Raw genomic sequence first — 54,092 nt, 5'->3', positions numbered from 1 at the left:
AGCTGGGGCGATTGGACGGCCTGCTGGTCTGTGCCGCTCACTTCCCTGGCCTGACCCCGTTTGAACTGGCCGACCCGGCCAGTTTCGCCCGCGCGGTGCACGTCACCCTGACCGCGCCGGCCTGGCTGGCCCAGGCCTGCCTGCCGCTGCTGCGGCAGCGTGAAGATGCGGCGCTGGTGTTTGCGGTCGATGCTCCCGAACGGGTGGGGCAGGCTTACTGGGGCGGTTATGGCGTGGCCCAGCATGGCCTGCGTGGCCTGATCGCCAGCCTGCACGACGAACTCGGCCGCAGCCCGGTACGGGTCAGTGGCCTGTACCCCGGTCCGCTGCGCACAGCCCTGCGGGCCCGGGCCTATTCCGTTGATCAGGACCCGGCCGCCCAAGGCCCGGAAGCCGCAGCGGCAGCGGCGGTGACCCTGTTGTCCGGCGCTGGCGCCGCCTGGCGGGGCAAGATTCTCGATGCCAGGGAGGCGCCCCCCGCCGAGTGAGTGCCGGGGAAAGGCGGAGTGAAGAGCCCGTCACGATTGCGTTGCGAACCGGTGCCGTTTGTCGCACAACCGTCACATTGATGGCGTAGCGTGTTAATCTAGTGTTAACCGTTAGGGCTGCCTTCAGCCGAGCGGTAGGGAACCCCAGATAACTCTCCGATCAGCCACCCGCAGGGCTGCTTGGATGCGCTTTTTTTCCGCCATCGCCAACTCGCATCGAGGCTACCGAAAAATGACCCACCCACTCCGGATGTCCAAGCTTACCCTTGGTCTCGTGGCTGCACTTGCTGCCGCTCCCGCCTTCGCCCAGAGCAGCACCTCCGCCGGTGTCGGCGGCCAGGTGATGTCCGCCGCAGGCCAGCCTGTTGCCGGCGCTGAAGTCACCATCACGCACACCGAGTCGGGCACTGTTTCGCGTGCCACCACCGATGCGTCGGGTCGCTACAACGCGCGCGGCCTGCGCGTGGGTGGTCCGTACACCATCACCATCACCAAGCCCGGTGAAGGCACCAAGACCGAAGAAGGTGTCTACCTGAACCTGAACCAGGTCAACACCGTCAATGCCAACCTGGGCGGTGATCTGGCTGCGACCAACCTGGACGCGGTGAACGTTGTCGCCACTGCCGGCGGCCTGGACCTGTTCAGCGCCAACAAGATGGGCACCGGCACCAACGTGACCCGCGAAACGATGGATGCATTGCCGTCGGCCAGCCGCAACATCCAGGACTACGTCCGCCTGGATCCGCGCATCTCGCAGGTCAGCAAGGCTGACGGCGCGATCTCGGCCGGTGGCCAGAACACCCGTTACAACGCCATCCGCATCGACGGCATCAGCGCCTCCGATCCGTTCGGCCTGGGCTCCAACAACCTGCCGACCGAGCGTCAGCCGGTGTCGATGGACGCCATCCAGGAAATCAACATCGACCTGGCCAACTACGACACCACAATCGCCGGTGGCACCGGTGCGGTGATCAACGCCGTGACCAAGTCGGGCACCAATGAATTCCACGGCACCGTGTACGGTTCGTACCGCGACAAGGACATGGTCCGTTCGCGCCTGGAAGGTGACAAGCAGGACTTCAACGGCTTCGAGGACGAGAAGACCTACGGCATGACCTTCGGCGGCCCGATCGTCAAGGACAAGCTGTTCTTCTTCACCAACTACGAAAAGTACGAGCGCTCGGCCGCCGGCGTCGCGCTGAGCGACACGCCGATCGGCCGTGGCACCATCACCCAGCAGCAGATCACCGACGTCCAGAACTTCCTGGGCAAGCTGGGCTACGATCCGGGCAGCCTGACGGCGCCGAACAGCAAGACCGAGATCGAGGAGTATGCGGTCAAGCTGGACTGGAACATCAACGAGAACCACCGTGCGGCCCTGCGCTACAACAAGATGGAGCAGAACGTCGTTCGCTTCCCGCAGGTCAGCAGCAGCGCCATCTCGCTGAGCAACTTCTGGTACCAGCAGCCCACCGAGTACGAAACCTGGATGGGCGAACTGTTCAGTGACTGGTCCGAGAACTTCTCGACCGAGTTCAAGGTCTCGCACAAGGATTACTCGGCCAACCGCGTCCCGCTGGTCGACATGCCGCAGATCCGCATCAAGTCGGGCAACGATTCGCTGTACGTCGGTACCGAACAGAACACCCACGTCAACATCGTCGAGTCGAAGGAACTGAGCGCCTTTGGTGCCGGTACCTGGTACATCGGTGACCACACTGTCAAGTTCGGCTTCGATTACTCGAAGAATGACCTGATGAACTTCTACGGCCGCAACCTCAACGGCGTGTACGAATTCAACAGCGTCAACGATTTCCTGGCGGGCAAGGCTTCGCGCTACCAGCTGCGTGCTCCGCGCGCCGATGGCAGCCGCAGCGACATCCCGGCCGACTTCACCCTGAAGAACACCGGCGTGTTCGTGCAGGACACCTGGGCAATCAACTACAACCTGAACCTGATGTTCGGCGTGCGCATCGACATGCCTGACTTCAGCACCCAGCGCCTGTACAACCCGCGCATCGAGCAGCTGTACGGCTTCAACAACACCAAGCTGGTCGACAAGAACCTGGTGCAGCCGCGCGTCGGCTTCAACTACACCTTCGACAGCGATCGCCCGACCCAGCTGCGCGGTGGCGTGGGCCTGTTCGGCGGCGCCGCCCCGAACGTGTGGCTGGCAGGTGCCTACCAGAACACCGGCCTGAACTACATCGAGTACGACGAGCGCAGCATCCCGGCCGGTGCCTTCACTCCGGACGGCAACAACCCGTACATCCCGGCCGGTGGCCCGGCTTCGGCCCGTCAGAACGTCGACATCATCGCGCCGGGCACCCGCCTGCCGTCGGTGTGGAAGGCCAACCTGGCGTTCGACCATGAGCTGCCGTGGTACGGCATCGTCGCGTCGGCCGAAGTGCTGTTCACCAAGGTCAAGGACGGCATCTACTTCGACCGTCTGGACGTGTCGGCGCCGACCGCCTTCGGTCAGGATGGCCGCGCGATCTACTGGAACGATGCTGGACGCAACTCGGCGAACACTCGCATCGATAAGGGTGTCGACTACGGCATCTCCACCGGTACCAAAAATGCAGTTGATCGTTTCAACCGTCCGAAGGACATCGGCGACGTTCTGGTCCTGCGCAACACCGACAAGGGCCGCGGCACCCAGGCCACCTTCTCGCTGGCCAAGCCGTTGACCGAGAACTGGGGCTGGTCGCTGGGTTACACCTACACCAAGTCCACCGAAGTCAGCCCGCTGTCCAGCTCGCAGAACACCTCGAACTGGAACAACACGCTGATCTTCAATGCCAACGAGAACGTGGCCTACAACTCGCGTTATGCGATGAAGGACCGCGTCACCGGCACCCTGGAGTGGAAGTACAACTTCTTCGGTGACAACGCTACCCGCGTCGGCCTGTTCTACGAAGGCCGTTCGGGCCGTCCGTACAGCTACATCTTCTACAACGATGCCAACGGCGACGGTGCTGCCACCAACGACCTGTTCTACGTGCCGAAGGGTCCGGGCGACGTGCTGTTCACCGGCGGTGCCGCGATGGAGAAGCAGTTCTTCGACTGGCTGGCGCAGAACCCGGAACTCGATGCCTACCGTGGCAGCGTAGTCCCGGCCAACCGCCACCGCGCCTCGTGGGTCAACAGCTTCGACGTCCGCGTCAGCCAGGAATTCCCGGGCTTCATGAAGGGGCACAAGGGTGAAGTCGCCCTGGACATCATGAATGTCGGCAACCTGCTGAACAAGAAGTGGGGCCTGATCGACGACTACGGCTTCTACTCGACCCGTCGCGTTGCCAACTACGCAGGTATCGATCCGGCCACCGGCAAGTACGTGTACTCCTTCACTGGTTCGACCGACAACCCGTCGGTGCAGGAAAACAACAACGACAAGGGCAACACCGCCGTGTCGCGTTGGTCGATGCAGCTGACCCTGAAGTACAAGTTCTGATCCATCAGCGCTTGAAGTGGTAAGTGGAAACGGCCGGGGAAACCCGGCCGTTTTCCGTTCAGGCGAAAGTCCTTGCAGGGCGTGGGGCAACGGCGTAGCATCCAGAAATGTGCGCGGTGCCAACGCCGCCGATGCGGTCCCGGAATGGCGGACGCGGGCGGCACACATCCAACGGTCGGGCTTCCCGGCCGTTTTGCTTTTTAAGGGGGCGGCAGTACAGTCGGAAACCTTGAAGGAAGCGAAAAATTGGATATGACCACGAACGAAAAATCGGCCCGTGCACTGCCGGTGCAGGATGCCCGGATCTACCCGCGCGGTGGGCTGGATGTGCTGTCGCGGGCCGAGGTGGCACGCCTGCGCGATGCCTCCGCCGGCGGCATGCATGAGCTGCTGCGCCGCTGCGCGCTGGCCGTGCTGACCAGCGGCAGCGCCTCCGACGATCCGCGCGCTGCGCGCGATCTCTACCCTGATTTCGACATCCAGGTGGCGCAGCAGGATCGCGGCGTGCGCATCGATCTGGTCAACGCACCGGCGATGGCCTTCGTCGACGGCGAGATCATCCGCGGTGTCGCCGAACTGCTGTTCGCCGTCGTGCGCGACCTGGCCTACATGGCCATCGAAATGGGCCCGGCCTACGCGGCCGAGCTGGAGTCATCCGAGGGCATCACCAACGCGGTGTTCGGCCTGCTGCGCAACGCGCGCATCCTCAATCCGGGTGATCCGAACCTGGTGGTGTGCTGGGGTGGACACTCGATCTCGCGCGACGAATACCTGTACACCAAGCAGGTGGGCTATGAACTGGGCCTGCGCGGCCTGGACATCTGCACCGGCTGTGGCCCGGGTGCGATGAAGGGCCCGATGAAGGGTGCCACCATCGCCCACGCCAAGCAGCGCCGTACCGTGACGCGTTACATCGGCCTGACCGAGCCGGGCATCATCGCCGCCGAGTCGCCGAACCCGATCGTCAACCACCTGGTGATCATGCCGGACATCGAGAAGCGCCTTGAGGCCTTCGTCCGCATCGGCCACGGCATCATCGTGTTCGCCGGTGGCGTCGGTACCGCCGAAGAGATCCTGTACCTGCTCGGCATCCTGCTGCGCGAGGAGAACAAGGACCTGCCGTTCCCGCTGATCCTGACCGGCCCGACGGTAGCGGCACCGTACTTCGAGCAGATCGACCGCTTCATCCGCCTGACCCTGGGCGATGCGGCTGCCGAGCGCTACGAGATCATCATCGGCGACCCGGTGGCGGTTGCGAAGAAGATGGCCACCGGCATCAAGCGCGTGCGCGAGCACCGCCTGGCGCAGAAGGACTCGTTCTTCTTCAACTGGTCGATCGAGATTCCGTGGGAGTACCAGCAGCCGTTCGTACCCACCCACGAAGCGATGGCGGCGCTGGACCTGCACCACGGGCGTGCCCCGCACGCGCTGGCGGCCGACCTGCGCCGCGCGTTCTCGGGCATCGTCGCCGGCAACGTGAAGGAAGACGGCATGCGCCGCATCGAGCAGTTCGGGCCGTTCCAGATCCACGGTGACCCGGACATGATGCAGGCGCTGGATGCGCTGCTGCGCGCCTTCGTCGAGCAGCGCCGGATGAAGATCTCCGGCGAGTACCAGCCCTGCTACCAGGTGCTGGCCTGAACCCGGGCCGGCGTGATGGGGATCGCGCCGGCACTGGCAGGGGAGGACGGGTCGTCAAGCCTTTGACGCCCGTCGCCCCGGATTGACCGTTCATCCTGCCGCCGCTTGCCGGTGGCGGGGCGATGGCCCATCGTGGCCACCAACACGCTGGGGAGCGTCCAATGTCTTTGCGCCGGCAAAACGGCTTCACGCTGGTTGAGTTGATGGTCACGGTTGCCGTGCTGGCGATCGTGGCCGCGATCGCCTTTCCGAGTTTCCAAGGCACTCTCCGCTCCAATCGGGTTGCGTCGGCAAACAATGAAGTCCTGGGCCTGCTCAGCCTGGCGCGGAGCGAGGCAATTCGCAGCAACCGCGGCGGTGGCGTGTGTGGCAGCAGCGACGGCGCGAGCTGTGACGGTAACTGGTCTGCCGGCATGCTGGCCTTCACTGACACCGATGGTGATGGCACGATGTCCTCCGGGGAAACCGTACTGCGGTTCGTCAGCGGCAGCCCCAAGCTGCAGCTGAGTGGGCCGTCGGAAGAGATCGCCTTCGATGGGCGGGGGCGCCGCAGGGCCGCCAGCGATCAGTCGATCCAGCTGGAGCCGGATGTGTGCAGCAAGGGCGCACTGGACAAACGCACTCTTACGGTAAATGCCTCTGGGCAGATCCGCAGCAGCAAGGAAACCTGCTCATGAACCCGCGTTCCATCCGCGCACGCCAAGCGGGCGGCTTCACTCTGCTGGAAGTGCTGGTTGCAATTATCGTTCTGGCATTCGGCCTGCTGGGATTCGCCCTGCTGCAGACCATGAACGTCCGCTTCGTACAGAGCGCCAACTATCGTACCCAGGCAACCAATCTCGCCTACGACCTGACCGAGCAGATGCGCAGCAACCGCTATCAAGCGGCGTGGTACACCGCCGCGTCGTTTGAGGCAGGCAGCAAAACCGCAGAGAAGGCGTGCACGGCCGATACCGGCGACGTCGCTATTGCTGCAAAAATTGAACGTTGGCAATGCCAGGTTGTAAAGGCGCTGGGTGCCGATGCCGGTGCCGAGGTGACCTACAAGGGGGGCGTGGTGAACGTCGCGATCACCTGGGGCGACCAGCGCTGGGATCCGGATGATCCGGACAAGGCCACTACCTTCGCGCTGGCGACGGAACTGTGAGCATGACCATGAAACATCGTACCTCCATGGCTGGTCTATCGCTGGTCGAACTGATGGTTGCGCTGGTGATCAGCTTGGTGTTGATGCTGGGCGTGGTCCAGGTGTTCATTGCCTCACAGACGGCTTCGCGCCTGTCTGAGGGGGCCTCCCGCGTCCAGGAAAATGCACGATTCGCGTTGGACTTCCTGGAGCGGGACATCCGGATGGCCGGGCACATGGGCTGCGTCAACGACCAGGCCCATGTAGTGAAGAATCAGGGAGACCCGGTATCGCATCTCGGTGCGACCTCCGGTGATGGCAGTCCATTGGATTTCAGTGTTTCCATCCAGGGCTTCGACGCTCCCGACACGGCTCCCGGTGGCAGTCTGGCGCTTGGCGCGGACTGGTCGGCGCCCCAGGGCCTGCCGGCCGCGATCGCCGGATTGAGCCCGGCACCGGCCGGCGGCAGCGATGTGCTGTTGCTCCGCTTCTTCGCCCCCATGGGGGTGCCGGTCACGGCGATATCTTCCGATGGCGGCGATGCACTCCTGGACGTGGACAGTGACCACGTCGCGCGCCTGACCAGCGATGGCATCAGCACGCCCACTCTGTTCGGCATCGCTGACTGTGGGCATGCCGATGTGTTCGCAGGCACGTTGAGCGCTGCGCGGGTGACTGCGACCTCTCTGGATCTGTCGCGCTACGTGGCCCAGCCAACCGGGCAGACGATGCTCTATCGCGCCGAGTCGATGGTCTATTACGTGGGTATCAATCCGGAGACGAAACAGCCTGGCCTGCGGCGAGCGCGTGCCGACAGCGATGGGGAGTACACGATCAATGAAGAGCTGGTGGAAGGCATCGAAAGCCTGCAGCTGATGTACGGCCTGGACAACACTGCCAACATCAGTATCAGCACTCCGCCGGCCGGCAACATCACCCAGCTCGCCGCAGCCGGCGGGGTCAGCACGGATGCCAATGCCGAGGGTGCTGCACAGTGGTTGCGCGTGGGGCAGGTGCAGGTCGGATTGCTGGCGCGTAGCCCATCGCCGTCGTCCTCGGCCCAATCGGCCAATGCGCTATCGGTGCTCGGCGTTGAGTTCACCAACAGTGACAAGCCCGACGGTCGCTACCGGTCCAGTTATGAAGTGTCGATTGCCCTGCGCAATCGCTTGTTCGGAAACTGATCATGCCCCATTTCCAGCGTTCATTCAGACCCGTCACCGCCCCCCGCCAGCAACGCGGTGCGGTGTTGTATGTCGCGTTGATCATGCTCATCCTGCTGGCATTGCTGGGTATCGCTGGCATGCAGGTGGCGGGCATGCAGGAGAAGATGGCAGCCAACTACCGAGCCGCCAACCGGGCGTTCCAGAATTCAGAAGGTGTGGTGCGTGCAGCCGAGCGCACGGTGGAACAGATCGCCAATCGCCAGGATGTCGGCGACGAGAGCCTGGTACAGGCCAGCGATGTGTCGCGGGTCTGCGATGACGGATTCGACCCGGCCGATTGGGCCGTGGAGCGCCGCGACGATACTCGCCCTGCCGTCAACGTAAGGCAGATCGACAGTTGCGTCATTGGTGAATCGGCACTGGAGATGGGGCGGCCACTGGAAGACATCACACCGATCTACCAGATCACCGGATTTGCCACTGACGATGTGGATGCCAGCTCGTCCGCAGTGGTCATCGATACCGTATTCAAACTCTGAGGACGCAGGCCATGGCTTCGCGCAAATTCCGCTTCATGGCCGCAGGTGGCGCCGCACTGGCGCTGGGTGGGGGCTACTTCATCTATACCCTGATGGCGGCCCAGGGCCAGGGTACGCTGGCGCAGGCGCCGCTGAACATCCAGGTGCAGACGGCACCGGCATTCCTGATGGCGCTGGATGATTCCGGCTCGATGCTGTGGGAGGTGCTGAACAATACCCGCGACGGTGTCTATCGCTGGAGCGGGACGAGCTTCTACAGTGGCAATGTGGCGTACGGCTATGTCGATTCCGGGAACATGTATCACTATGTTTTCCCCAGCTACGGCCGAGATTCAAATCTGGCAGTTCCGCCATTGGATGCCTATGGCTTTGTGCGATCTCCGGATGTCAACGGCTCCTACTTTGATCCTCGCGAGACCTATGATTCCTGGAAAACCGGGCTTACGGGTTCGGCTGCTAATTTCCCAAGTGATCCGATTGATCCGGCCGCAGCGCCCCTGGATCCGCGACCGGGTACGCCAGACGACAAGAAGACCGGCATCCTTAATCTCGCTGCCAATTCGACAATGACGTCCATTGTTGTGAGCGGAAAAGCCGCAAACTGGCGTTTTCAGTTCTATAGCGGTATGGAACTGCCGAAAGATACGAGGATTGAAAACAATCGATGCAGCGATATTACCAGCCGGAACAGCAGTGTGAAGGACGGCTTCGCTGTGCTGAATCAGAAGGTGACGCTGAGCAGAAGCTGCAGTGCCGCAATGGTGTTCTATCCAGCCACGTTCTACCTGGAAAACCCGGCCTCGCTGCCGGCCGATTACGGCTATACCGCATCCCCGGTGGCGGTGACCAACCCCGTTGGCGGGCGTCCGGGTACGCTCTACAGGTATGAGATCAAACTGGATAACTTCAACAAGGACCAGGCCAAGTACAACAAGGCGATGCAGAACTTCGCCAACTGGTTCAGCCTGTATCGGACCCGTCGCGAAGCGTTGATCGGTGCGGCCACCAATGCGCTGCATGGCACTACGAACCTGCGTGTGGGCTGGTTCCGAATCAATGATCGTGAGCAGGTCAAGATGCACAACATGACCGACGAGACCGAAAAGTCGAAGTTGCTTTACGACATCATGAGCAGAATGCGAGCCAGTGGGACCACGCCGAACCGTTCTGCCGCAGACTACCTTGGCCAGCAGTTCCAGCGCACGGATGACGGCGCGCCAGTGCTATTGGCCTGCCAGAAGAATGCGGGCATGCTGTTCACTGATGGGTATATCAATGAAAGCGGCAACAAGACTCTGATGAAGGACCTGGTGGCGCCCTACTACAAGGGCCCGCTGATTGAAGACCTTGATAACAGCTCTGTGCCGGTTCCTGCAGAGTGCAGCAGTTCCAGTCCGGACCCGTCATTGGACTGCAACAAGAAACTGCACATGAACTTCTACGGTGTGACGCTGGGTACTCAGGGCAAAGAGTTCGGCGTCAAGTACCTTCCGGACCCGAAGAGGCCCTGGGTGCTCAGCCCAGATCCGTATGTTGTCAAGCCCAATTTCCCGACCACGACGCAGGATCTCAAGCCGGAAGCGGTCGACGAGCTGTGGAACGCGGTGTATGACACCCGCGGCGAGATGGTCAACGCCACGCGCCCGGGCGAAATCACCGCTGCCATGCGCCGGATCATCAGCAATGTTGCCCAGGGGGCCACGCCGTCCGGCTCGCGTTCGTTGACGGGGGCTCGTATCGGCGTGGGCTCGCTGTCGGTGGAGCCGTTCTACGAGGCGACCAACAACGGCACCGACTGGTACGGCAGGCTGCATGCCTACTCGCTGAAGGTGGACGAGTCAACGCGCAGGATTGTCTCGGAGGAGGCATGGGAAGCGTCGGCGAAGATGCCAGCGGCCGCATTGCGCCGCATCCGCTTCTGGCGCAACGGTGAACTGGTTGATTTCACCGGCAGTAATGTCAGCCTGGCCAACCTGTGCGACAAGTCGAGTGTGATGTATCCGGGCATGCTGATCTGCAGTGCCTCGGAACTCGAAGGGCTCGCCACGAATTCGGCTACCGCCGTGGCGTACCTGCGTGGAGACACAACCAACGAAAAGCGCAGCGGCGGCAAGCTGCGCGACCGTACCACAGTGCTTGGGGACATCATCACCTCTACGCCGGCCCTGAGTTCGCCGCTGGATGACTACGGCTTCCGTCGCCTGCCAGGCGCGATGGGCACCAGTTATGCCGACTATATGGTCACCAAGCGCAATGACCGACGCTACATGGTCTACGCGGCTGCCAACGACGGGATGCTGCACGCCTTTGATGGCGGCATGGGCGCGGATGGCGAGATGGACAGCGATGGTGGCAAGGAGCTGTTTGCCTATATCCCATCCACGTCGTTGGGTCATATGGGCAATCTGTTGCTGCCCAACGATCCCACCAACCAGAACGTCCAGCGCTTCCAGCATCGCTACTATGTCGATGGCCCGGTGACGATCAGTGATACCTACAGCGGCGGAAGCTGGACGACCTCGCTGGTCGGCACGGCGGGTGCCGGTGGGCGCAGCGTGTTCGCGCTGGATGTGTCTGATCCGGCCAGCTTCGGCGGCACCGGTTCGCTGCTGTGGGAGATCAGTGATCTCAACGCCTCGCTGGATGAGGACGTAAGGAGCAATATCGGCTACGTGCTGGGCAAGCCGGTGATCGTGCCGATGAAGAACTCTGACGGCTCGGTGGGCTTCCGGGCGATCTTTGGCAATGGCTATGAAAGCAAGAGCGGAAAAGCCGTGTTGTTCGTGGTCGACATGGCGGCTGGCAATACGCCGACCATCCGCATGATCGAGGCGGTCGAGTCGGGTACGGATCTGCCTGCCGGCAGCAATGGGCTGGGCAACATTGTGGTGGTGGATCGTTGGGGTGGGGCTGGACAGAACGAACGGGTCCGCGATGGTCTTGCTGATACCGTCTATGGTGCTGACAAGCGCGGAGCGGTCTGGAAGTTCGACCTGCGTGCCGACGCGGCACCGACGGTTCCGCTGTTCACCACCGATACCCATGTCGATCGCAGTGACAAGCGAACCTATCGCCAACCCATCACCGGCGGCTTGACGGTAACCACAGGCCCATCCGGTGGCGTGATGCTGATCTTCGGCACCGGCAGCTTCTCGTACTACGGCGATGAGAACGACGCTGCGGTGCAGGCGCTGTATGGCATCAATGACGTTGAAACCGGGCAGCCCAGTGCTACGCTGACGTCGGCCAATCTGCGCCCGTTCGCGGCGCAATTTGAGAATGGCGTTCGCACCCTGCTTCCGGGCACTGTTCCGGCGCTAAGCCGCGGCTGGACCGTAACGCTGTCCAACAAGGAGCGTGCGGTCGGCAATCCGCGCATCGTTTCCGGAGTGGTGTTCATGCCCACCTATATCCCGTCCGAGGCCAAGGGCTGCTCGGTGGATGGCGCGAACTGGGTGTTTGGCCTGCAGGCCGGCAGTGGCGAAGCGGCAATGTCGCAGGTGCGCTTCGGTGCACCGGACGGCACGTCGCCGGGGGCAGGTACGGCCGGTGTATCCCTGGAAACGGGCGGCAACGCACCGGTCAGGGATGTCACGACCTCTGTTGTCCCTCGCCTTGCGCCGCCGGATCCGGGTGAACCAGGGACTCCTCCACCGACGCCGCCGGGCGAGGCCTGCCTGATGCAGATTTCGGTGGCAGGTGCAAAACCGATGTACTTGCCTTACCCGTGTGGTCGCCAGTCGTGGAGGCAGATCCAGTGAGTAGTGTCCGTGCTTCGTCGATCAATGGAGTTGCTGCAATGCACACGACGTTCGCCCCTGGCCGCCTGGCCCGCGGATTCACTCTCATTGAACTGATGATCGTGGTGGCAGTCGTGGCGATCCTCGCTGCGATCGCGTACCCAAACTACAGCGAACATGTGCGGAAGTCGCGGCGTGCGCAGGCCAAGGCCGATCTGGTGGAGTATGCGCAGCTGGCCGAGCGCTACCACACCATCAACAACACCTATGTGGGCTTCACCTTCCCGGGCGGAGCTGATTCCATCAACTCGCCACGCGAGGGCGGCACTGCGGCCTACACCTTGTCCATGGAAACCGCGCAATCGACGTTTACGTTTACGGCGACGGCTGCCAATGCTCAGGCCGAAGACAAGTGTGGTGACCTGTCCCTCAACCAGGCCAATGTGAAGACATCCAAGGGCACGCTGTCCGAATGCTGGTGATGTGGAAAAGCGCGCCGGCGGGCGTCGTGGGCAGGAGTGTTGCACTCTCTGATCGAGGTGATTACAATGCGCCTCCCCGCCCGAATAGCTCAGCCGGTTAGAGCACTTGACTGTTAATCAGGGGGTCGTTGGTTCGAGTCCAACTTCGGGCGCCAGGTTATACGCATCAAAGGCTTGCGGTCATCCGCAGGCCTTTTTTGTTGTTAGCAGGGTCGATCGGTCCTGGTCCGTGTTGATCGGACGCGCCCGCTGTTGCTGACGATTATCCGGGAGTGCTCACGGCCGTCCGCGCAGATGCGCAGCGTCAGATTGGCTCCAGGGCTGCGGCCATCCGGTTGGAAGTAAAGCTGCGGCCGGCCACTGCTGGTGGTTCCCCGGATCTTGATGTTCGGAAAGCCTGCCTGGTGCATCAGAATAGCGTCGGCAGAAGAGGGGGGTTCGCGCCGGCCGCTCGTCCTGTAGATGACCCACCCCTGGCTCCAGTCGTCGCCGCAGTGGTGGCCATCGGTACTTGCGCAGGTGCCGATCAAGTTTCGGCGCATGATCGCCTGGTAGCGCGCAGCAGCGAGTCCGGACTGCAGGTTGATACGGGTGGCGTCCGCACGCTGCCGCAACAGCATCGAATGCAGGGTGGGCCATCCGGCGGCCAGCAGCACGGCCAACACGGCCACCACCGCCATCAGTTCGACCAGGTGCATGCCTCGCGGCGCCGTAGGGCTGGGGATTGGGCAGTGGCGCATGAGTCCAGCCTCCCTCGTCCAGCGTCGCCGGCGCCATCAGGCACTGCCGCGCCCGCCTGCCCGGAAACCCCTCAGCTGGCCGTCACCGCTTGCCCCGTATACTCACTCTTCCCGGGAACTGGCAACACCATGAGCGACCGTTTTGAACTCGTCTCGCCGTATTCGCCGGCAGGCGACCAGCCTGATGCCATCGCAAAGCTGACCAGCAACTTCGAAGCGGGCATCGCCAAGCAGACCCTGCTGGGCGTCACCGGTTCGGGCAAGACCTACACCATCGCCAACGTCATCCAGAACGTGCAGAAGCCGACGCTGATCATGGCGCCGAACAAGACGCTGGCGGCGCAGCTGTACGGTGAGTTCAAGGCATTCTTCCCGCACAACGCGGTGGAGTACTTCGTCAGCTACTACGATTACTACCAGCCGGAAGCCTACGTGCCGTCGTCGGACACCTTCATCGAAAAGGACAGTTCGATCAACGAGCACATCGAGCAGATGCGGCTGGCGGCAACCAAGACCCTGCTGTCGCGCCCGGATGCGATCGTGGTGGCCACGGTGTCGGCGATCTATGGCCTGGGTGCACCCGAGGACTATCTGTCGCTGCGCCTGATACTGTCCAAGGGCGAGCGCATCGACCAGCGCGACCTGATCAATCACCTCACCCAGCTGCAGTACACGCGCAACGAGTACGAGCTGCAGCGCGGTACGTTCCGCGTGCGTGGCGAAGTGATCGACGTGTTCCCGGCCGAGTCGGACAGCGAGGCGCTGCGCCTGGAACTTTTCGATGGCGAGGTCGAGAAGATCACACTGTTCGACCCGCTGACCGGCGAGACGCTGCGCAACATGCAGCGTTTCACTGTTTATCCGAAGACACACTACGCGACCACGCGCGAGCGCGTGCTGGCAGCGATCGAGACGATCAAGGTGGAGCTGAAGGAGCGGCTGGAGCAGCTGTACGCGCAGAACAAGCTGGTGGAGGCGCAGCGCCTGGCCCAGCGCACCCAGTTTGACCTGGAAATGATGGCCGAGGTTGGCTACTGCAACGGCATCGAGAACTACTCCCGGCATCTGACCGGCAAGAATGCCGGCGAGCCGCCGCCGACCCTGTTCGATTACCTGCCGCCGGATGCACTGCTGGTGATCGACGAATCGCACGTGACCATTCCGCAGATCGGCGCCATGTTCAAGGGCGACCGCTCGCGCAAGGAGACCCTGGTCGAATTCGGTTTCCGCCTGCCGTCGGCGCTGGACAACCGCCCGCTGCGCTTCGAGGAGTGGGAGGAGCGCTGCCCGCGCAGCATCTACGTGTCGGCCACGCCCGGGCCCTATGAACTGCGTGAAGCCGGTGACGAGATCACCGAACTGGTGGTGCGCCCGACCGGCCTGATCGACCCGGTGGTGGAGATCCGCCCGGTCGGTACCCAGGTCGACGACCTGATGAGCGAGGCCAACGCGCGCATCAAGGCGGGCGACCGCGTGCTGGTCACCACGCTGACCAAGCGCATGGCCGAGAATCTCACGGAATACCTCACCGAACATGGTATCCGCGTGCGCTACCTGCACTCGGACGTGGACACGGTCGAGCGCGTGGAGATCATCCGCGACCTGCGGCTGGGCAAGTTCGACGTGCTGGTCGGCATCAACCTGCTGCGCGAAGGCCTGGACATGCCCGAGGTATCGCTGGTGGCGATCCTTGATGCCGACAAGGAGGGCTTCCTGCGTTCCACCGGTTCGCTGATCCAGACCATCGGCCGTGCCGCGCGCAACGTGCGTGGCAAGGCGATCCTGTATGCGGACAAGATCACCCGTTCGATGCAGGCCGCGATCGATGAGACCGACCGCCGTCGTGCCAAACAGGTCGAGTACAACGAGGAACATGGCATCGTGCCGCGCTCGGTGGCGCGCCCGATCGTCGACGTGCTGGAAGGCGCGCGTTCGGATGCGGCAGAGAAGGAAGCGAAGAAGGGCAAGGGCAAGGGCAGGCCTGGCGTGGCCGAGGACGGGGGCGACTATGGCTCGCTCAGCCCGGCCCAGCTGGCGTCCCGTCTCAAGGCGCTGGAACAGCAGATGTACCAGCATGCGAAGGACCTCGAATTCGAGGACGCGGCCCGCGTGCGCGACCAGATCAGGCAGCTGAAGGAGGCGAGTCTGGGCTGAACGCGGCAGTGCAGCATCTTCTTCACGAAAGTATTGCACTTCACGGCGGGCATACGTAATATACGCGGCCTGCACCGACGCAATCGCGAACGTTCAGAAGCAAAAACGGGCGGTTAGCTCAGCGGTAGAGCACTACCTTGACATGGTAGGGGTCACAGGTTCGAACCCTGTACCGCCCACCACGAAGTCCTCGGAAGAGGGCTGTCGTGAAATGCAAAGCCCGGCCCTGGCGCCGGGTTTTTACGTAGCAAGGCCAGCTTTCGGGCGGCAAGAACAAGATGGGCGGTTAGCTCAGCGGTAGAGCACTACCTTGACATGGTAGGGGTCACAGGTTCGAACCCTGTACCGCCCACCACCTGGCTCCCGGCACTGCCGGTGCAACGGTGGATCAGAATGAAAGCCGGCCCCGGGCCGGCTTTTTTCGTTTGCGCCAGTGGGCTGCAGCCAGCGGTCAGCGTTGGGCCACCCATTCGTCGATGCTGATCATGCGCTGCAGCCGCCAATGCCCGTCCACGCATTCCCAGACCTGCGCAACGCGTGCCGAGCCGGTGCGCTGCTGCGGGGTGTCCGCCCGCAGGGGCTGGTTGCCCACGCGCAGCACGCGATCCTGGCGCAGCCGGTAAAGCTGAAGGGTGGCCGGGTCTGCTTTCTCATCCGGCATTGGGGATGCTCCTGCCTGCCCAGCCTCGGCCTGCAGGATCTGGCTGCGCAGGGAAGCATCCCCGGCGTCGGTATCGCGGCCGAACAGGCCAGCGCACAACAGCAGCAGGGCAAGCATCGGCATGGCACGGTGCTCCGGAGAAGGGAGTCCAGCGTGGCACTGCCCCCTGCGGTGTGAAACCGGTATGCGACGAAAGCCGGTAAAGCGCGCGCCAAGGCGCCCGGGGAAGGATGAATCCGGGGCCGGAAGTGCCGGGCCGCCCCAAGAGACGGCCCGGCGCGATGCCCAATGCGGGTGGGCGCCGATCAACACCGCTGCGCTGGGTCAGCGCTGGCGACCCGCAGCTCGGCTTCGATTACAGCGGATCACAGCACAGCACCTGGCCAGGCTTGCCGGAGTTGCCGAACGGGCAGCTCGGATGCGGCTCGCAACCGGGCGCATAGCCGGTCTTGGGCGCAACGGCAAAGGCCTGGCTGGTGCCGAAGGCCATGGCCGCGACAACGACGATACCGGCGACAGACGAGAACAGCTTCTTCTTACCGATCATGCGTGGCTCCTTCAGGTGTGGAAATGCACGGTGTAGGCCGTTTGCGGGACGGCCTTGCACAGGTCAGTTCGGCTGGCAGCAGATGCGGGTACCACCGATTGTCCCGTTGCCGCCGAAAACGCAGCCCGGCGTGTAGGTGCAGCCCGGCGCGAAGCCAGCCTTGGTTGGCTTCGCAAAGGCCTGGGACGCGCCGAACGACAGCGCGGCGACAACGACGATACCGGCGACGGACGAAAGGACCTTCTTTCCGATCATGTGTATCTCCTTGGTTGGCGTTGGTGTTGCAGTTGCCGAAGGCACCGGAGTGCCGGTTGTGGCGCGAATCTGGTGGCGAGGGCGGGCGCGCGGATCGGGCGCGTGGCGCCTCAGTGCAATGCAAGGCGAGGCGCCAGCGACTTCATGGCGGCCTGCACGACCTGCTCATCGAGTTGGCCGACGTGTTTGTAGGCCACGCTGCCATCTGCAGCCAGCACCACCAGCATCGGTGTGACCGTGGCGCGGTAGCGTCTGGCGGCATCGCCGTCGCTGTCGATGGCAATCGGGAAGCGCAGATCGTGCTTGCCGGCGTAGTCGGCCAGTTCATCGTAGGGAGGAAGGCCCACGCCGACCAGCTCGCTGGTGCCACGTCCGCCAGCAATCTGCTGCAGCTGCGGCATCGAGGCCAGGCAATAGCGGCAGGCGGTGGAAAAGAAGTACAGGATCTGGGCAGTGCTGCGTTCGCCGCCGATCATCACCCGGGTGCGCTGGGTGGTTTTCAATGCCAACGTATCGGCACGCGTGCCCAGCGCCAGGCCATGCGCCTCATGCTGCATGGCCTGCAGCTGGGCGGCCATCTGCTCGTTGATCTGCCGCAACTGGCGGTTCTGCCATCCCAGCGCGATGATCAACGCCGACAGCAGCAGGGCAGCAACAGGAACCAGGGCGCGCTTGAGCATTGATCATCCTTGAACGCAGCGTTGTCCGGAACATACCCGAACTGCGGCGCGAGTTGTTAAGCAGACGTTCCGCGCGTCGCCGTCAATGCCCTGCCCGTACTGGACTGCCTTCTGCGCAGGCGTGCGCGTCCCTACCACTCTCAGGATCCGTCTCAGATGAGCGAGCATGTTCCGGATCCCCGGACCAATCCATTCGTCGAGCTGCTGTTCGGCGGCAACATGCTGGAAAGCACCTTCAAGGCCGTGGTCTGGGTAGCTCTGCTGGCTGCGGTGCTGGCCTGGGCCACCTTCCGCTGAGCCATCGTGCCCCTGCGCTCAGGCGTTGAAGACCTGCCGCAGGCTGTGCAGCGTAGCCTGGCGGTGCTCCTTTGCGGTCGCTTCGCTCATCTCAAGTTCCTGCAGGCGCAGCCCGACCAGGGTCATCGACAGCGCGTAGGTGCGTGCCGCATCGGCGACGCGCGAAAGCCCGAGTGCGCGGCGTGCCAGCGCATCCACATGCTCCAGATCGGGCATAAGGCCCAGATACGCACGTTCTGCGCTGTCCAGGTCGGGAGCACACAGGATCGCATGGGCTTCGAGGGGGGCGGAGACGCAGGCCATGAGGGGTGTCCTTGTCTGTAACGGGCGCTCGCTCAGAACGAGCGCATCAGGGAAACGAAGGCCGACGTCTGTGTCCCACGCCGCGCCATCGGGCTGTCCTTTACTGCATCGCGAACCGCTGGTTGGCGGCCAACGGAAAGCTGATGGCAGCGGAGAACAGCAACAGGCGCAGCAGGGTCGGGGGCAGCAACGGCATCGATCAGCCACTTTGCGGAGGATGGCTGTGCATGGTGCGGGCGCAACATTGTCAGAACATTGCGCGTCGGCAATCGGCACGCGAAGGCGCCCAAACCCGGCGCAAGGCACTATGATCGGCAGCGTTTCCGGTAGCCGAACCCCCTGATGCGCATCCTCCTGGTCGAAGACGATCCCGATCTGTCCCGAGCCCTGCAATCGGGCCTGGAGCGGCAGGGCGTGGTCGCCGACGTGGTTGGAAGCCTGGCCGAAGCTACGATCGCGCTGCGCGAACCGGTACACCAGTTGATGTTGCTCGACCGCCAGCTGCCCGATGGCGATGGCGCGGCGTTCGTCGCCACCGCGCGTGCACTGCGGCCTAACCTGGCGGTGATCATGCTGACCGCCAAGGGCACGTTGTCAGACAAGGTCGAGGGCCTGGATGTGGGGGCCGATGACTACCTGGTGAAGCCAGTGGCGATCGAGGAACTGATGGCGCGGATCCGTGCAGTCTCACGGCGGCCCTCGGCGATGGTGACGCCGCGCCTGCACCTGGGGCGGCTGGAATTCGACTTCGAATCGCTGCAGGCGCAGGTGGGAGGCCAGCCGCTGGCACTGCCCCGGCGCCAGGTGCTGGTGCTGCAGGCGCTGGCGATGCGCCAGGGGCGCACGGTCACACGCAGCGCGCTGGAAGCGGCGGTGTACGGGTTTGATGACGAGATCCAGTCCAATGCACTCGACGCGCACATTTCCAAGCTGCGCAAGGCGCTGCAGCAGGCCGGGGCCGGTGTGGAGATCCATGTGATCCGCGGCGTCGGCTATCTGCTGGCGGAGGCGTGAGATGACCCGACCGATCCGCTCCATCACGCTCGGCCTGGCCTGGCGGTTGTTCCTGGCGCAGGCCTTCACTGTGTTGTTCGCGGTGGCCGCGTTGATCCTGACCTGGGGCGACAAGGACACTTGGGGAATGGACATGTTCACGGCCGAGGCGGTAGCCAAAGCCGTGCACAGCGAAGGCGGCCGGCTGGTACTGGACCAGGCGCGCTGGGACAGGCTCAATGCAGGGGCGGGGGGCAACCTCTGGTTCGCGGCGGTTGATGACAGGGGCACGTGGCTGGAGCGCGGCACGATTCCTGCGGTCCACGCCCCGTTGCTGGCACGCTTGCCGACGGTGGGCGCCACCGAACTGGGTTCACTGGTGCCGCCCTATCTGGACGTTGCGCGGGTGATGATCCGCAACGAGGATGGGCGGCGCATCACGGTGATGGTGGGCGGGGCGCCGAAGGGCGGGCTGCTGGACGGCGCACTGATGGTGCTGCGCCTGATCGGCCTGTGGTTCTTCCTGCCGCTGATCGTGATCACGCTGCTGGTGATGCCGACCGTGATCCACCGTGCGATGCGCGGCGTGCGTCGGTCCGCACAGCAGGCCAAGGAGCTGGATATCGGCCAGCCGGGTGCGCGGCTGGATGCGCAGCTGGTGTCGACCGAGGTCGCGCCGCTGGTGGAAGCTTTCAACGACGCGATCGACAAGGTGCAGCAGGGCTATGCAGCACGTGACAAGTTCCTCGCCGATGCCGCGCACGAACTGCGGGTGCCGATTGCAGTGGTACAGGCGCGCTTGTCGCAGCTGCCGCAGGGTGAGCTGAAATCGCAGCTGCTGACCGACGTGGCGCGGCTCGGCAACGTCGCCGAGCACCTGCTTGACCTGCAGCGGCTCGATCGCAATGTCGGCGCACTGCAGCGGCTGGATCTGGCGCTGCTGGTGCGTGAAGCGGCCGCCGATCTGGCGCCACTGGTGGTCGGCGCCGGCTATGGCTTCGAGGTGGATGCGCCGGAGTCGCCCGTGTGGATCCATGGCGACAGCCTGGCGCTGGGGCGGGTGATCGCCAACCTGGTGCACAACGCCATCGTCCACGGCGGCGGGCGCGGCACCATCTGCGTGCGCCTGGATGCACGTGGCCTTCTGGAAGTCAGCGATCAGGGCGCCGGTATTCCGGTGAGTGACCGTGAAGCGATCTTCGAGCCGTTCCATCGCCTTCGCGCGGCGGGCAGCGGCAGTGGCCTCGGCCTGCATCTGGTGAAGGAAATCGTGCAGCATCACGGCGGCTCGGTCAGTGTCGGCGAGGCCACCGGCGGTGGTGCCAGCTTCCGGGTCAACTTCCATCGCGGCACCGTCCGGCGCTGACAGCCGCGCGGGGGAAACCCCGATAGGCAGCCTGTAGCGCCTGGCGGCAGGCTGATGGAATGGCTTCCGAACGTTCCGCGCCGGCCCTGTTCGGCCCCGGCTGCGCTGCCGGCCTGGTGCTGGGCGCGCTGGCCTGCGTGCAGATGCCGGCGCTGCTGCCGCTGTGGCTGAGCGCGCCGATGGCGGTTGCCGGCGGCGCGGGCTGGCTGCTGCGCTGGCGCGGCCGCCCCTGGGCTGCAATCGTGCTCGGCCTGGCATGGGCAACATTGCACGGGCATTGGGCGCTGCACGGCCAGCTGCCACCCGGCGCGCCGCCGCAGGATGTGCGGGTGAGCGGACGAGTCGCCGATCTTCCGCAGCGGGGGCCCGGCTACACCCGTTTCGTGTTGCACGTGGATGAGGCCGATGCGCTGCCAGCGCTGCGCGGCAAGCGCCTGCAGGTCACCTGGAACGATCCGTGGCGCGGGTCGTCAGCGCACGAGGCCGAGGGTGGGCGGCATGCGGTTCGTGCGGGATCGCATTGGCAGTTGCCGCTGCGCGTGCGTGCGCCACGTTCGCGGATCAATCCCGGCGGCTTCGATGGCGAACGCCATGCCTTGCTGCGCGACATCTCCGGCAATGGCACGGTACGCGACCCGGGGGCTGCGCGTGAGCGCGCGCCTGCGCAGGGCCTGCCAGCCTGGCGCGAGCGCAGCAGTGACGCCATCGCTACGCAGGTGGCACATCCTGCCGCGCGGTTCGTGCAGGCCTTGGCGCTGGGCGATACCCGCGGGCTGTCCGATGCCGACTGGGAACACCTGCGCGCGCTGGGCCTGACCCATCTGGTCGCCATTTCCGGTTTTCACGTGGGCGTGGTGGCGGGCTTCGGGGTACTGCTGTGCCGCTTGTCGTGGTGGCTGTGCCCGGTGCTGGGACGTTGCTGGCCACGGCCGCAGGCGGCGGCATGGGGTGCAGCGCTGGCCGCAGCCGCCTATGCCGTGGCCGCCGGCGGCGCGCTGCCAACGGTACGCGCGGCGCTGATGATCGGGCTGGTGGCACTGGCCCGTGCCGGACGTCGCCCGGTGGGTGCGGGGCAGGGGTTGGCCCTGGCCGCGATGGTGATGCTGCTGCCGGCGCCGCTGTCGGTGTTGTCGGCCGGCTTCTGGCTCAGCTTTGGCGGGGTGCTGTGGCTGCTGTGGTGCCTGCCGCGAACCGGGCCGGAGGGTGCCGGTGGGGGCCTGCGTGGCTTCCTGGCCGCCCAGGGCGTGGCCAGCCTCGGCCTGTTGCCGCTGTGCGTGGCCCTGTTCGGCGGCACCGCGCGGTTGGGGCCGCTGGTCAACCTGCCGATCATTCCGTGGTGGACGTTGCTGGTGGTGCCGTTGTCGTTGCTGGGTACGGGGCTGCATGCGCTGCACGAGGGAGCCGGCCGCTGGTCCTGGCGTGCTGCGGCCTGTCTGTTCGAGCTGAGCTGGCAGGCGCTGCAGCCACTGGCGCTGCACCCGCAGGCCATGTGGTGGTTGGCCGAGGCGCCGCGCTGGGCCGTACCGGCGGCATTGGTGGGGGTGTTCTGGTGGCTGCTGCCACGCGGCGCCGGCGGTGGCCTGGCGGGCCTGCTGCTGTGCCTGCCGCTGTTGTGGCCGGCGCGGCATGCACCGGCCGAGGGGGAACTGGAGCTGCTGGTGCACGATGTGGGGCAGGGCACAGCGGTGCTGGTGCGTACAGCGCGGCACGCGCTCTGGTACGACGTAGGGCCTCCGACCGGCGGCGAGGGCAACGAGCGCATTCTGGTCCCGGCCCTGCGCGCGCTCGGACAGGCGCCGCCCCGGCAGGTGATGCTCAGCCATGATCATCTTGATCACACCGGCAGCCTGTCCAGCCTGCGACGGCAGCTGCCCGGACTGCAGCTGCTGGCGCCACCGGGCAGCACCATCGCTGGCGCCACGCCCTGCCAGCAGGGGCTGCGCTGGCAGTGGGACGGGGTAGATTTCCAGGTCCTGCACCCGGCGCCGGGCAGCCGTCAGGCCGAGAACGAAGACAGCTGCGTGCTGCGCATCGCCAGCCGCCACGGCGTGGTCCTGCTGCCGGGTGACATCGGCCGGCCGGCCGAGCGGACGCTGCTGGAGGCGTCTCCGGCAGCGCTGAAGGCGGATGTGGTGCTGGTGCCGCACCATGGCAGCGGCGGCAGCTCCAGCGCGCCGTGGGTCGAGGCTGTGGCGCCACGGCTGGCGGTGGTCTCGGCCGGGCACCGCAACCGCTTCGGGCACCCTCGCCAGGACGTGGTCCAGCGCTGGCAGGCGCAAGGGGCCGAGGTACTGGCCACGGCCGATTCCGGGGCGATCCGCATATGGCTTGGTGCACAAGGGCTGCAGCTGCGTGAACAGCGTATCCACGCATCCCGGTGGTGGGATGCCGCTGGGCGGGCGCGGTCGGCTGCTATCCTATCGCCGAACGAACAAGCGGCCGTTGGGCCGGAGGGTTGAAACGTGTGGGAACTGGTCAAGGCCGGTGGCTGGCCAATGGTGCCGCTGCTGCTGTTGGGCGTACTGGCTTTGGCGATCATCCTGGAGCGTTTCTGGTCCCTGCGGCGAACGGAAGTGCTGCCGCCCGGGCTTGGCCAGGAAGTGCGCAACTGGGCCGCACGCGGCAAGCTTGACCCGGCGCACCTGCAGACCCTGCGCGCCAACTCGCCGCTGGGCGCGCTGCTGGCCGCTGCGCTGGAAGCGCGCAACCGCCCGCGCGACCAGATCCGTGAGCGGATCGAGGACACCGGGCGCCACCTGGTGCACCGCATGGAGCGCTTCCTCAACGCGCTGGGCACCATCGCCTCGGCCGGCCCGCTGCTGGGCCTGCTGGGCACCGTGATCGGCATGATCCAGATGTTCCTGGGCATCCTCGACCATGGCGTGGGCGACGTGAACCAGCTGGCCGGCGGCATCGGCAAGGCGCTGGTGTGCACCGCCACCGGCATGATCGTGGCCATCCCGGCGCTGATGTTCCATCGCTATTTCAAGGGCCGGATCCACGGCTATGTGGTGGAAATGGAACAGGAAGCCAGTGCCCTGCTGGATACGCTCGACGGCCGCCCCGGGGTGATGAACCCGGCCGCGCCGGCGCGGCCAGCCCACGCTGCCACGGCGAAGGCCTGATCGATGCGTATCGGCAATGACCGATCCCAGGATGAGCCGCATATCGATCTGGTGCCGCTGATCGACGTCATCCTGGTGCTGATCATCTTCTTCGTGGTCACCACCACCTTCGATGCGCGCTCGACGCTGCAGGTGCAGCTGCCGACCGCCAGCCAGCAGCCCAGCAACGAGCCGCCGCGCTCGCTCAGCGTGCTGATCAACGCCGAAGGCCGCTATTTCATCAATGACCAGGAAGTGCTGCGCAGCGATGTCGAGTCGGTCAAGCAGACCATCGCATCGGTCGCCGGCAGCGATCGCAGCCAGCCGGTGCTGCTGCGCGCCGACGCACGCACCCCCTACCAGGCCGTGGTGACTGCGCAGGACGCGCTCGGTCAGCTCGGTTTCCGTCGTATCGCCATTGCAACTGCGCCAGAGGTGCGTCCATGAGTTCCCATCACGCGCCGGTGTGGCCGATCTACAAACGTCTGCTGGGCTACACCCGCACCTACTGGGTGTTCATGGTGGGCGCGGTCATCGCCATGGTGGTCGAAGCCCTGGCCGGCTATCACTTCACCAAGCTGATGGAGCCGCTGGTCAACGAGGGGTTTGTCGATCCGCAGCCGCGCGCGGCCGTGGTCCTGCCGCTGACCATCCTCGGCCTGTTCCTGATGCGCAGCGTGGCCACCTGGGTGAGCGACTATACGCTGGCCAAGACCGGCCGCAGCGTGGTCCGCGACCTGCGTGAGCAGGTGCTGCAGAAGTACCTGCACCTGCCGTCGTCGCACTTCGACACCGAAGCAACGCCGGTGATGGTCAGCCGCCTGAACTTCGATACCGAGCAGGTCACCCAAGCCAGCGCCGACGCGCTGAAGACCGTGGTGGCCGATACCCTCACCATCATCGCGATGCTGGCGGTGATGCTGCAGATGAGCGTCAAGGTAACCCTGGCGATGCTGCTGGTGGTGCCGCTGATCGGTGCCATCGTGTCCTACGTGGGCAAGCGCTATCGTCGCATCAGCCGCGGCATCCAGGACGGCATGGGCACGATGGCGCAGACCGCCGAGCAGTCCTTGGCGGCGCAGCAGGAAGTGAAGGTGCACGGCACCCAGCAGCATGAGATCTCGCGCTACTCGCGCCTGGCCAACCGCATGCTGGCGCTGAACATGAAGGTCGAGGTGACCCGCGCAGCGGCGTCCAGCGTGGTGCAGTTCCTGGCCGCACTGGCGCTGGCGGTGATCGTCTGGGTGTCGACCCGCGAAGCCCTGGCCGGCCGCCTCAATGCCGGCCAGTTCATGGGCCTGATGACCTCGATGATGGCGATCATTCCTTCGCTGCGGCGCCTGACCAGCGTGCAGACCTCGATTTCGCGCGGCGTGTCCGCCGCCGAGCGCCTGTTCGGCATCCTCGACATGCCGGTGGAGCGCGACGAAGGCCAGCACCGCGTGCAACGCGTGCGTGGCGAACTGGCGTTCGACCACGTCATGCTGCGCTACCGCGAAGACAGTGGCATCGCCCTGGACGACATCAGTTTCGTTGCCAGGCCGGGTACGGTGACGGCCATTGTCGGCCGTTCCGGCAGCGGCAAGACCAGCCTGATCCGGCTGGTGCCACGCTTCTACGAGCCCAGTGGCGGCGTCATCACCCTCGATGGCGTGGCGCTGGATCACTATCCGCTGGCTGACCTGCGCCGGCAGGTGGCGATCGTCGGGCAGAAGGTGATGCTGTTCGATGACACCATCGCCGCCAACATCGCCTATGGCATGGAAGCGACCGACGAGCAGATCCGCGCGGCGGCCGAAGCCGCCAACGCGTGGGAGTTCATCGCACGCATGCCGCAGCAGCTGCAGACGCCGGTAGGCGAGAACGGCGCGCTGCTGTCCGGTGGCCAGCGCCAGCGCCTGGCGATCGCCCGCGCGATCCTGCGCGACGCCCCGATCCTGATCCTCGACGAAGCCACTGCGGCGCTGGACAACGAATCCGAGCGCCTGGTGCAGGACGCGCTGCAGCGCCTGATGCCCGAACGCACCACGCTGGTCATCGCGCACCGGCTGTCGACCATCGAGCATGCCGACCAGGTGCTGGTGATGGACCATGGCCGCATCGTTGAACGCGGCACCCACAAGGAGCTGCTCGAGCTGGGCGGCCTGTACCAGCATCTGCACAGCATGCAGTTCCGCGAAAGGCAGGACTGATGGCCGGCAAGGGTACCCAGACCCCGGCGTACTGGTACGACGGCAGCCCGGTTCCGTGGGCGATGCGCCTGCTGGCACCGCTGTACGCCGGCGTCACCGCGCTGCGCCGGCGCGCCTATCGGCGTGGCTGGCGCAAGCGTTACACGCTGCCGGTGCCGGTCATCGTGGTTGGCAACATCACCGCCGGTGGCACTGGCAAGACGCCGCTGACCATCGCACTGGTGGAGCGCCTGCGTGCCGCCGGCTGGAAGCCGGGCGTGGCCAGCCGCGGCTATGGTCGCGAAGACGCCGACAAGCCGCTGTGGGTGCGGGCCGACACGCCAACCGCCAAGGGCGGTGACGAGCCGGTGCTGATCGCCTGGAAGACCGGCGTGCCGGTGCGCGTGGACAGTGATCGGGTTGCTGCCGGCAAGGCGCTGATCGAGGCCGGCTGCGATGTGATCGTTTGCGACGACGGTTTGCAGCACTACCGGCTGGCGCGCGACATCGAGATCGAAGTGGTCGATGCGCAGCGTCGCTATGGCAATGGCCGGATGATTCCGGCCGGGCCGCTGCGCGAGCCGGTCAGCCGCGCCAGCGAATGCGATTTCCGCGTGGTCAATCTCGGTCAGGCCGATGAGGAGACTGCGGCACAGGCCTGTGGCTTCGGCCAGTGGCCGATGGCCCTGCACATCGACAGTGCGCAGCCGCTGGCCGGTGGCCGCGCGCGCCCGCTGGCGTACTTCAAGGGCCAGCGCGTGCATGCGGTGGCCGGCATCGCCCATCCACAGCGCTTCTTCGACATGCTGCGCGCGCGTGGCATCGGCGTCGTGCCGCATGCGTTCGCCGACCACCAGGCCTATCAGCCGCAGGACCTGTCCTTCGGCAGCCAGCTGCCGGTACTGATGACCGAAAAGGATGCGGTGAAATGCCGGGCGTTCGGCAACGACTGGCACTACGCGGTTCCGCTGCGCGCCGAGTTGCCCGCCGCGTTCTGGGTGGCGCTGACTGACCGCCTGGACAAGCTGCGACCGAACTGAGCGGCGCAGCGGCGCTTGCATTCACGCGCCGCCGGCCGCATTCCCCTTGTAACGAGTCTGCCGAGTACCGCCCCATGACCGAATTCGTCGTCGCCATCCCGGCCCGCTATGCCGCCTCGCGGCTGCCCGGCAAGCCGTTGCGCCTGCTGGGTGGTGAACCGCTGGTACTGCACGTGGCGCGCCGCGCGCTGCAGGCCGGCGCCCGGGAGGTCTGGGTAGCGACCGACGATCAGCGCATTGCCGATGCGCTGTCCGGGCTGGCCGAGGTGAAGGTGGCAATGACCGCTGCGTCGCATGCGTCCGGCACCGATCGCCTGGCCGAGTGCGCACGCATTGCCGGCTGGGCCGATGACACGGTGGTGGTCAACCTGCAGGGCGACGAGCCGTTCGCACCGGCGGCCGGCATCCGCGCCGTGGCCGAGGTACTGGCCAACGGCACTGCACCGATGTCGACCCTGGCCACCGCCGTCGAGGACGCGCCTACGCTGTTCGACCCGAACGTGGTCAAGCTGGTGCGCAACGTGCGCAACGAGGCGATGTACTTCAGCCGCGCGCCGATCGCCTGGCACCGCGACGGCTTTGCACGCAGCCGCGACACGCTGCCGGACGGCCACAACTGGCTGCGCCACATCGGCATCTACGGCTACCGCGCCGGTTTCCTGCAGCGGTTCGCGGCGATGCCGCCAGGCCAGCTGGAGCAGGTCGAATCGCTGGAACAGCTGCGCGTGCTGGAAGCGGGCTACCCGATCAGTGTGGCGATCTCGCCCGAACCGTTCCCGCCGGGCATCGACACGCCCGAGGACCTGGAGCGCGCCGAGCGGCTGCTGCAGGCGATGGCCGCGCGATGAGGCTGCTGGTCGTCTGCCTCGGCAACATCTGCCGTTCGCCGATGGCCGAAGGTGCGCTGCGTGCACGCCTGGAGGCCTCGCCGCTGGCCGGGCGGGTGCAGGTGGATTCGGCCGGCACCGGCGACTGGCACGTGGGCGAGCCACCGGACCGGCGTGCGATCGCCTGCGCGGGCGGGCACGGTGTGGACATCGGCAGCCTGCGCGCACGCCAGCTGCAGGCCGCGGATTTCGAGCGTTTCGACTGGATCCTGTGTGCCGACGAGGCCAACCTGCGTGACGCCGGTCGCCTGGCGTCGGTGGCGCAGCGCGAACGGCTGGCGCTGTACCTGCCCTGGTCCGGCGCGCAGGGGCGGATCGCGATCCCCGATCCGTACACCGGCGGGAGCGATCATTTCGAACAGGTCTGGTCGCTGGTCGACGATGCTGCAAAACGTGCAGTGGCACGACTGTTGCATGACGCCGACTCCGGCATAATCGGATCATGAACGTCCAGCCCGTCCCGGACCTGCCCGAGTTCGCCACCTGGCTCAACGCCACCCCCTGCACCCTGACCGAACTGCGCGGCCGGCCGGTCGCGCTGCTGTTCGTCAATGCGGCCTCCGCCTGGAGCGCGCAACGCCTGGCCGAGTTCGGCCAATGGCTGTCGCGCCACCCCGGCAAGCTGCAGCCGCTGGTGCTGCAGGTGCCGCGCTTCGATTTCGAACGTGACGCCAGCGCTGCACTGAAACTGCTGCGTCGCCAGGGCCTGACCATGCCTGTGCTGCTGGATGCCGACTGGGATGGCTGGCGCCGCTTCGGCGTCAGCGCCTGGCCGACCCTGGTGCTGCTGGATGCACAGGGCAGGGAGCAGCAACGGCTGATCGGGCTGGGGGCCCCCGGTGAACTGGAACGCGCCTTGAACGCGCTGTGCCAGGGAGCCCCTTCGGCGCCGTCGCGCGGGGGCAGCGAACTGCATCCGGAACCGCGCCAGGCCCTGCGCTTCCCGTTGGGGCTGGCAGTCAGCACCGAGCGCCTGTACATCGCCGACAGTGGCCACCACCGCATCCTTGAATGCAGCCACGGTGGCCGCATCCTGCGCCAGTTCGGCCTCGGTACCGCCGATTTCATGGATGGCAACCTTGCCGAAGCGGCATTCCATCGCCCGCAGGCGCTGGTGCTGGAGCGCGATTCGCTGTACGTGGCCGATACCGGCAACCATGCCGTGCGCCGCATCAACCTGTTGACCGGCATCGTCGACACCCTGTGTGGCAATGGGCGTCCCGGTGCGCCGGTGGAAGGTCCGGTTGCGCAGCCACGGCAGGTCTCGCTGGACCACCCGGTCGGCTTGGCCATTGCCGACAACCAGCTGCACATCGCGATGGCCGGCGACAACCGCATCTGGAGCTACCACCTGGGCCAGCGCAGCCTGCAATGGCGCGCCGGCAGCGGCTCCATTGACGAGCGTGATGGCAGCGGCCATCTGGCGGCCTTCGCCCAGCCCACCGCGCTCGCCGTGGTGCAGCAGGTGCTGTACGTGGCCGATGCGCTGGGTTCCTCGATCCGCGCGCTTCAGCTGCGTGGCGACCTGGTGCAGACCCTGGTCGGGCAGGGGCCCTGGCGCTTCGGCAGTGAAGACGGTCCCCGCGCCCAAGCCAGCCTGCAGTTCCCGCAGGCCATCGCGCTGAGCCCGGATGCGCCGCTGCTGTGGATTGCCGATACCGGCAACGGCCGCCTGCGCACGCTGCGCCTGGGCGGAGGCGAACTGACGACCCAACCGCTGCCGCGTCGCCTGCATGGCCCGGCCGGCCTGGCGGTGGGGGCCGGGGCGGTGTGGATTGCCGAGACCGACGCCCATGCCGTGCTGCGCTTCGATCCCGACAGCGGCGTGCTCAGCGAAGTGCCGATCAGCGAATGACCGACGTTCCCGCCCCGGCCTTTGACGGCAAGGCCTTCGCGGCCCAGCTCAGCACCGCGCCCGGCGTGTACCGCATGTACGCCGCCGACGACACCCTGCTGTATGTGGGCAAGGCCCGTGCACTGCGCAATCGCGTTGGCAGCTACTTCAACGGCAGTCCGAAGAACGCGCGGATCATGTCGATGATCTCGCAGATCGCGCGCATGGACGTGACCGTCACGCGCTCGGAAGCCGAGGCGCTGCTGCTGGAAAACCAGCTGATCAAATCGCTGTCGCCGCGCTACAACGTCTCCCTGCGCGACGACAAGACCTACCCGCATGTACTGCTGACCCGTGAGGACTGGCCCCGCATCGCGCTGCATCGCGGCCCGCGTGCCATTCCGGGCCGCTATTTCGGTCCGTACCCGGGCGTCACTGCGGTGCGCGAAACGCTGAACCTGATGCACAAGCTGTTCAAGCTGCGCAGCTGCGAGGACAGCGTGTTCCGCAACCGCTCGCGGCCGTGCCTGCAGTACCAGATCGGCCGCTGCAGCGCGCCCTGCGTGGAGCTGGTGCCGGCGCCGGAGTATGCAGAATCGGTGCGTCGCGCCGCGCTGTTCCTGGAAGGCAAGAGCGACGAGCTGACCCGCGAGCTGGGCGAGCAGATGCAGGCCGCCAGCGAGGCCCTGGAATTCGAGCAGGCCGCGCGCCTGCGTGACCTGATTTCCTCGCTGCGCAGCATGCAGACCCGGCAGTACGTGGACGGGCGCGCCGCGGACCTGGACGTGCTGGCGGTGGCCATGCAGGGGTCGCAGGCCTGCGTGCTGCTGCTGGCCTTCCGAGATGGCCGCAACCTCGGCACCCGCCCGTTCTTCCCGCGCACCAATGGCGAGGAAAGCCCGGAGGAAGTGCTGGCCGCGTTCGTCTCGCAGTACTACATCGAATTCGAGCCGCCGCGCGAGATCCTGCTGGACCGCGAGATTCCCGATGCCGACCTGCTGGTTGCCGCGCTGTCGGCCTCGGCCGAGCGCAAGGTGCAGCTGAAGTGGAACGTGCGCGGCGAGCGCGCCGGCTACGTGGAACTGGCCAGCCGCAACGCGCAGCTGACCCTGGCCACCGAACTCAACAGCCGCAACGCGCAGCACGCGCGCAGCGACGCACTGCGCGAGATGCTGGGCCTGGCCGAGCCGGTCAAGCGGGTCGAATGTTTCGACATCAGTCACACCCTGGGCGAGGCCACCGTGGCGTCGTGCGTGGTGTTCGACGCCGCCGGTCCGGTGCGCGCGCAGTATCGCCGCTTCAACATCAGCGGCATCGAGCCGGGCGATGACTACGCCGCCATGCGCCAGGCCATCGACCGCCGTTTCCGCCGTGCGGTGGAAGAGCAGGGCGTGCTGCCGGACGTCCTGCTCATCGACGGTGGCGCCGGCCAGCTGGCGCAGGCGCAGGCCGCACTGGCCGACCTGGGCGTGGAAGGGGTACTGCTGGTGGGCGTGGCCAAGGGCGTGGAGCGCCGCGCAGGCCATGAAGCGCTGGTGATGCCCGATGGACGCGAGCTGCGCCCGGGCGCGGCCAACCCGGCGCTGCAGTTCATCCAGCAGGTTCGCGATGAAGCCCACCGCTTCGCCATCACCGGTCATCGCGGCCGCCGCCAGAAGGCACGGATGACCAGCAAGCTGGAGGATATCCCCGGCATCGGGCCGCGCCGCCGCGCCAGCCTGCTCAAGCATTTCGGCGGCCTGGTCGGCCTGAAAGCCGCTGGCGAAGCGGAAATCGCCAAGGTGGAAGGCATCAATGACGCCCTCGCGGCACGTATCTACGCTAACCTGCACGGGTTGGCCACGCCCGATGCGGCCGAGTAGAGAGAGAAGCACGCAAGCATGAAGTTGACCCTGCCCACCTGGCTGACGTTGTTGCGGATCGTGATGATCCCGGTGCTGGTGCTGGTGTTCTACCTGCCCTATACCTGGACCAACTTCGCTTCGGCGGCGATCTTCGGCCTGGCCGCGATCACCGACTGGCTCGATGGCTGGATTGCACGCCGTTACCAGCTGGAGTCGGCCTTCGGCGCCTTCCTCGACCCGGTCGCGGACAAGCTGATGGTGGCAGTGGCGCTGTTCCTGATCGTGCAGGGCCATCCGACGCCGTGGATGGCGTTCTGGGCGGCGGTCATCGTCGGCCGCGAGATCGCGGTATCGGCGCTGCGCGAGTGGATGGCCGAGCTGGGCCAGCGCGCCAAGGTGCGCGTGGCGATGATCGGCAAGGTCAAGACCACCGCGCAGATGGTCGCGCTGTTGTGCCTGCTGTATTCGGTGGCCCCCAACGTGCCGGTGGAAGACATCTGGATGGGCTGGCCGGTGTTCCATATCGGCGACTGGACCCTGGCGATTGCCGCGGTGCTGACCCTGTGGTCGGGCCTGCAGTACCTGCACGCCGCCTGGCCGAGCCTGCGCGAAGACGAGCGCGCCGCACGCGAGCGCTCGCGGCAGAAGAAGCTGGGCAACTGACCCCATCGATGCGCGTATCCACGCATGGCGCGGATACGCGACGCCGGGCATCTCGCAGACCCTGAAAAAAGCGCTTGACGGCATCCTTGGAATAGGTAAAATTTCGCCTCCCAAGCGGGAATAGCTCAGTTGGTAGAGCGCAACCTTGCCAAGGTTGAGGTCGCGAGTTCGAGTCTCGTTTCCCGCTCCAGATTCAAGAAAGACGCTCCCGCAAGGGGGCGTTTTTCGTTTGCGTAGAACCCGCTTCATCCCCACTTCACCGTCACTCCTTCGCCTCACCACGCGGCAGTTCGAAGCTGCATCTCCGTTCCTCCAGGACGATGCAGCCATGCTCCACACTCCTTCCGCCTACGATCACGACGTGGTCATCGTCGGCGCCAGTTTTGCCGGTGCCGCCTGCGCACTGGCTGCTGCCCAGTACGGCCTGCGCGTCTGCGTGCTGGAACGCAAGGCCGACCCCGGCGAGCGCCTGCACACCACCGGCATCGTGGTGAAAGAGGCGATGGAGCAGACCTGGCTGGGGCGCATGCCCGAACATCTCGTGCAACGCGTCGCAAACGTGCGCCTGTATGCGCCGAATCTGCGCAGCGTGTTGCTGGCCGCGCCGGGCTATTACTTCCTCACCACCGATACGCCGAACCTGATGCGCTGGCTGGCCAGCGAGCTGCGCGCGAACGGTGTCGACCTCCGCCTGCAGCAGTCCTTCACCGATGCACATCGCAATGGTGACGGCTGGCTGGTGGATGGGGCAGGGCGATGTGCCTATCTGGTTGGCGCTGATGGCGCACGCTCACGTGTGGCACAGCGCACTGGGCTCGGCCAGGTGCGTGACAACCTCTACGGCGTCGAACGTGAGTTCGCCGGCCTGCATGTCGCGCAGGGCGACGCGCTGCATTGCTTCGTCAGCAAGCGCTACGCGCCGGGTTACATCGGCTGGGTCGCGCAGAATCCGACCGGCCTGCAGGTCGGGTTGGCGTTGCGTCATGACCCGCAACAGGTGCGGCCGCCGGATATTGAAGGTTTCCTCGGCCACGTGCGCGATGGGGTCGGCATTCCGCCTTCGGCGCGTCCCTCGGCTACCCGCGCTGGCCTGGTGCCCTGCGGCCGGCCGGGTGGGCCGACCACCGGCCAGCGCCTGATCCTGACCGGCGACGCGGCGGGCATCGTCTCGCCGCTGTCCGCCGGGGGCATCCACTCTTCGTGGCGGCACGGCTGGGCAGTCGGTGAGGCGATTGCCCGCCATCTGCGTGGGCAAGGGCCAGAAGCGGAACGGGTGGCGCGTCAGGTCGCCCCGGCGTTCCATGGCAAGCGCGTGCTGCGCTGGGCGATGGATCATCTGCAGGCCGATTGGCCGCTCGATGTACTGCTGCATACAGCGGTCATGCGCCGCATTGCCGAACAGGTCTACTTCCATCGCCGCGGGCTGCGCACGTGAAGGGAGCAGGCAGGGGCGCCTGAACGCCACCCCCTCACTTCTCGTGAAAATTCCTGTTGACGCCGTGCAGCAATGCCGACACAATAGCGCTCCTTCGACGCAGGTCGAACGAAATCTGCGGGAATAGCTCAGTTGGTAGAGCGCAACCTTGCCAAGGTTGAGGTCGCGAGTTCGAGTCTCGTTTCCCGCTCCAGATTCAAGAAGAACGCTCCCGAAAGGGAGCGTTTTTCGTTTGTCACACCGGTTGCACCACCACCGCGCTGGCGTGCCTTGCCGGGCAGGGCGCTGCACCAGGTCCGGGCATTCTGCCGGTCGAAACCGGGGCAGCGGTTGTCCTGCGGGATGTAGACGTAGGGAACGTCATCCTCGTAGGTGAAGTGGTAGTAGTAGGTGCGGTCCTTCCCATACAACCAGTAGTTCGACGAGCCGTCGTTGATCGCATACGGCTCGAAGGTGAGGATCGAGGATTCGGCGGGAATGAAGTTGCTGCGCTCCATCAGTAGCAGCAGGGCGTTCGAGACCAGTGGGGTGGTCAGGACGAGCACGATCACACCGACAGTCGCTGTCGTGATCGAGCCAATCAGCAGCCAGCGGCGAGGGTGTTTCACGGTCGGGCAGCATCGAAGCAAGGAATTGCCGCAATGTGCAATACGCCGTGAAAGTCGTCCAGTGTTCCGTGCTGGGAACGCATTGAAAGCGTAGTGAAAGGCTGGGTCGGCGTTGCCTGAACCGCACGCGTGCTGTGACCTTTTTCGGACGATTTCTCCATGTTCGCTCCACAATCGCACGGTAGCCTTCATGCTCCTTCTACACGTTGGCGGGCTGGTGGTCAGGCGTATCACTTCAGTGGCAGTGCCCAGGACAGGGCGTGGACTCTCCCTGCAGGCAGTGCTGCGCCCCGGCGCGTTGTTGGCAACCCTGGCCCTGGCGGGTTGCATGTCGGTGTCCGTCCCGGACCTGCCTGATCGCACACCCAGCGCCTGGACCCAGGTGCCGCAGGGGCAGGGTGTGGCGGTGGACGCCAGGCAGTGGTGGAAGGTGCTGGCCGACCCGGCGCTGGACGGCCTGGTGGACCAGGCCATCGCCGGCAACCTCGACCTGCAGCAGGCCACGCTGCGGCTGCAGGCCGTGCGGATCGTCGCCGGCACCTCCGACTCGCGTTTCCTGCCGGAAATCTCGGCCAGCGCCAAGCAGGTGCAGGACGCCGCCGCCGTCGATACCTACTTCCATGCCGGTATCGAAGCGATCTGGGACCTGGGCCTGTTCGGTGCCGCCGAGAGCGCGCAGTTGAGCGCGCAGGCCTCGGCCGGCAATGCCGAGGCGCTGCGCAATGCCGCACAGGTGGCGGTGATTGCCGACGTAGTGTGCAGTTATCTGGACCTGACCGTGGCCCAGGCCCAGCAGGATCTGCTGGCCCGGCAGCAGGCCGTGGATGATCGCGGCGAACAACTGGCACTGGTTCGCCTGCGCTTGCGCCTGGATGAGCCGGGCGAGCTGGAACGCCTGCGTGCGCGCCAGGCCGCGACCCGAGCAGCGACGGCGCAGGCCCGCGAAAACGCGGACAACGCGGCCCGCGCGCTGACGCTGCTGCTGGGGCGTGACGGGCCGGATCCCGCCTGGCGTGCATACCGCGCGCCGCCGAAGCTCGGTGCATTCTCACTGCAGCAGGTCCCTGCGGATCTGCTGCGCCACCGCCCGCAGATCCTGCTGGCCGAATCAGAGGTGATGCAGGCCGCGGCCAGCAAGGGTTCGGCGCGCGCAGCGATGTATCCACGGGTCAGCCTTGGCGGCTCCATCCTGTACGCGTACAACCTCACCCAGAACGCCCGCTCCAATTCCGATTCGAGCCCGTCGATCGGCCCGTACATCGATATTCCGCTGTGGGACTGGGGCCAGCGTCGCGCGCGCTTCCATGCCGATGAGAAGCAACTGGACGCCGCATTACTCGGCTACCGCAAGGCGGTGCTGGAAGGCGTGAGCGAAGTGGAAGCTGCACTGGGCAGCCTGGCGCGGCAGGACAGCAGCATCCAGTCGCTGCGCGCGGCCAACGATGCCGCCGCGCAGCAGGTCAAGCGCCAGGCGCGGCAGGTGCAGCTGGGCCTGTCCAGCGAGTTCGATGGGCTGGATACGCAGCGTGCCGCATTGGCCTCGCAGGCCGACCTGATCGGTGCTCAGGGGGCGCGCGTGCTGGCCTTTGCGTCGCTGTACCGCGCCCTCGGCGGTGCACCGCTGCCGGTCGAGGCTGAGGGCGAACAGCAATGATCGCGCTGGCCCGCAAGACCCTGGCCTATGAGTGGCGCCGGTTCCTGCCGGTGGTGATGGCGATGTGTTTCGCCGGCGTGCTGCTGATCGTGCAGGCGGCACTGGTGCTGGGCATCTTCGGTACCGCTGCGATCTACGTGAAGGCATCCTCGGCCGATATCTGGGCCGGTTTCCCCGGCACCCAGAGCGTCAACTACGGCCATGCGATCAGCGCCGACGTCGAAAGCCACCTGCGCATGGACCCGGATGTCACCCGCGTCGAACCCTACGAGTGGGTCGACGGCGAATGGCGGTCCGGCGCGCAGGGCACCGGCAATGTGTCGGTGTACCTGTCCGGCATCTCCACCCGGGACGACGGGATGATGTTCGCGCGCATCCTCCCTGCGAACCTGCGCGCGCAGCTTCGCGAGCCGGGGGCGGTGATCGTCGACAGCGCCGATCTGGATACGCTGGGCGTGGACCTGCAGAACAACCGTGCTTGGATCAATGGCAAGGCGGTGCGCGTGGTCGCTGCACAACCGGGCCTGCGGGGCCTTGGTGGTGTCAACGTACTGGCCTCGCTGGACACCGCGCGCGCCATCGCCGGCACCGACCCACACGCGGGAAGCACCTATTTCGTGGCGGGCCTGCGCTCGCCGGATCTGGCCGACCGCGTGCGTGACCGCCTGGCCGCGTCGATGGGCCAGGCCACACCGGTCGAGTTCTGGACCGCGCCGGCGTTCGCCAGCCGTTCGCAGCAATACTGGCTGTTCGACACCGGCGCCGGCATCGCGGTGCTGTTCATGGCCGTCATCGTCTGCTTCGTCGGCGCGGTGATCACCAACCAGTCGTTCGCCTCGGTAGTGGCAGGTTCGGTGCGCGAGTACGCCACGCTCAATGCGCTCGGTGCCGGTCGCTACGCGCTGGCGCGGGTGGTGTTCGAGCAGGCATTGCTGATCGGTGGCGTGGGCATGCTGCTGGCGGCGGCGTTCAGCACGGTGGTGCTGTTGATCGCGCAGACCCAGCGCGTACCGGTGCAGCTGACGCCGATGGTGATCCTCGGCTGCGTGGCGCTGGTCGCGGTGATGGCCATGCTCTCCAGCATCATGGCGGTGCGCAGCGTCGTCCGCTCCGATCCATCGTTGCTGCTGCGTTGAGGACCGGCCGATGACTTCCACACGCGCCATCGCCCCGACCCTGCAGGCCGAAGCATTGGAAAAAGGCTTCATGTCCGGTGATGTGCAGGTGCCGGTGCTGCGTGGCCTGTCGCTGGACATCTATCCCGGCGAGCTGACCCTGGTATCCGGCCCGTCCGGCTGCGGCAAGAGCACGCTGCTGTCGCTGCTGTCCGGCCTGGCCGCACCCGATGGCGGTCGCGTGCACGCGCTGGGCCAGGACGTGGGCCACATGACCCGCAGTGAAGTGGAGCGTTTCCGCCTGCACCATGTCGGCTTCGTGTTCCAGGGCTTCAACCTGTTCCCGGCACTGACTGCGTTGGAGCAGGTACAGCTGCCACTGGGCTACCGCGGCATGCGCAATCGCGAAAGCGAGCCGCTGGCCCGCATGGCTCTGGAAGAAGTGGGCCTCAGCCACCGCAGCCACATGCGCCCGGCGCAGCTGTCCGGTGGCGAGAAACAGCGCGTCGCTGTCGCCCGCGCGTTCGCCAAGTCGCCGACGTTGATCTTCGCAGACGAACCCACCAGCGCGCTGGACGCCGAGAACGGTCAGCGCGTGATCGACATCCTGCATCGCTACGCACGTGCGCATGGCGCCACCGTGCTGTGCGTGAGCCACGATCCGCGCCTGATCCGGCATGCCGATCGGGTGATCGCCATGGAAGACGGCATGGTCCGTGATGACCGCCGCCAGAACGAAACCGTAGAGTCCGCCCCATGACCAAGACGTCGCATCTGCTTCCCCTCAGCCTGGCCCTGTCCGCGGCACTGCTGCTCGGCGCCTGTTCCAGGGAAGCGCCCACCGCTGCATCGGCCCCCTCAGGCAAGGAGGGTACTGCCGCCGCCAGCAAGGTCGCCGTGGCGCGGGGCATCATTGACGTCGAAGGTGGCCTGATCGCACTGGCACCGCCGGTGGATGGCTCGATCACTGCAGCGCCGGTGAAGGAAGGCGCCACGGTGAAGAAGGGGCAGCTGCTGCTGTCGCTGGATGGTGCCCTGCTGCAGCAGGAGGTGGCGATGGCCAGCGCCGATCTGGCCTTGGCCAATGACCGCCTGAAGGGCAGCCAGGCGCAGCTGCGCGAACTGGAGCGCAACGCCACTCGCCTGTCCACGGGCGCCAGCGAAGGCGTGTCCTCGAACCAGCAGGCCGATGCAGCCAAACAGCAGCTGGCCGGCGTGCGCGCCGATGTCGACGTGGCCGGTGCGCAGGTCGACATAGCGCAGCACAAGCTGGAGCACGCGAAGCTGAAACTGCAGCAGATGTCGTTGAGCGCGCCGGAAGCCGGCACCGTGGTCGGCCAGGTGCCGGGCGTCGGTGCCTTCGTGCAGGCGGGCAAGCCGGCGATCTCGTTGCTGCCGGCGCGCCCGCTGCAGGTGCGCGCCGAACTGAGCGCCGCCTACGCCGATGCGGTGCAGGTAGGCATGAACGCGGCGGTGGTACCGGACAGTGATGGTGCCGAGAACACCGGCACGCTGCCGACCGCACGCGTGGTACGCATCAGCCCGGTGTTCGCGCAGGCACGCCTGCCTGAAGATGCAGGGCGTGGCGTGGCCAAGGTGGTGGAGTGTGTGCTGGAGTTCGATGGCGAGGCCAAGGCGCGCTTCGGCCAGCACGTGCGGGTGGAGTTCCGGAAATAGGCCTAGCGTGGTGGCGGACGCTTGAACGCCCGCCACGCGCTCACCGCCGACACCCCGCACAGCGCCAGCAGCAATCCCACGTCCAGCAGCAGCAACCACAGCAGGTGCATGCCTTGTACCGGCGGCTGGTGCATCGCCGACAGCATCCACGGTACCGACCACACCAGCAGCAGGGCAAAGGCGATCAGCAGACGCAGCCACAGGCGTTTCAGTTTCCAAGGCCGCACGATCAACGCGGCCACCACCAGCTCAACCGTTCCCAGCAGCGCGAACAGGATGACAGTGCTGGTCGGGTAGGGCAGCTCAGCGCCTTCCAGTCGGTGCAGCAGCCAGTAGTCCGGGGTGAAACCGGCATTGACCAGCGCGGCGATCAGCGCCAGCCAAGTCAGCGCGACCAGCAACCAGAACAGGCGGACGTAGCGTCTCGGCATCGGCGGTGTCCGTGCTTGGGCGGGGCAGCGTACCCCAGCGCGGACGCCTGTGACCGCATGATGTGAAGACTGTTGACGGCGTGAAGGAATTTGGACACAATGGCGCTCCTTTGACGCAGGTCGAACGGAATCTGCGGGAATAGCTCAGTTGGTAGAGCGCAACCTTGCCAAGGTTGAGGTCGCGAGTTCGAGTCTCGTTTCCCGCTCCAGATTCTACAGGGCCCCGGTAGGGGCCTTGTTTTTCTCCCGCCACGGCAAGGCGGGGCACGTTGGGCCACAAGGCTTTACGCGCAGTCAGAAAGGTGAAATCGCTGGTGTGTTTTCCGGATTTCCGGTAGCATGTCGGCCTACGCGGGAATAGCTCAGTTGGTAGAGCGCAACCTTGCCAAGGTTGAGGTCGCGAGTTCGAGTCTCGTTTCCCGCTCCATGTTCCGACAGGCCCCATCTTGGGGTTTTGTCTTGTCAGGGCTACGTTCCTGGCGTGAAGTACGTTGGCCTCATGGCAGAGTGGCTATGCACCGGATTGCAAATCCGTTTACAGCGGTTCGATTCCGCTTGAGGCCTCCAAATAAAGCCCTGATTTATCAGGGCTTTTTCTTTGCCTAGCGTTCGGAGCCCGAGGCCGGGATCCCCTGATTCGCCCCCAAAATCATCGGTCTGCCACCCGTTTTCGGGTGGCAAACTCGCGTTAACATGCGCCGAGTGCGTTTACGTGAGTTGAGCAGGGATGGCAACCAAGCGACGCCGGGGCGACTCCTGGCAGTACACGATCAAACGGGCGGGGCTGCTGCCCAGCCTGTCTATCTGAGCTTCGCCTCGGAGGCGGAGTGCGAGTCGCTGCGCATCGAGGTCTCGGCGGACGATCGGGCCGTGGTGATCGAGCAAACGGCAACCCTGGAGAGGCACTACACCGATGCGGACTGACCTCTGGGATCAATTTGGCGAGTTGGTAAGCAGTAGCCCTCGCTTGCTCGCGACAGTCACCGCTCACAACAGTGACGGCACCAGCACGTTGACCACTTATGACGGGGTGCAGATGCGGGCCTTTGGCCAGCTCCAGTTGGCCATTCCATACAACGTGTGGGTCAGAGGTGGGCGCCTGATTGAGGCCGCACCCAACATGCCGCTCATCGAAGTGACCATCTAGCAAGACAGGGCGCCGCCCGGATGCCGGCAAGCATCCGGGCAGCGCCGCAACACAGGTGATCTCAGCACCTGGCATTGGCGGTGGCCCCGTCGCCCTCGCGAGAGCGGCGGGATTGTCGGCTTCACCACAAGCTAGCCACGTCATAGGTTCATCTTTCTCGTGAAGCGTCGCGGGGCGGTAACGTGCCAAGGCGCACCATCGTCTGGCGGTGAGTTCATCGCGATGGAGTGATTTATGTATGAACGACGTCGAGGGCTACAGGTACGCATCCAGCACCAACTTGAAGGGCTGCGAGCGATATGGATACGGGTCAAGTATCGGAGTGAAAGGCTTCAAGCGATACGGGTACATGCTCGGCGCAGAAGCGACCGTTCCATTGAGGCTGCTTTCCTGCGAGCAGCAAATCCAGCTCAAGATGTTCAGTGAGGCCTGTGCGCGAATCTAGTTGAACATGATCTAGAGGGCTGAAGTCTCAAAAATGCAAGTAGGAGCAGTTAGCGTAAAACTTGAGTGGGCGGCGTAGAACTGCGCCGTCCATCATCGTTCTATTTGCCCGCAGGCGGCTTGGCTTGGGGCGCTCTTGCTTGAGAAATGCAGTGTGAGTGAAGTCGGGTCCTTCATCAGTGGAGGAGGTGGTCCCAGCATCGAGAAGCAAATTCTCTGGCGGCGGTCTCATTGCTCATGTCGCGTGATCGCATGTTGAGTCTCCTCACTAGATCGTCAAGCCAGGCTTCACGGCTCCCATGTGGATCTCTTGTGTAGATGTCGCATGCGATTTTGATGATCGGTTGAATATCTAGGCCGAAGCTGGCTCCAGGAAATGCACCGGAGCCGAAGTGCACGCGCCAATAGATGATCTCTCGTTCGACATCAACGAAGCTTGTATCCCTGCTCATGGCATTTTCCTCGAATGCGCCAAGGTCAGTGTACGCCTGTTGGTCGAATGGGCTCATTCATGTGCTCGGTTCAGTCTTCTCTTGGAAAGCGACCTGCAGCTAACGGGGCGGCGCGCATCCTTCCAGTGCGGTGAGTCCACCGCGATGGAGTAAAGCTATGAATGACTTCAAACGTGATGCATCCAATACCAACAAGCCCGCTGTGGCGGAGCCGGATGCAGGGAAGCAGAAGCAACAGCAACAGGAGCAAGAACGCCAGGACAAGGAGTCCAAAGAGCGTAATGCCAATGAAGGCGGAGCTCATAAGTCGAACAAGTAAGATCGACTGTGAGTAGTTGAAAGAGGGTGGCGCAGGTTTGCGCTGCCCCTTTCTGTAGAAGGAGCGAAGTGCATGAACAGGCTGAGAGACAGGAGCACAGACGCAGAGGCTTTGATGGTGCGGGTGGCATATCAACTTCGGAGCCCGTCTGAGACCACGTTGCTGCCATGCAAAAGGTGCCGGAGACCAAGTCCTGGCGGCTATCTATGTGCCAATTGCCTATGCGACGATCTCGCCGTTCTGATTGAGAACTCGGGGGCTGCAAGTAGATGGCTTTCCTCAGTAAAGATCGCTATCAAAGATGAGGAGACTGTCCTTCTATATGCGAGGAGGGCCGCATCCAAATAGCTGTTTCCCCTCCGGCTACAAGTCGGCAGCGTGACGGACACGGCTTCGAAATTTGCGATTGAACCAATTAGGGAGAAGTGCCATGGGCCTTCAAACCATGCAGTCTAGAATTGAGAGCCGCCTCAATGACTTGATAGAGATATCGCGAGACGGGAAGGCGTTCTATGAGGAAGCCTCGGATCGAATAGAGAGCTCGGAGCTTTCTGATCTCTTCATGGGCATTGCAGGGGTTAAAGGCGAGCTGGTCGAAGAGATCAGTAAAATTGTTTCCACAAGTGGTGGTCGCCCCGCAGAGCGAGGCACATTCGTGGGCGCGATGCATCAGTACTATGGGAAGATGCTCGCCGCGTTTGGCGAGACCCAGTACCAATATGTGAAAGAGTTGGAGAAGTCTGAAGCGCGTCTCGTTCAGACATTCAACGAAGTTCTCAATGATCCGGACCTGTCTCAGGACGTGAAGAGGGAGGTTGCGCGGATGATCCCCAAGGTCAGTGAATGCCATTCCGTGATGGTGAATCGGCTGCAATCGATGCATCCGCACTGAAGTCGAACTTTTCGCAGCAAACTGATACGCCGTAGATGCCCTGCGCGTAGGCCTGATTGCGGAGTCGTTGCCCTGGCTTGTCTGGCTAGCTTGTTGACCAAGTTCAGTCAATTGCTTGGCACCATCGCTAAGCAGCACCGCGCCGGCGCCCATCCCGAACGATTCAGGCAGGTCGCTGCCGCGTTCGCAGCGTGTGCGACGGCCGGTCGTATCCTTCCGGTCATGATTTCCGCCACCTACCAAGGCTTCCGCACCGTGCCGATCCCGTCTGGCTGGGTCCAGACAGGGGAACGGTTGGATCTGTGGTGGAACGGGCGCTCGGTCGCCAATATCACTCCGGCTCCCGGCCGCGGTGCGCGGCTTCACCTAGATGCGCGAAAGATCTTCGAGACCAAGAAGGTCTTCGCCGCCAGCGTGTCTCAAGGTAAGCGCTACGCCGAGCGCTGGTGCGCGGCTAGGCTGTACCCGGAGATGCGCCTGCGCGCCGCTGTGGCGCGGTTGCTCGACACGACCTTGGCCGAGCCGCTCGAACCGCTGCCCGGCCTGCCGCCGACCCGCGAGCAGCAGCAACAGGCCCGGCGTCTGGCCGAGGCCGGAACGAGGGAAGTCGAGCGGATCAAGGCGGCGCTTGAACCGCGCCGACCGCCGAAAGAGACCAAGCCCAGAGCGAAAGACCCGATGAAGTGGTGGGTAAGGGCTGGGAGGATGCCACCTCACAATTCCGGAATGGCTCAGGACGGGGCGTGACCGCCCCGTCCCCGGTCGGCTAAAACCGTTGGTCCCATGGACTGCTCTTTGCAATCTGCCCGGAGGCCTAAGCTCGCACGACCACGGGCAGCCTGGTTCTCGGACGGATTGCAGCCAGAGTTGGATACGCCCGCAATACCCTGTCATAAAGGTCGGGGTGCTTGCGCGCTGTAACCGTAACTACTAGGGCATAGGGTAGTTTCTGTGCCGGATGGACTAACAGCCGACCCCGGTTCCCGAGCTTGATAGTGTTAGGCCGGGTGCAAGATCGGCTACTCGTGGCAAGCGCGACAGTGCGTCGCGAGCCGGGGACGCGCGTGCCACGGCCGATAGCGACTGCGGTGGCAGCTTGGGTGTCGAGCAGGTCTAAGGTGTTGATGTCAAATGGAGTGGCGCGGATTGCAAATCCGTTTACAGCGGTTCGATTCCGCTTGAGGCCTCCAATTGAAAAGCCCTGACTCCGGTCAGGGCTTTTTTGTTTGGCTGCGATCAGTTCCCCGCTCGCGATCACCGCCCGGCTGTCAGTTATGGCAGATGCGGTGGCGCTACACTCGTGTGATGAACCAGATTGATCTCTTCCGCGGGGCTTTGCTCGGCCTCGCGTGCGGCGATGCCGTCGGTACCACGCTGGAATTCAAGCCCCGTGGCAGCTTCACCCCGATTACCGATATGGTGGGTGGTGGGCCGTTCCACCTGCAGCCGGGGCAATGGACTGACGATACCTCCATGGCGATGTGCCTGGCCGAGAGCCTGGCGCGCTGCGACACCTTCGACCCGCGCGATCAGATGAACCGCTACGCCAACTGGTACCGGCATGGGTACTGGAGTGCGACCGGCGAGTGCTTCGATATCGGTATGGCAACGCGGGCTGCCATCGACCGGTTCCTGCAGGACGGCCAACCGCTGGCGGGTAGTGACGACCCACGCAGCGCCGGCAATGGCTCGATCATGCGTTTGGCGCCGGTGGCATTGCGCTACGCCGGGACTCCCGACCTGCAGGCAATGGCCGAGCTGAGTTCGCGAACGACGCACGCTGCGCAGGAGTGCCTGGAGGCGTGCCGCCTGCTGGCCGTCGCGCTGGAGCGGGCGTTGGCAGGCGGCACCCGTGACGGGGTGCTGGATCTCAGCAATGTTCCCGTCGAGAGCGTGCGGCTGCAGCAGATCGCGGCGGGCGGCTACCGCGGTGCCGCGCGTGAGCAGATCCGTGGCAATGGTTATGTTGTTGACAGCCTGGAAGCAGCACTCTGGTGCTTTGATCGCCACGACACCTTTGAAGCCGTCGTACTCGAGGCGGCCAATCTTGGCGAGGACGCCGACACCACGGCCGCCATCGCGGGGCAGCTGGCGGGGGCATTCCATGGTGCGCGCGGAATCCCCGGGCGGTGGTTGCAGCGGCTGGCCCTGCGTGCCGAAATCCAGGCGCTGGCCGATGCGCTGCACGCCTTGAACCAGGGCAGCGACCGCGCTGCGTGAGTCGGGTTCCCTGCCTGTGAACTGCGCCGGCAGGATGCTCCCTGCCGCCGCCATTTCCGACGCCGCGCTACTTCACCTGCAGCCGTTCGCCACGTCCCGATCGCCAGTCTCAGCCGGCCACGACATGGAAAGGCGCTATGGTCGAGTTCCACGTCTCAGGGAGCCGCAATGGCGAGCAAGGACATCACGCGTCGTTCCAGCCACGGAGCGAAACGGAAATGAGCAAAGTCACGGCAGATGTGCGCTGGTTGACCTTTCGCTTGAAGAACGGGCAATCCATCGGGCCGGACCGGTTGAAGGATGGCTGGATCATCGCTTCGGAAACCGCCCGCTGCGGGGTGCGCCGTGAGCATATCGAGGGGTCGGGCCTGGTCTACGCCCTCTATGCGCCGGCCAATCTGGCTTCGCCGCGTCGCGCGGAAATGCGCATGCGCGAATTCCTGATGAGCTCGGGCTACACCTTCACGATGGGCACGCTGGGCGGCTGACCTGCGCGTGGGCCGCGATTGCTCAACGCTGCGCGGCCTTCAACGCCTCGATGATCTGCGCGCCGGAGAAGCCACAATGGCCTTCGCCAACGGGCGGCAGCACCTGTGGCAGCGGACGGGCGCCGGCCCGTGCGGCCGTCTGCGGATACACCGTCTGCATGCGCGGCACGATCGTCGGGTCGTTGTTGTTGAACTGGATCACCAGTGGTCGCCTCAACGCACCGCTCAATGCCAGCTCCCTGCGGACAGCGGCCTGCGCGGCAGGCACGGCATCGACACGTTGCACGCCGGCATTGAACGCCATGTCGTCACCGAAGCCGCTGTAAGCCACACCTCTGTTGCCCACCGGCATGCCGCCACTGCGCGTGGCCAGTTCGTGCAGGACCAGAGCATGCAGGCTGATCGTGCCGGCCAGTGCATCAGCGGACACCTGCAGCCGCTGTGCCAGCAACGCGGCATGCGAGGGGCTGCGTTGCAGCGCATTGGAGATGCCCTGGTACAGTTCGCCCTGTGGCAGCGCAGCCGCGTCGCGTGAGACCAGGCCCGCAGCCGGCAGGCCTTCGGCCTTGGCAAAGAAGTAATCGAAAGCGACCAGCGTGGTCAGCAGATCACTCGCGATCTGTTCGCCACTGAGATTGGCGCCGCATAGCGACACACCACCGGCGTAGTGTTGCGGGAACCGCTCGAGGCTGGCGAGGGTCACGGCGCCGCCCATCGAAAATCCCAGCATCCAGATATGGCGCACATGCTTGAGTTCAGCCACTGCATGCCGGCGCAGGCGTTCCATGTCGGTGATCGCATCGGCCACCGCCCAGCCCTGGCTGGCATAGGCGCTCTGCGCGACGGCGTAGCCTGCAGCCAGCAGTGGCGCGGTGCCGTCATTGGCAGCCATTGGCGTAGCACGTGGCATGCCTACCGGCTCGTAGCCGTGCGCCAGCATCACCAGGTCACCGTTCCAGTCAGCCGGCACGTCCAGGCGCCACGGGGCCCTCTGCAGCTCGCCACTGAACGTGCGCGGTGATGCAGCGGGTGCGGCCAACACCGGTGTCGCCGGGAATAGCAGGGCGAGGGTGAGGGCACATCGTAGCAAGCGACACATCACGAGCATTCCATCCGGAAATGGCGTCAGCTTAGACCCCGCCAGCAGCCTGCGCGCGCTGCACTGCCGCAGGAAGGGCGGGGGGGCGCTCCCCGAGTCGATCACGTCCGCTACGGGAGGATTCCGATACGATGTGTCGCCTTGATCTCTTTCTACTTTACCCAGGGTCCCGTCATGGTCGACCGTCTCGCCATTCTGCTTGAACGCTTTGCGGTCACTGCCTCGGTGTTCCATGCCGGTGCGCTGTGCGGTATCAACATGCTGGAGGGGGAGAATGAGGCCGGGCAGCTGCACCTGGTGCGGCGCGGCCCGTTGCAGGTCAGCCACGGCCGGCAGACCGTGCAGGTCGAGGTCCCCAGCCTGCTGCTGTACCCGCGACCGATGCCGCATCGCTTCAGCACTGATCCGCAGCACGGCGCCGACATGGCCTGCGCCAACCTGCATTTCGAGGGCGGTCGGCTCAACCCGATCAGCGCCGCGTTGCCCGATTTCATCTGCATGCCGCTGGCGGATCTCCATGGCGGCAACGCAGCGCTGGAACTGCTGTTCGAGGAGGCCTTCGAGCAGCGCTGCGGGCGTGCGGTGATGGTCAACCGGTTGTTCGAGGTAGTGATGATCCAGGTGCTGCGCCAGCTGATGGAAGGGGGCGGGATGCGTGGTGGCCTGTTTGCCGGGCTGGGTCATCCACGGCTGCGGCTGGCACTGGTAGCAATGCATGAGGCGCCCGCACAGTCCTGGACCCTGGAAGACCTGGCCGAGGTTGCCGGCATGTCACGCAGCGTGTTTGCTGCCAGTTTCCGCGAGGCGATGGGTACCACGCCCGGGCAGTACCTGCAGGGTTGGCGGGTGGGCCTGGCGCAGCAGGCACTGCGTCAGGGGCGCCCGCTGAAACGGATTGCCGACGACGTGGGTTATGGCAGCGAAGCCGCGCTGTCGCGCGCGTTCAAGGCGCATACCGGGCTGTCGCCGCGGGAATGGCGCGGGCAGACCCGGGCCAGCGCGGCCTGAGCGCTCAGCCCAGCAGCAGCCGGGCCAGCTTCATGCCGCCGAACAGGCCGGCCAGGCCCAGTGCCACCGAGCCGCCGGCATACAGGGCCGCCAGCCCATGCTGGCCGCGCTGCAGCAGCAGGCCGATCTCCAGTGCATAGGTGGAAAACGTGGTGTAGCCGCCGAGGATGCCGGTGGCCAGCAACAATCGCAGCTGTGGCGAGGCGCCATTGCGCATCGCGAAGACCTCGACCACGACGCCCATCAGGAGCGCGCCGCTGATGTTGATCAGGAAGGTCGACCAGGGCCAGGGACTGCCGGCCCCTACCCGCGCGCCGAGCAGATTGCAGGCGTGGCGCAGGCAGGCACCGATGCCGCCTCCGATGAAGACCAGGAAATAGCCGTTCAGTGCGTGCATGGGGTGCCTCGAATACGGGTTCGCAGGGTCAATGGCGAACGCCGAGGGCAGGCACGACCCGCCGTCGACGAACACCGGATTCGTCATGGCAGGAGCCATCAGCCTTCTCAGGCGGTTATCGGGGGAGCCCCATCCCCATCGAGGCCCATGCTACCAGCGGCGGTGCATTTACGTCATCGAGGTCGTCAGAACCCGGGCAACCTTGCTGCGGCTGAAGCCGTCCATCAGCAGTTCAAACGCGAGCAGATCCAAGGCCGCGTGGCGCCGGTGGTCGATCTCCAGACCGTTCTCGGCCACCAGATGGCTGACCAGCTCGTAGGCGTCCTGCCAGACATCCAGGTGGGCCTGGCTGGGGATGTAGGCATTGCCAGGCTCACCGACGCCAAGCCCGCTGACCCCGTACAGCAGCTCGCGTGCGTCCAGCTTGGCCGCATCGGCGATGCGGAACAGCTGTTCGGCCTTTACGTGCGAGGCGCTCACGTGGTCGTTGAGCCAGTTGCTGATGGTTGCTGTCGTTGATTTGGCGGCGCGTGCCAGATCGGCCGGGCGTGGGTGCCCGGCTTTCTTCATGGCTGCCGCGAGTCGTTGGCCGAGAGTATTCATCTATGCAAGCCAGCTTAACGCGTGGATTGCGAAGAAGCCTTGCCGCAAGAATCAGTCTGGTTAACAGAAGGACCGACCGTGACCGAATTCTGGAGCAAGCGGCAGGTACGAACCCGGCTGGGATTCCGCACCGACGCGGAACTGGCGCGCTTCTTTGGCATCAGCCGTTCCGCAGTGTCGCAATGGCCGAGGGACTTTCCCATTCCTCCATTGCGGCAGTACATCCTCCATCAGCGCTACCCGAACCTTTTTCCGACAACTGAAGCGCGGGCAGACGAATCCATCTGATTTGCGCCGCCTTTTGTCGCATCCAGCCTGCTTAGCCCGATGTGCTAAGTACACTTAGCAAAATAGGCAAGTTCAATCGATCCCAAGCTGATAATCAGTGCCGCCTACTGTGGACGTCGTGCTGTGCTTCCAGACGCCTGTCGGCTTCGCCCCATCCGGCACCCCCAGGGCCCCGTATGTAGTTTCGTGAACGATTAATAATTTCAATCACGAAAGTCGCTGCATGTAATTGACCTGTCGTGAAATCTGTGACTAATTGGAGTCAACCAGTCGTGAAGCCTGGGAGTCTTTCAGTAGCACGCAAGTGAGTCGGTAGACCGTCAACGATGCAGAACAAGTCCAACGGAGGTCGTATGGAATACGGCATGAATGGCTTGGCTGAACGGGTACGCCGCGAACTGGAAGCCAGTTATCACAAACACGGATGCGGTCCGGCGTTCTGGGATACCTACCAGCAGGTGCTGGATCGCCTGGTCCCACAGGGGACCGAGCGTACCGAAGTCACCAACGAGATGGCGCTGATCATCGAACAGTTGGGCATCGTCCGGCGCGCCCAGCTTGTGCCGCCGCACGCCAACGCGTCGCGTTGATTCAGAGCAGGCGCCAGGCGCCGCAGGCAAGCAGTGCGAGCAACAAGGACAGCAGGGCCACCGTCCGGGGTCGCCACAGGCGCTTCGGTTGTCCGGCCATCGCCTGCGGACTGCAGTAGCGCACCAGCCCAGGACCGAAACCGGCCCGGAGCTGTTGTTGTGCGCAGGCCTCCAGGCAGGCGCCACAGGCCAGGCAATCGGCCTGCGGTCCCTGGCGGATGTCCAGTTGCATCGGGCAGGCACGGACGCAGGCTGCGCAGTCGGTGCAGTCACCCAGGCGGTCGGCGCTGAAGGTCGGCATCGGTCCTGCCAGCAGCGGATGCGCAGCGCGGAATACGTAGTCCTGCGCAGTGGTCGGGTCGAGCAGGCCGCGGCCACGGCCCAGCACCCCGCCGAGACCGGACGGGCGTGGCCCGCGCGGCTCACCGCGGCGGGCGTCGTACAGCATGCGCGGCGTATGCGGATCGGTCAGCAGCGGCTGCATGCGTGCGAACGGGCACAGCGAACGGCACACCTGCTCACGCAGGAAACCGGCGTTTCCCCAGGTGGCGGCGGCGTAGAACAGCACCCAGAACGTTTCCCAGCCGCTCCAGCCAGCGCTTGGCGCGGCGGCCAGCAATCCGCTGATCGGGCTGAACAGGCCGACGAAGGTGATGCCGGTCCACACTGACAGCAGGCCCCAGGCCAGCTGGGTGGCTGGGCCTGCCGCAGGTGCGGGCAGTACCCGCGCCGCGCTGCGGGCGATCCAGTCGAAGGCACGGCGCCACAGCGTCTGCGGGCAGGCGTGGCCGCACCAGACGCGGCCGGCGAGGTGGGTCAGCAGCGCGAGGCTTACTACCAGTACCGCCAGCAGGCCGATCAGCGCGCCGACGTCGCCGGGCCACAAGGTCCAGCCAAACAGGTCGAATCGCCGCGCGCTGATGTCCAGCAGCAGCGCCTGGCGTCCTTCCCAGCGCAGCCACGGAAGTGCGTAGAACACCACCAGCAGGGCAGCGCTGAGCCTGCCGCGCCAATGCCAGGGACTGAGTACCCGGGTGCAGGACGTGCTCATCCCAGCGGCAGCTCCTCGTCGTCATCGCCCGGCAGGGGCCGCTGCAGGTACCAGGTGACCGCGCTGGACAGTGCAGTGACCGACCAGAACATGAAGAATCCTGCCGTATAGCCCAGTTCGCGGCTGATGGCGGTGCCCGGGAAACTGATGGCCTGCAGGCGCAATGGATCGACGAAGGCGAAGAACACCACGCTGGCAACGCCGGCGGCGATGAAGCTGGGCCAGAGGATCGCGCCCCAGTGCTGGATCAGCCGCTGGCGGCGGTTGGGAAAAGGTCTGTTCATGCTGTCCCCGATCGAAAAGTGGGCGGCGCGTATACTTCGCCAGGATCGGCGCCGTATCCGCAGGGCATGCTTCCTGCAAGCGTGCCAGCCTAGGCGCAGCGGATTGCGCCGACATTGATCTGGATCAACGGCGCTGCCGCCTGGGTGCGGCAGCCTGCCTGCAAGCTTTGGATGCCCCGATGAACGCAACACAGCCGCCTGTCCTCCCCGTCGCCTCGCCCGGGTTGTGCACCGAGCAGGAAGTGACCCGACTGGTCCACGATTTCTATGCCCGCGTGCGTGAGGAAGAACGGCTGGGACCGGTGTTCGAGGCGCACGTCCACGATTGGCCTGAGCATCTGGCGCAGCTGGTCGACTTCTGGTCGGCGATGCTGCGCGGCACCCGCCGCTTCAAGGGCTCGCCGATGTCCAAGCACATGGCCATCGAGCTGGACAAGGACCTGTTCGACCGCTGGCTGGTGCTGTTCCGGGCCACCACTGCCGAGTGCGGTAACCCGCCGATGCAGGAATTGGCCAACGACGTGGCTGCGCGGATCGGTGACACCTTCTGGAAGCGCTACCAGATGCTGCGCTGGCCGCAGGTCGGCCTGCCGGTACTGGGGATCGCCGGCAAGCATTGATCTGGGTCAAGGCGGCATAGGCCGCCTGGCGCGATGCTGGCGGCATGGACACGTTCTCTCCCGCTGCCGGTGGCCTGGCTTGGACCTTCGACCCCGATCTGCTGCGCCGGCACGACCGGCCCGGGCCGCGCTACACCTCGTATCCGACCGCGCCCCATTTCCACGATGGCTTCGGCGCGCCGGCGCTGCGCCAGGCGATCGCCGACAGCAACCAGCTGGCCCGCGCGCTGTCGCTGTACGTGCATGTGCCGTTCTGTTCCAGCCCCTGCTTCTACTGTGGCTGCAACCGGGTGATCACCCGCGACCGCGGACGTGGCCACAGCTATGTGTCGCGCGTGCTGGCCGAGGCCGACCTGCTGGCGCCGCAGTTCGAGGACGGCCGTGAGGTCATCCAGCTGCATCTGGGCGGTGGCACGCCGAATTTCCTCGAGGCCGAGGCGATGACCACGCTGGTGGAAGGGCTGCGCCGGCGCTTCGATTTCAGCGATTCACCGCAGCGCGATTTCTCGATCGAACTCGATCCACGCTTCATCGACACCCGCGACGTCGCCATGCTGGCGCGCCTGGGATTCAACCGGGCCAGCCTGGGCGTGCAGGATTTCGACCCGCAGGTGCAGGAATCGATCAACCGCATCCAGGGCGTGCAGCAGACACTGGACATCCTGAGCGCCTGCCGCGACAGCGGCATGCGTTCGGTCAACGTCGACCTGATCTACGGCCTGCCCGGGCAGAGCCTGGAGGGGTTCGGCCGCACCCTCGATAGGGTGCTGGCGCTGCGTCCGGACCGCCTGGCGGTGTACGGATACGCGCATCTGCCGCACCTGTTCCGTGCGCAGAAGCAGATCGACGAAAGCCGCTTGCCTTCGCCGGAGGACAAATTGGCGCTGCTGGGTCTGGCGGTGGAGACGCTCTCTGCGGCCGGCTACCAGTACATCGGCATGGATCACTTCGCATTGCCGGAAGAAGATCTGTCGCGCGCACAACGCGCCGGGCAGCTGCATCGCAATTTCATGGGCTATACCACCCACGCCGATACCGATCTGCTCGGCCTGGGCGTGAGTGCGATCAGCCACATCGGTGCCACCTACAGCCAGAATCCGCGCGACCTGCCGTCATGGGAGGATGCCGTGGACCAGGGGCAGCTGCCGGTGTGGCGCGGCGTGGCGCTGAGCGCTGACGACCAGCTGCGTGCGGAACTGATCCAGCAGTTGATGTGCCAGGGCGAGGTCGATGGCGTGCAGCTGGGTCAGCGCCACGGCGTGGATTTCGAACAGTACTTTGCCGAGGACCTGCATTCGGTACAGCGGCTGCAGGAAGACGGGCTGGCCGAATACCGCGATGGCGTAGTGCGTTCCAGCGAACCGGGGCGACCGCTGCTGCGGTTGCTGGCGATGTGCTTCGATCCGTACCTGCGTGCCACTCACGAGCAACCGCGTTACTCGCGGGCGATCTGAGTGTGGGTTGCGCGGAGTGCGTATGGTGCCCGGAGCCGGAATCGAACCGGCATGGGGTTGCCCCCGGCGGATTTTAAGTCACCTGATGCGGCGCAACTAGTTGATTTGTATAGGCCGGTGCTGGACTGAAATAACCTGTTTTGACCCATCCACTGCACAGAAACTGCACAGGATCAGGCCATCACTTTGCTGCCCAGTTTGCGCCAGACTTGATCGCGCTTATGGTCCGCCTCGAAACGCCGAATTCTGCGGCGAGCTGCTTCTGAGTAGCCGTGCCCTCCGAGAGACGCATGCGGATCTCGATCACTTGGCTTTCGTTGAGAAGGCTTGTTGATCGATTCCGGCAATTGACCGCAGAGGTGACCCACCTGCAATTGAGGGGGGAGTAGTCGCCGTCGTTGTCGATCCGGTCGATCTGCAGCCCAGGGGCATATCCATGAGCCGTCGCCCATCCAATGAATGAATGTACGTCTCCCCACTCATCACAGACCTTGATACCGCGCCCACCGTACCGGCCGTAGAAGGTGGAGGCGGGGGAAGTTGTGCGCGCCATCATTCCGTTCCATATCTTGTACAGTCTAGTGCGGGATAGCCCGTGTTCGGTCTTTATGCATGACATGCAGCGCTTTCCGACACTGCGTTTCTGCACAACCATGGCTACAGCTCCACATTGTGGGCAGGTGCTGTGGAATGGAGTCTTAGCCTGCTGTTTGGCGCGTGCTATGAGCTGCCTGTTTGCCGTATAGCACTTCCAGCAGGGCCTGTCAGCGTTCTGCTTTAGGACTTGCTCCCGCACTCCACACCCTTTGCATACGCGGCTATAGAGTTGTCTTCCTTGGTGGTTTCTGGCGCCGTCGATTTTCTCGATCATGCTAGCTTTTTAACCTCGTCCTGCAAGGTTTCAGTCATCAGGTGCGCGTACCTTTGCGTTACCTGTACAGATGAGTGGCCCAAAAGTGTAGCCACCGCGTAAATCGGGGTTCCCGAGTTGATGAGCCATGAGGCGAACGTGTGCCTTAAATCGTGCCAGCGGACGTGCTGCAGGCCACACGCCTCGCGTGCCTTGGCCCACGAATCCCGGACCTGATCGTCTGAGGCGCCCAGCGGGAGCCGCGCCGCGATCCCTGCCACTTTGGGGTGCAGTGGCACCAGTTGGAGCGTCCGCGTCTTGCTGGTGCGATCCAGGTGGATGAACCCGCCGCGCACATCGTGAGCCGTCAGGCGCAGCAGATGCCCGCGCCGGATGCCCGTATAAGCCGCCAGCCGCACATAGTCGCCCGCCGCAGCGTTGGGGCACGCCCTAGCCAGCGCTTCGACCTGATCGAGCGTCAGGAACGTCTCACGGGGCTTCTCAGGCAACAGGCCAATCGCAGCAGGCCGTTCTAGCCACCCCCACTCGCGCCACGCCATCCGGCTGATCTGCCGCAAGATGCGCCCCTTGTGGTTGACCGTGGCCGGAGCCTTGCCGATTTCCGCAGCCTTCACCTCTGCCCACACCTGGGCAATCTCCCCCAGCTTCCGACCTGCGATATAGGGTAGAAGCGCCCGAACGTGGGCCTTCGTCTTGGTAGCCGAGCGAAGGCGCGGCACATGGTCCGTCAGCCAACGCTCGACCGCCTCAGCAATCAGCCGTTCCGGTTC

54 protein-coding genes, 8 tRNA genes and 1 riboswitch (2 of these 63 cut by a window edge) are annotated in these 54,092 nt (G+C 65.0%); of the genes, 47 read left to right on the top strand and 15 right to left on the bottom strand.

What is annotated here, in order from left to right:
• The 10 genes from G370_RS0101560 to G370_RS0101515 form a co-directional block, all read left to right on the top strand.
• Window positions 1-488: the 3' portion of an SDR family NAD(P)-dependent oxidoreductase gene (locus tag G370_RS0101560; RefSeq protein WP_019659020.1), read on the top strand. It extends 289 nt beyond the left edge of the window; only the last 488 of its 777 coding nucleotides appear in the window; its start codon lies beyond the left edge, outside the window; its stop codon occupies window positions 486-488.
• Between the two features lie 232 nt (window positions 489-720).
• Entirely contained in the window at window positions 721-3,942 is a 3,222-nt protein-coding gene (locus G370_RS0101555) for a TonB-dependent receptor (RefSeq protein WP_019659019.1), read from the top strand.
• Window positions 3,943-4,194: 252 nt separating this feature from the next.
• Window positions 4,195-5,583: a nucleotide 5'-monophosphate nucleosidase PpnN gene (ppnN, locus tag G370_RS0101550; RefSeq protein WP_019659018.1), complete on the top strand. Its 1,389-nt coding sequence runs from the start codon at window positions 4,195-4,197 to the stop codon at window positions 5,581-5,583.
• Between the two features lie 161 nt (window positions 5,584-5,744).
• Window positions 5,745-6,260, top strand: a complete 516-nt coding sequence (locus tag G370_RS0101545) for a GspH/FimT family pseudopilin (RefSeq protein WP_019659017.1) — start codon at window positions 5,745-5,747, stop codon at window positions 6,258-6,260.
• The gene (gene pilV, locus G370_RS0101540) at window positions 6,257-6,730 is read left to right on the top strand and encodes a type IV pilus modification protein PilV (protein WP_019659016.1); all 474 of its coding nucleotides are present in this window, start codon (window positions 6,257-6,259) and stop codon (window positions 6,728-6,730) included. Before G370_RS0101545 ends, pilV begins: the two co-directional genes overlap by 4 nt.
• Before the next feature lie 2 nt (window positions 6,731-6,732).
• Window positions 6,733-7,893, top strand: coding sequence for a PilW family protein (locus tag G370_RS0101535; protein WP_245541193.1), 1,161 nt, complete (start codon window positions 6,733-6,735; stop codon window positions 7,891-7,893).
• A gap of 2 nt (window positions 7,894-7,895) precedes the next feature.
• Complete coding sequence (locus tag G370_RS0101530; protein WP_019659014.1) at window positions 7,896-8,414, top strand: PilX N-terminal domain-containing pilus assembly protein; 519 nt, start codon at window positions 7,896-7,898, stop codon at window positions 8,412-8,414.
• An 11-nt stretch (window positions 8,415-8,425) separates the two neighbouring features.
• Complete coding sequence (locus G370_RS0101525) at window positions 8,426-12,175, top strand: pilus assembly protein (RefSeq protein WP_019659013.1); 3,750 nt, start codon at window positions 8,426-8,428, stop codon at window positions 12,173-12,175.
• 38 nt (window positions 12,176-12,213) lie between these two features.
• The gene (locus G370_RS0101520) at window positions 12,214-12,636 is read left to right on the top strand and encodes a type IV pilin protein (protein ID WP_019659012.1); all 423 of its coding nucleotides are present in this window, start codon (window positions 12,214-12,216) and stop codon (window positions 12,634-12,636) included.
• A 78-nt stretch (window positions 12,637-12,714) separates the two neighbouring features.
• Window positions 12,715-12,791: transfer RNA gene (locus G370_RS0101515), tRNA-Asn, on the top strand.
• Window positions 12,792-12,839: 48 nt separating this feature from the next.
• Here G370_RS0101515 and G370_RS0101510 read toward each other — a convergent pair.
• The gene (locus G370_RS0101510) at window positions 12,840-13,376 is read right to left on the bottom strand and encodes a GspH/FimT family protein (protein ID WP_019659011.1); all 537 of its coding nucleotides are present in this window, start codon (window positions 13,374-13,376) and stop codon (window positions 12,840-12,842) included.
• 129 nt (window positions 13,377-13,505) lie between these two features.
• Here G370_RS0101510 and uvrB point away from each other — a divergent pair, with 129 nt between their 5' ends.
• The 3 genes from uvrB (at window position 13,506) to G370_RS0101495 (ending at window position 15,885) form a co-directional block, all read left to right on the top strand.
• Window positions 13,506-15,530: an excinuclease ABC subunit UvrB gene (gene uvrB, locus G370_RS0101505; RefSeq protein ID WP_019659010.1), complete on the top strand. Its 2,025-nt coding sequence runs from the start codon at window positions 13,506-13,508 to the stop codon at window positions 15,528-15,530.
• A gap of 107 nt (window positions 15,531-15,637) precedes the next feature.
• A tRNA-Val gene (locus G370_RS0101500) sits at window positions 15,638-15,712 on the top strand.
• A gap of 98 nt (window positions 15,713-15,810) precedes the next feature.
• A tRNA-Val gene (locus G370_RS0101495) sits at window positions 15,811-15,885 on the top strand.
• Window positions 15,886-15,981: 96 nt separating this feature from the next.
• Here the strand turns inward: G370_RS0101495 and G370_RS0101490 are convergent.
• From G370_RS0101490 to G370_RS0101475, 4 genes are all read right to left on the bottom strand, one after another.
• Window positions 15,982-16,314, bottom strand: a complete 333-nt coding sequence (locus G370_RS0101490) for a hypothetical protein (RefSeq protein WP_019659009.1) — start codon at window positions 16,312-16,314, stop codon at window positions 15,982-15,984.
• 232 nt (window positions 16,315-16,546) lie between these two features.
• Window positions 16,547-16,738, bottom strand: a complete 192-nt coding sequence (locus G370_RS0101485; protein ID WP_019659008.1) for a hypothetical protein — start codon at window positions 16,736-16,738, stop codon at window positions 16,547-16,549.
• Between the two features lie 63 nt (window positions 16,739-16,801).
• On the bottom strand, window positions 16,802-16,993 hold the full coding sequence (locus tag G370_RS0101480) for a hypothetical protein (RefSeq protein WP_019659007.1): 192 nt from the start codon (window positions 16,991-16,993) through the stop codon (window positions 16,802-16,804).
• 110 nt (window positions 16,994-17,103) lie between these two features.
• A complete protein-coding gene (locus G370_RS0101475; RefSeq protein WP_019659006.1) occupies window positions 17,104-17,673 on the bottom strand; it encodes a peroxiredoxin family protein in 570 nt (189 codons plus the stop codon).
• 156 nt (window positions 17,674-17,829) lie between these two features.
• On the opposite strand from G370_RS0101475, the gene G370_RS1000000121720 reads away from it, so the two are divergent.
• Complete coding sequence (locus G370_RS1000000121720) at window positions 17,830-17,970, top strand: hypothetical protein (RefSeq protein WP_019659005.1); 141 nt, start codon at window positions 17,830-17,832, stop codon at window positions 17,968-17,970.
• A gap of 18 nt (window positions 17,971-17,988) precedes the next feature.
• On the opposite strand, the gene G370_RS0101465 is transcribed toward G370_RS1000000121720, so the two are convergent.
• Window positions 17,989-18,273 carry a hypothetical protein gene (locus G370_RS0101465; protein ID WP_019659004.1) on the bottom strand — a complete coding sequence of 95 codons (285 nt, stop codon included), beginning with the start codon at window positions 18,271-18,273 and terminating at the stop codon, window positions 17,989-17,991.
• A 342-nt stretch (window positions 18,274-18,615) separates the two neighbouring features.
• Between G370_RS0101465 and G370_RS0101455 the strand changes: the two genes are divergently transcribed.
• From G370_RS0101455 to G370_RS0101365, 19 genes are all read left to right on the top strand, one after another.
• A complete protein-coding gene (locus G370_RS0101455; RefSeq protein WP_019659002.1) occupies window positions 18,616-19,287 on the top strand; it encodes a response regulator transcription factor in 672 nt (223 codons plus the stop codon).
• A 1-nt stretch (window position 19,288) separates the two neighbouring features.
• Window positions 19,289-20,632 (top strand): sensor histidine kinase, encoded by a 1,344-nt coding sequence (locus G370_RS0101450; protein WP_019659001.1) that lies wholly within the window; start codon window positions 19,289-19,291, stop codon window positions 20,630-20,632.
• A gap of 59 nt (window positions 20,633-20,691) precedes the next feature.
• Window positions 20,692-23,091 carry a DNA internalization-related competence protein ComEC/Rec2 gene (locus G370_RS0101445; RefSeq protein WP_019659000.1) on the top strand — a complete coding sequence of 800 codons (2,400 nt, stop codon included), beginning with the start codon at window positions 20,692-20,694 and terminating at the stop codon, window positions 23,089-23,091.
• Between the two features lie 3 nt (window positions 23,092-23,094).
• Entirely contained in the window at window positions 23,095-23,757 is a 663-nt protein-coding gene (locus G370_RS0101440; RefSeq protein WP_019658999.1) for a MotA/TolQ/ExbB proton channel family protein, read from the top strand.
• Between the two features lie 3 nt (window positions 23,758-23,760).
• Complete coding sequence (locus G370_RS0101435) at window positions 23,761-24,183, top strand: ExbD/TolR family protein (RefSeq protein ID WP_019658998.1); 423 nt, start codon at window positions 23,761-23,763, stop codon at window positions 24,181-24,183.
• Window positions 24,180-25,928 (top strand): lipid A export permease/ATP-binding protein MsbA, encoded by a 1,749-nt coding sequence (msbA, locus tag G370_RS0101430; RefSeq protein ID WP_019658997.1) that lies wholly within the window; start codon window positions 24,180-24,182, stop codon window positions 25,926-25,928. The genes G370_RS0101435 and msbA overlap by 4 nt, the downstream gene beginning before the upstream one ends.
• A complete protein-coding gene (gene lpxK / locus G370_RS0101425; protein ID WP_019658996.1) occupies window positions 25,928-26,947 on the top strand; it encodes a tetraacyldisaccharide 4'-kinase in 1,020 nt (339 codons plus the stop codon). Before msbA ends, lpxK begins: the two co-directional genes overlap by 1 nt.
• Window positions 26,948-27,021: 74 nt before the next feature.
• Window positions 27,022-27,795, top strand: coding sequence for a 3-deoxy-manno-octulosonate cytidylyltransferase (kdsB, locus tag G370_RS0101420; RefSeq protein WP_019658995.1), 774 nt, complete (start codon window positions 27,022-27,024; stop codon window positions 27,793-27,795).
• Window positions 27,792-28,280, top strand: a complete 489-nt coding sequence (locus tag G370_RS0101415; protein WP_019658994.1) for a low molecular weight protein-tyrosine-phosphatase — start codon at window positions 27,792-27,794, stop codon at window positions 28,278-28,280. Before kdsB ends, G370_RS0101415 begins: the two co-directional genes overlap by 4 nt.
• Entirely contained in the window at window positions 28,277-29,689 is a 1,413-nt protein-coding gene (locus G370_RS0101410; protein WP_019658993.1) for a hypothetical protein, read from the top strand. The genes G370_RS0101415 and G370_RS0101410 overlap by 4 nt, the downstream gene beginning before the upstream one ends.
• A complete protein-coding gene (gene uvrC, locus G370_RS0101405) occupies window positions 29,686-31,530 on the top strand; it encodes an excinuclease ABC subunit UvrC (RefSeq protein ID WP_019658992.1) in 1,845 nt (614 codons plus the stop codon). The genes G370_RS0101410 and uvrC overlap by 4 nt, the downstream gene beginning before the upstream one ends.
• Before the next feature lie 18 nt (window positions 31,531-31,548).
• Entirely contained in the window at window positions 31,549-32,175 is a 627-nt protein-coding gene (gene pgsA / locus G370_RS0101400; RefSeq protein ID WP_010486073.1) for a CDP-diacylglycerol--glycerol-3-phosphate 3-phosphatidyltransferase, read from the top strand.
• Between the two features lie 114 nt (window positions 32,176-32,289).
• Window positions 32,290-32,365, top strand: a tRNA-Gly gene (locus tag G370_RS0101395).
• Window positions 32,366-32,503: 138 nt separating this feature from the next.
• Window positions 32,504-33,610 (top strand): NAD(P)/FAD-dependent oxidoreductase, encoded by a 1,107-nt coding sequence (locus G370_RS0101390; protein ID WP_019658991.1) that lies wholly within the window; start codon window positions 32,504-32,506, stop codon window positions 33,608-33,610.
• A 117-nt stretch (window positions 33,611-33,727) separates the two neighbouring features.
• A tRNA-Gly gene (locus G370_RS0101385) sits at window positions 33,728-33,803 on the top strand.
• A gap of 605 nt (window positions 33,804-34,408) precedes the next feature.
• Window positions 34,409-35,872, top strand: coding sequence for a TolC family protein (locus G370_RS0101380; RefSeq protein WP_019658990.1), 1,464 nt, complete (start codon window positions 34,409-34,411; stop codon window positions 35,870-35,872).
• Window positions 35,869-37,008 carry an ABC transporter permease gene (locus G370_RS0101375; RefSeq protein WP_019658989.1) on the top strand — a complete coding sequence of 380 codons (1,140 nt, stop codon included), beginning with the start codon at window positions 35,869-35,871 and terminating at the stop codon, window positions 37,006-37,008. The genes G370_RS0101380 and G370_RS0101375 overlap by 4 nt, the downstream gene beginning before the upstream one ends.
• A gap of 10 nt (window positions 37,009-37,018) precedes the next feature.
• Window positions 37,019-37,747: an ABC transporter ATP-binding protein gene (locus G370_RS0101370; RefSeq protein WP_019658988.1), complete on the top strand. Its 729-nt coding sequence runs from the start codon at window positions 37,019-37,021 to the stop codon at window positions 37,745-37,747.
• Complete coding sequence (locus tag G370_RS0101365) at window positions 37,744-38,664, top strand: HlyD family secretion protein (RefSeq protein WP_019658987.1); 921 nt, start codon at window positions 37,744-37,746, stop codon at window positions 38,662-38,664. Before G370_RS0101370 ends, G370_RS0101365 begins: the two co-directional genes overlap by 4 nt.
• 2 nt (window positions 38,665-38,666) lie before the next feature.
• Here the strand turns inward: G370_RS0101365 and G370_RS0101360 are convergent, their stop codons facing one another.
• On the bottom strand, window positions 38,667-39,095 hold the full coding sequence (locus tag G370_RS0101360) for a hypothetical protein (RefSeq protein ID WP_019658986.1): 429 nt from the start codon (window positions 39,093-39,095) through the stop codon (window positions 38,667-38,669).
• A 133-nt stretch (window positions 39,096-39,228) separates the two neighbouring features.
• Here G370_RS0101360 and G370_RS0101355 point away from each other — a divergent pair.
• From G370_RS0101355 to G370_RS0101340, 4 genes are all read left to right on the top strand, one after another.
• A tRNA-Gly gene (locus tag G370_RS0101355) sits at window positions 39,229-39,304 on the top strand.
• A gap of 142 nt (window positions 39,305-39,446) precedes the next feature.
• Window positions 39,447-39,522: transfer RNA gene (locus G370_RS0101350), tRNA-Gly, on the top strand.
• 66 nt (window positions 39,523-39,588) lie between these two features.
• Window positions 39,589-39,662: transfer RNA gene (locus G370_RS0101345), tRNA-Cys, on the top strand.
• 126 nt (window positions 39,663-39,788) lie between these two features.
• A complete protein-coding gene (locus G370_RS0101340) occupies window positions 39,789-40,019 on the top strand; it encodes a hypothetical protein (RefSeq protein ID WP_019658985.1) in 231 nt (76 codons plus the stop codon).
• A gap of 843 nt (window positions 40,020-40,862) precedes the next feature.
• On the opposite strand, the gene G370_RS0101325 is transcribed toward G370_RS0101340, so the two are convergent.
• Window positions 40,863-41,195 carry a hypothetical protein gene (locus G370_RS0101325; protein WP_019658982.1) on the bottom strand — a complete coding sequence of 111 codons (333 nt, stop codon included), beginning with the start codon at window positions 41,193-41,195 and terminating at the stop codon, window positions 40,863-40,865.
• Between the two features lie 100 nt (window positions 41,196-41,295).
• On the opposite strand from G370_RS0101325, the gene G370_RS1000000121520 reads away from it, so the two are divergent.
• The 5 genes from G370_RS1000000121520 (at window position 41,296) to G370_RS0101295 (ending at window position 45,057) form a co-directional block, all read left to right on the top strand.
• Window positions 41,296-41,457, top strand: a complete 162-nt coding sequence (locus tag G370_RS1000000121520) for a hypothetical protein (RefSeq protein WP_019658981.1) — start codon at window positions 41,296-41,298, stop codon at window positions 41,455-41,457.
• Between the two features lie 430 nt (window positions 41,458-41,887).
• Window positions 41,888-42,349 (top strand): PA2169 family four-helix-bundle protein, encoded by a 462-nt coding sequence (locus G370_RS0101315; protein ID WP_019658980.1) that lies wholly within the window; start codon window positions 41,888-41,890, stop codon window positions 42,347-42,349.
• A 222-nt stretch (window positions 42,350-42,571) separates the two neighbouring features.
• On the top strand, window positions 42,572-43,096 hold the full coding sequence (locus tag G370_RS1000000121010; RefSeq protein WP_050563250.1) for a hypothetical protein: 525 nt from the start codon (window positions 42,572-42,574) through the stop codon (window positions 43,094-43,096).
• A 558-nt stretch (window positions 43,097-43,654) separates the two neighbouring features.
• Complete coding sequence (locus tag G370_RS0101300; protein WP_019658978.1) at window positions 43,655-44,569, top strand: ADP-ribosylglycohydrolase family protein; 915 nt, start codon at window positions 43,655-43,657, stop codon at window positions 44,567-44,569.
• Between the two features lie 218 nt (window positions 44,570-44,787).
• On the top strand, window positions 44,788-45,057 hold the full coding sequence (locus G370_RS0101295) for a hypothetical protein (RefSeq protein ID WP_020723485.1): 270 nt from the start codon (window positions 44,788-44,790) through the stop codon (window positions 45,055-45,057).
• A 22-nt stretch (window positions 45,058-45,079) separates the two neighbouring features.
• On the opposite strand, the gene G370_RS0101290 is transcribed toward G370_RS0101295, so the two are convergent.
• Window positions 45,080-46,156, bottom strand: a complete 1,077-nt coding sequence (locus G370_RS0101290; protein ID WP_019658976.1) for an alpha/beta hydrolase family protein — start codon at window positions 46,154-46,156, stop codon at window positions 45,080-45,082.
• Window positions 46,157-46,330: 174 nt separating this feature from the next.
• Here G370_RS0101290 and G370_RS0101285 point away from each other — a divergent pair, with 174 nt between their 5' ends.
• Window positions 46,331-47,164, top strand: coding sequence for an AraC family transcriptional regulator (locus tag G370_RS0101285; protein ID WP_019658975.1), 834 nt, complete (start codon window positions 46,331-46,333; stop codon window positions 47,162-47,164).
• Between the two features lie 4 nt (window positions 47,165-47,168).
• Here G370_RS0101285 and crcB read toward each other — a convergent pair whose 3' ends face one another.
• Both crcB and G370_RS0101275 read right to left on the bottom strand, forming a co-directional pair.
• Window positions 47,169-47,561 (bottom strand): fluoride efflux transporter CrcB, encoded by a 393-nt coding sequence (crcB, locus tag G370_RS0101280; protein WP_019658974.1) that lies wholly within the window; start codon window positions 47,559-47,561, stop codon window positions 47,169-47,171.
• Between the two features lie 82 nt (window positions 47,562-47,643).
• A riboswitch (Fluoride riboswitch) is annotated at window positions 47,644-47,707 on the bottom strand.
• Between the two features lie 22 nt (window positions 47,708-47,729).
• Window positions 47,730-48,131 carry an XRE family transcriptional regulator gene (locus G370_RS0101275; RefSeq protein WP_019658973.1) on the bottom strand — a complete coding sequence of 134 codons (402 nt, stop codon included), beginning with the start codon at window positions 48,129-48,131 and terminating at the stop codon, window positions 47,730-47,732.
• 111 nt (window positions 48,132-48,242) lie between these two features.
• Here G370_RS0101275 and G370_RS1000000121140 point away from each other — a divergent pair, with 111 nt between their 5' ends.
• A complete protein-coding gene (locus G370_RS1000000121140; protein ID WP_019658972.1) occupies window positions 48,243-48,452 on the top strand; it encodes a helix-turn-helix domain-containing protein in 210 nt (69 codons plus the stop codon).
• 353 nt (window positions 48,453-48,805) lie between these two features.
• On the top strand, window positions 48,806-49,042 hold the full coding sequence (locus tag G370_RS0101265; RefSeq protein ID WP_019658971.1) for a hypothetical protein: 237 nt from the start codon (window positions 48,806-48,808) through the stop codon (window positions 49,040-49,042).
• Between the two features lies 1 nt (window position 49,043).
• On the opposite strand, the gene G370_RS0101260 is transcribed toward G370_RS0101265, so the two are convergent.
• Both G370_RS0101260 and G370_RS0101255 read right to left on the bottom strand, forming a co-directional pair.
• Window positions 49,044-50,093, bottom strand: coding sequence for a 4Fe-4S dicluster domain-containing protein (locus tag G370_RS0101260; RefSeq protein WP_019658970.1), 1,050 nt, complete (start codon window positions 50,091-50,093; stop codon window positions 49,044-49,046).
• Window positions 50,090-50,377 carry a hypothetical protein gene (locus G370_RS0101255; protein WP_019658969.1) on the bottom strand — a complete coding sequence of 96 codons (288 nt, stop codon included), beginning with the start codon at window positions 50,375-50,377 and terminating at the stop codon, window positions 50,090-50,092. Before G370_RS0101255 ends, G370_RS0101260 begins: the two co-directional genes overlap by 4 nt.
• Before the next feature lie 179 nt (window positions 50,378-50,556).
• Between G370_RS0101255 and G370_RS0101250 the strand changes: the two genes are divergently transcribed.
• Window positions 50,557-50,997: a group III truncated hemoglobin gene (locus tag G370_RS0101250; protein WP_019658968.1), complete on the top strand. Its 441-nt coding sequence runs from the start codon at window positions 50,557-50,559 to the stop codon at window positions 50,995-50,997.
• A gap of 44 nt (window positions 50,998-51,041) precedes the next feature.
• Window positions 51,042-52,451 (top strand): oxygen-independent coproporphyrinogen III oxidase, encoded by a 1,410-nt coding sequence (hemN, locus tag G370_RS0101245; protein ID WP_019658967.1) that lies wholly within the window; start codon window positions 51,042-51,044, stop codon window positions 52,449-52,451.
• A 181-nt stretch (window positions 52,452-52,632) separates the two neighbouring features.
• On the opposite strand, the gene G370_RS01000000120635 is transcribed toward hemN, so the two are convergent.
• Window positions 52,633-53,004 carry a helix-turn-helix domain-containing protein gene (locus G370_RS01000000120635; protein ID WP_154081306.1) on the bottom strand — a complete coding sequence of 124 codons (372 nt, stop codon included), beginning with the start codon at window positions 53,002-53,004 and terminating at the stop codon, window positions 52,633-52,635.
• Window positions 53,005-53,318: 314 nt separating this feature from the next.
• Window positions 53,319-54,092: the 3' portion of a tyrosine-type recombinase/integrase gene (locus G370_RS0101235; RefSeq protein ID WP_019658965.1), read on the bottom strand. Its footprint extends 156 nt past the window's final position; the window shows 774 of its 930 coding nt (coding positions 157-930); the start codon falls outside the window, past its right edge; its stop codon occupies window positions 53,319-53,321.

Source organism: Stenotrophomonas hibiscicola ATCC 19867 (assembly GCF_000382065.1).
Classification (GTDB): domain Bacteria; phylum Pseudomonadota; class Gammaproteobacteria; order Xanthomonadales; family Xanthomonadaceae; genus Stenotrophomonas; species Stenotrophomonas hibiscicola.
This window is presented reverse-complemented; position numbering and strand designations above follow the sequence as displayed.

Excerpts from the sequence above, each read along its gene's own strand:
- G370_RS0101555 (WP_019659019.1), top strand. The coding sequence starts at position 721 with ATGACCCACCCACTCCGGATGTCCAAGCTTACCCTTGGTCTCGTGGCT.
- ppnN (WP_019659018.1), top strand. The coding sequence starts at position 4,195 with ATGACCACGAACGAAAAATCGGCCCGTGCACTGCCGGTGCAGGATGCC.
- G370_RS0101545 (WP_019659017.1), top strand. The coding sequence starts at position 5,745 with ATGTCTTTGCGCCGGCAAAACGGCTTCACGCTGGTTGAGTTGATGGTC.
- pilV (WP_019659016.1), top strand. The coding sequence starts at position 6,257 with ATGAACCCGCGTTCCATCCGCGCACGCCAAGCGGGCGGCTTCACTCTG.
- G370_RS0101535 (WP_245541193.1), top strand. The coding sequence starts at position 6,733 with ATGACCATGAAACATCGTACCTCCATGGCTGGTCTATCGCTGGTCGAA.
- G370_RS0101530 (WP_019659014.1), top strand. The coding sequence starts at position 7,896 with ATGCCCCATTTCCAGCGTTCATTCAGACCCGTCACCGCCCCCCGCCAG.
- G370_RS0101525 (WP_019659013.1), top strand. The coding sequence starts at position 8,426 with ATGGCTTCGCGCAAATTCCGCTTCATGGCCGCAGGTGGCGCCGCACTG.
- G370_RS0101520 (WP_019659012.1), top strand. The coding sequence starts at position 12,214 with ATGCACACGACGTTCGCCCCTGGCCGCCTGGCCCGCGGATTCACTCTC.
- G370_RS0101510 (WP_019659011.1), bottom strand. The coding sequence starts at position 13,376 with ATGCGCCACTGCCCAATCCCCAGCCCTACGGCGCCGCGAGGCATGCAC.
- uvrB (WP_019659010.1), top strand. The coding sequence starts at position 13,506 with ATGAGCGACCGTTTTGAACTCGTCTCGCCGTATTCGCCGGCAGGCGAC.
- G370_RS0101490 (WP_019659009.1), bottom strand. The coding sequence starts at position 16,314 with ATGCCGATGCTTGCCCTGCTGCTGTTGTGCGCTGGCCTGTTCGGCCGC.
- G370_RS0101485 (WP_019659008.1), bottom strand. The coding sequence starts at position 16,738 with ATGATCGGTAAGAAGAAGCTGTTCTCGTCTGTCGCCGGTATCGTCGTT.
- G370_RS0101480 (WP_019659007.1), bottom strand. The coding sequence starts at position 16,993 with ATGATCGGAAAGAAGGTCCTTTCGTCCGTCGCCGGTATCGTCGTTGTC.
- G370_RS0101475 (WP_019659006.1), bottom strand. The coding sequence starts at position 17,673 with ATGCTCAAGCGCGCCCTGGTTCCTGTTGCTGCCCTGCTGCTGTCGGCG.
- G370_RS1000000121720 (WP_019659005.1), top strand. The coding sequence starts at position 17,830 with ATGAGCGAGCATGTTCCGGATCCCCGGACCAATCCATTCGTCGAGCTG.
- G370_RS0101465 (WP_019659004.1), bottom strand. The coding sequence starts at position 18,273 with ATGGCCTGCGTCTCCGCCCCCCTCGAAGCCCATGCGATCCTGTGTGCT.
- G370_RS0101455 (WP_019659002.1), top strand. The coding sequence starts at position 18,616 with ATGCGCATCCTCCTGGTCGAAGACGATCCCGATCTGTCCCGAGCCCTG.
- G370_RS0101450 (WP_019659001.1), top strand. The coding sequence starts at position 19,289 with ATGACCCGACCGATCCGCTCCATCACGCTCGGCCTGGCCTGGCGGTTG.
- G370_RS0101445 (WP_019659000.1), top strand. The coding sequence starts at position 20,692 with ATGGCTTCCGAACGTTCCGCGCCGGCCCTGTTCGGCCCCGGCTGCGCT.
- G370_RS0101435 (WP_019658998.1), top strand. The coding sequence starts at position 23,761 with ATGCGTATCGGCAATGACCGATCCCAGGATGAGCCGCATATCGATCTG.
- msbA (WP_019658997.1), top strand. The coding sequence starts at position 24,180 with ATGAGTTCCCATCACGCGCCGGTGTGGCCGATCTACAAACGTCTGCTG.
- lpxK (WP_019658996.1), top strand. The coding sequence starts at position 25,928 with ATGGCCGGCAAGGGTACCCAGACCCCGGCGTACTGGTACGACGGCAGC.
- kdsB (WP_019658995.1), top strand. The coding sequence starts at position 27,022 with ATGACCGAATTCGTCGTCGCCATCCCGGCCCGCTATGCCGCCTCGCGG.
- G370_RS0101415 (WP_019658994.1), top strand. The coding sequence starts at position 27,792 with ATGAGGCTGCTGGTCGTCTGCCTCGGCAACATCTGCCGTTCGCCGATG.
- G370_RS0101410 (WP_019658993.1), top strand. The coding sequence starts at position 28,277 with ATGAACGTCCAGCCCGTCCCGGACCTGCCCGAGTTCGCCACCTGGCTC.
- uvrC (WP_019658992.1), top strand. The coding sequence starts at position 29,686 with ATGACCGACGTTCCCGCCCCGGCCTTTGACGGCAAGGCCTTCGCGGCC.
- pgsA (WP_010486073.1), top strand. The coding sequence starts at position 31,549 with ATGAAGTTGACCCTGCCCACCTGGCTGACGTTGTTGCGGATCGTGATG.
- G370_RS0101390 (WP_019658991.1), top strand. The coding sequence starts at position 32,504 with ATGCTCCACACTCCTTCCGCCTACGATCACGACGTGGTCATCGTCGGC.
- G370_RS0101380 (WP_019658990.1), top strand. The coding sequence starts at position 34,409 with ATGCTCCTTCTACACGTTGGCGGGCTGGTGGTCAGGCGTATCACTTCA.
- G370_RS0101375 (WP_019658989.1), top strand. The coding sequence starts at position 35,869 with ATGATCGCGCTGGCCCGCAAGACCCTGGCCTATGAGTGGCGCCGGTTC.
- G370_RS0101370 (WP_019658988.1), top strand. The coding sequence starts at position 37,019 with ATGACTTCCACACGCGCCATCGCCCCGACCCTGCAGGCCGAAGCATTG.
- G370_RS0101365 (WP_019658987.1), top strand. The coding sequence starts at position 37,744 with ATGACCAAGACGTCGCATCTGCTTCCCCTCAGCCTGGCCCTGTCCGCG.
- G370_RS0101360 (WP_019658986.1), bottom strand. The coding sequence starts at position 39,095 with ATGCCGAGACGCTACGTCCGCCTGTTCTGGTTGCTGGTCGCGCTGACT.
- G370_RS0101340 (WP_019658985.1), top strand. The coding sequence starts at position 39,789 with ATGCGCCGAGTGCGTTTACGTGAGTTGAGCAGGGATGGCAACCAAGCG.
- G370_RS0101325 (WP_019658982.1), bottom strand. The coding sequence starts at position 41,195 with ATGAGCCCATTCGACCAACAGGCGTACACTGACCTTGGCGCATTCGAG.
- G370_RS1000000121520 (WP_019658981.1), top strand. The coding sequence starts at position 41,296 with ATGAATGACTTCAAACGTGATGCATCCAATACCAACAAGCCCGCTGTG.
- G370_RS0101315 (WP_019658980.1), top strand. The coding sequence starts at position 41,888 with ATGGGCCTTCAAACCATGCAGTCTAGAATTGAGAGCCGCCTCAATGAC.
- G370_RS1000000121010 (WP_050563250.1), top strand. The coding sequence starts at position 42,572 with ATGATTTCCGCCACCTACCAAGGCTTCCGCACCGTGCCGATCCCGTCT.
- G370_RS0101300 (WP_019658978.1), top strand. The coding sequence starts at position 43,655 with ATGAACCAGATTGATCTCTTCCGCGGGGCTTTGCTCGGCCTCGCGTGC.
- G370_RS0101295 (WP_020723485.1), top strand. The coding sequence starts at position 44,788 with ATGAGCAAAGTCACGGCAGATGTGCGCTGGTTGACCTTTCGCTTGAAG.
- G370_RS0101290 (WP_019658976.1), bottom strand. The coding sequence starts at position 46,156 with ATGTGTCGCTTGCTACGATGTGCCCTCACCCTCGCCCTGCTATTCCCG.
- G370_RS0101285 (WP_019658975.1), top strand. The coding sequence starts at position 46,331 with ATGGTCGACCGTCTCGCCATTCTGCTTGAACGCTTTGCGGTCACTGCC.
- crcB (WP_019658974.1), bottom strand. The coding sequence starts at position 47,561 with ATGCACGCACTGAACGGCTATTTCCTGGTCTTCATCGGAGGCGGCATC.
- G370_RS0101275 (WP_019658973.1), bottom strand. The coding sequence starts at position 48,131 with ATGAAGAAAGCCGGGCACCCACGCCCGGCCGATCTGGCACGCGCCGCC.
- G370_RS0101265 (WP_019658971.1), top strand. The coding sequence starts at position 48,806 with ATGGAATACGGCATGAATGGCTTGGCTGAACGGGTACGCCGCGAACTG.
- G370_RS0101260 (WP_019658970.1), bottom strand. The coding sequence starts at position 50,093 with ATGAGCACGTCCTGCACCCGGGTACTCAGTCCCTGGCATTGGCGCGGC.
- G370_RS0101255 (WP_019658969.1), bottom strand. The coding sequence starts at position 50,377 with ATGAACAGACCTTTTCCCAACCGCCGCCAGCGGCTGATCCAGCACTGG.
- G370_RS0101250 (WP_019658968.1), top strand. The coding sequence starts at position 50,557 with ATGAACGCAACACAGCCGCCTGTCCTCCCCGTCGCCTCGCCCGGGTTG.
- hemN (WP_019658967.1), top strand. The coding sequence starts at position 51,042 with ATGGACACGTTCTCTCCCGCTGCCGGTGGCCTGGCTTGGACCTTCGAC.
- G370_RS01000000120635 (WP_154081306.1), bottom strand. The coding sequence starts at position 53,004 with ATGGCGCGCACAACTTCCCCCGCCTCCACCTTCTACGGCCGGTACGGT.